At 43.3% G+C, this 47,069-nt stretch carries 39 protein-coding genes and 2 pseudogenes; 12 read left to right on the top strand and 29 right to left on the bottom strand.

Annotation, left to right across the window (positions count from 1 at the left end; all coding sequences use genetic code 11):
* Positions 1–19: 19 nt before the first annotated feature.
* Positions 20–604 carry a GUN4 domain-containing protein gene (locus AC6RV6_RS24175; protein WP_500243445.1) on the bottom strand — a complete coding sequence of 195 codons (585 nt, stop codon included), beginning with the start codon at positions 602–604 and terminating at the stop codon, positions 20–22.
* Positions 605–798: 194 nt separating this feature from the next.
* On the opposite strand from AC6RV6_RS24175, the gene AC6RV6_RS24170 reads away from it, so the two are divergent.
* The gene (locus tag AC6RV6_RS24170) at positions 799–1,602 is read left to right on the top strand and encodes a YwqG family protein (RefSeq protein WP_500243444.1); all 804 of its coding nucleotides are present in this window, start codon (positions 799–801) and stop codon (positions 1,600–1,602) included.
* A gap of 12 nt (positions 1,603–1,614) precedes the next feature.
* Here the strand turns inward: AC6RV6_RS24170 and AC6RV6_RS24165 are convergent, their stop codons facing one another.
* The 8 genes from AC6RV6_RS24165 to AC6RV6_RS24130 all read right to left on the bottom strand — a co-directional run bounded on the left by AC6RV6_RS24165 (position 1,615) and on the right by AC6RV6_RS24130 (position 14,405).
* Positions 1,615–2,676, bottom strand: a complete 1,062-nt coding sequence (locus tag AC6RV6_RS24165; RefSeq protein WP_500243443.1) for a hypothetical protein — start codon at positions 2,674–2,676, stop codon at positions 1,615–1,617.
* Positions 2,677–2,817: 141 nt separating this feature from the next.
* A complete protein-coding gene (gene tsf, locus AC6RV6_RS24160) occupies positions 2,818–3,534 on the bottom strand; it encodes a translation elongation factor Ts (protein ID WP_500243446.1) in 717 nt (238 codons plus the stop codon).
* A 254-nt stretch (positions 3,535–3,788) separates the two neighbouring features.
* Entirely contained in the window at positions 3,789–4,616 is an 828-nt protein-coding gene (rpsB, locus tag AC6RV6_RS24155) for a 30S ribosomal protein S2 (protein WP_500243442.1), read from the bottom strand.
* A gap of 122 nt (positions 4,617–4,738) precedes the next feature.
* Positions 4,739–5,461 carry a prepilin-type N-terminal cleavage/methylation domain-containing protein gene (locus AC6RV6_RS24150; protein ID WP_500243441.1) on the bottom strand — a complete coding sequence of 241 codons (723 nt, stop codon included), beginning with the start codon at positions 5,459–5,461 and terminating at the stop codon, positions 4,739–4,741.
* A 39-nt stretch (positions 5,462–5,500) separates the two neighbouring features.
* The gene (gene hpsC, locus AC6RV6_RS24145; protein WP_500243440.1) at positions 5,501–6,649 is read right to left on the bottom strand and encodes a hormogonium polysaccharide secretion pseudopilin HpsC; all 1,149 of its coding nucleotides are present in this window, start codon (positions 6,647–6,649) and stop codon (positions 5,501–5,503) included.
* Positions 6,650–6,708: 59 nt separating this feature from the next.
* Positions 6,709–7,425, bottom strand: a complete 717-nt coding sequence (hpsB, locus tag AC6RV6_RS24140) for a hormogonium polysaccharide secretion pseudopilin HpsB (RefSeq protein WP_500243439.1) — start codon at positions 7,423–7,425, stop codon at positions 6,709–6,711.
* 26 nt (positions 7,426–7,451) lie between these two features.
* A complete protein-coding gene (gene hpsA, locus AC6RV6_RS24135) occupies positions 7,452–13,853 on the bottom strand; it encodes a hormogonium polysaccharide biosynthesis protein HpsA (protein ID WP_500243438.1) in 6,402 nt (2,133 codons plus the stop codon).
* Positions 13,854–14,261: 408 nt separating this feature from the next.
* Complete coding sequence (locus AC6RV6_RS24130) at positions 14,262–14,405, bottom strand: hypothetical protein (protein ID WP_500243437.1); 144 nt, start codon at positions 14,403–14,405, stop codon at positions 14,262–14,264.
* A gap of 29 nt (positions 14,406–14,434) precedes the next feature.
* On the opposite strand from AC6RV6_RS24130, the gene hpsE reads away from it, so the two are divergent.
* A complete protein-coding gene (gene hpsE, locus AC6RV6_RS24125) occupies positions 14,435–15,391 on the top strand; it encodes a hormogonium polysaccharide biosynthesis glycosyltransferase HpsE (protein WP_500243436.1) in 957 nt (318 codons plus the stop codon).
* 41 nt (positions 15,392–15,432) lie between these two features.
* Here the strand turns inward: hpsE and AC6RV6_RS24120 are convergent, their stop codons facing one another.
* A complete protein-coding gene (locus AC6RV6_RS24120; protein WP_500243435.1) occupies positions 15,433–16,359 on the bottom strand; it encodes a glycosyltransferase family 2 protein in 927 nt (308 codons plus the stop codon).
* Positions 16,360–16,550: 191 nt separating this feature from the next.
* Between AC6RV6_RS24120 and AC6RV6_RS24115 the strand changes: the two genes are divergently transcribed.
* On the top strand, positions 16,551–17,321 hold the full coding sequence (locus tag AC6RV6_RS24115; protein WP_500243434.1) for a class I SAM-dependent methyltransferase: 771 nt from the start codon (positions 16,551–16,553) through the stop codon (positions 17,319–17,321).
* Between the two features lie 82 nt (positions 17,322–17,403).
* On the opposite strand, the gene AC6RV6_RS24110 is transcribed toward AC6RV6_RS24115, so the two are convergent.
* Entirely contained in the window at positions 17,404–18,210 is an 807-nt protein-coding gene (locus AC6RV6_RS24110; protein ID WP_500243433.1) for a vWA domain-containing protein, read from the bottom strand.
* An 88-nt stretch (positions 18,211–18,298) separates the two neighbouring features.
* On the bottom strand, positions 18,299–19,138 hold the full coding sequence (gene rsmI / locus AC6RV6_RS24105) for a 16S rRNA (cytidine(1402)-2'-O)-methyltransferase (RefSeq protein WP_500243432.1): 840 nt from the start codon (positions 19,136–19,138) through the stop codon (positions 18,299–18,301).
* Between the two features lie 150 nt (positions 19,139–19,288).
* Between rsmI and AC6RV6_RS24100 the strand changes: the two genes are divergently transcribed.
* Complete coding sequence (locus AC6RV6_RS24100; RefSeq protein WP_500243431.1) at positions 19,289–22,225, top strand: calcium-translocating P-type ATPase, PMCA-type; 2,937 nt, start codon at positions 19,289–19,291, stop codon at positions 22,223–22,225.
* 106 nt (positions 22,226–22,331) lie between these two features.
* On the opposite strand, the gene hpsP is transcribed toward AC6RV6_RS24100, so the two are convergent.
* From hpsP to AC6RV6_RS24060, 8 genes are all read right to left on the bottom strand, one after another.
* Positions 22,332–23,531 (bottom strand): hormogonium polysaccharide biosynthesis glycosyltransferase HpsP, encoded by a 1,200-nt coding sequence (hpsP, locus tag AC6RV6_RS24095; protein ID WP_500243430.1) that lies wholly within the window; start codon positions 23,529–23,531, stop codon positions 22,332–22,334.
* 160 nt (positions 23,532–23,691) lie between these two features.
* Positions 23,692–24,855, bottom strand: coding sequence for a hormogonium polysaccharide biosynthesis glycosyltransferase HpsO (gene hpsO, locus AC6RV6_RS24090; RefSeq protein ID WP_500243429.1), 1,164 nt, complete (start codon positions 24,853–24,855; stop codon positions 23,692–23,694).
* A gap of 42 nt (positions 24,856–24,897) precedes the next feature.
* Positions 24,898–25,875, bottom strand: coding sequence for a hormogonium polysaccharide biosynthesis glycosyltransferase HpsN (gene hpsN, locus AC6RV6_RS24085; protein ID WP_500243428.1), 978 nt, complete (start codon positions 25,873–25,875; stop codon positions 24,898–24,900).
* 25 nt (positions 25,876–25,900) lie between these two features.
* Complete coding sequence (hpsL, locus tag AC6RV6_RS24080; RefSeq protein ID WP_500243427.1) at positions 25,901–27,604, bottom strand: hormogonium polysaccharide biosynthesis protein HpsL; 1,704 nt, start codon at positions 27,602–27,604, stop codon at positions 25,901–25,903.
* A 252-nt stretch (positions 27,605–27,856) separates the two neighbouring features.
* Positions 27,857–29,317, bottom strand: coding sequence for a phosphoglucosamine mutase (gene glmM, locus AC6RV6_RS24075; protein ID WP_500243426.1), 1,461 nt, complete (start codon positions 29,315–29,317; stop codon positions 27,857–27,859).
* Between the two features lie 121 nt (positions 29,318–29,438).
* On the bottom strand, positions 29,439–29,738 hold the full coding sequence (locus AC6RV6_RS24070; protein WP_500243425.1) for a DUF7734 family protein: 300 nt from the start codon (positions 29,736–29,738) through the stop codon (positions 29,439–29,441).
* 176 nt (positions 29,739–29,914) lie between these two features.
* On the bottom strand, positions 29,915–30,508 hold the full coding sequence (locus tag AC6RV6_RS24065; RefSeq protein WP_500243424.1) for a DUF3177 family protein: 594 nt from the start codon (positions 30,506–30,508) through the stop codon (positions 29,915–29,917).
* A gap of 184 nt (positions 30,509–30,692) precedes the next feature.
* A complete protein-coding gene (locus AC6RV6_RS24060) occupies positions 30,693–30,914 on the bottom strand; it encodes a Calvin cycle protein CP12 (protein ID WP_500243423.1) in 222 nt (73 codons plus the stop codon).
* Positions 30,915–31,099: 185 nt separating this feature from the next.
* On the opposite strand from AC6RV6_RS24060, the gene AC6RV6_RS24055 reads away from it, so the two are divergent.
* Together AC6RV6_RS24055 and lexA are read left to right on the top strand one after the other, a co-directional pair.
* Positions 31,100–32,350 (top strand): FIST signal transduction protein, encoded by a 1,251-nt coding sequence (locus AC6RV6_RS24055; RefSeq protein WP_500243422.1) that lies wholly within the window; start codon positions 31,100–31,102, stop codon positions 32,348–32,350.
* A 228-nt stretch (positions 32,351–32,578) separates the two neighbouring features.
* On the top strand, positions 32,579–33,202 hold the full coding sequence (lexA, locus tag AC6RV6_RS24050; protein ID WP_500243421.1) for a transcriptional repressor LexA: 624 nt from the start codon (positions 32,579–32,581) through the stop codon (positions 33,200–33,202).
* A 40-nt stretch (positions 33,203–33,242) separates the two neighbouring features.
* Here the strand turns inward: lexA and AC6RV6_RS24045 are convergent, their stop codons facing one another.
* The 3 genes from AC6RV6_RS24045 to AC6RV6_RS24035 form a co-directional block, all read right to left on the bottom strand.
* Positions 33,243–33,665 (bottom strand): hypothetical protein, encoded by a 423-nt coding sequence (locus AC6RV6_RS24045; RefSeq protein WP_500243420.1) that lies wholly within the window; start codon positions 33,663–33,665, stop codon positions 33,243–33,245.
* 265 nt (positions 33,666–33,930) lie between these two features.
* Entirely contained in the window at positions 33,931–35,232 is a 1,302-nt protein-coding gene (locus tag AC6RV6_RS24040) for a TldD/PmbA family protein (protein WP_500243419.1), read from the bottom strand.
* Between the two features lie 169 nt (positions 35,233–35,401).
* Entirely contained in the window at positions 35,402–35,656 is a 255-nt protein-coding gene (locus tag AC6RV6_RS24035) for a hypothetical protein (protein ID WP_500243418.1), read from the bottom strand.
* Between the two features lie 283 nt (positions 35,657–35,939).
* Between AC6RV6_RS24035 and AC6RV6_RS24030 the strand changes: the two genes are divergently transcribed.
* The 4 genes from AC6RV6_RS24030 (at position 35,940) to AC6RV6_RS24015 (ending at position 38,528) form a co-directional block, all read left to right on the top strand.
* Positions 35,940–36,413 carry a hypothetical protein gene (locus AC6RV6_RS24030; protein WP_500243417.1) on the top strand — a complete coding sequence of 158 codons (474 nt, stop codon included), beginning with the start codon at positions 35,940–35,942 and terminating at the stop codon, positions 36,411–36,413.
* A gap of 16 nt (positions 36,414–36,429) precedes the next feature.
* Entirely contained in the window at positions 36,430–37,041 is a 612-nt protein-coding gene (locus AC6RV6_RS24025; RefSeq protein ID WP_500243416.1) for a cysteine dioxygenase family protein, read from the top strand.
* 72 nt (positions 37,042–37,113) lie between these two features.
* The gene (locus AC6RV6_RS24020) at positions 37,114–38,139 is read left to right on the top strand and encodes a threonine aldolase family protein (RefSeq protein ID WP_500243415.1); all 1,026 of its coding nucleotides are present in this window, start codon (positions 37,114–37,116) and stop codon (positions 38,137–38,139) included.
* A gap of 104 nt (positions 38,140–38,243) precedes the next feature.
* Positions 38,244–38,528 (top strand): YggT family protein, encoded by a 285-nt coding sequence (locus AC6RV6_RS24015; RefSeq protein ID WP_500243414.1) that lies wholly within the window; start codon positions 38,244–38,246, stop codon positions 38,526–38,528.
* 34 nt (positions 38,529–38,562) lie between these two features.
* Here AC6RV6_RS24015 and mazG read toward each other — a convergent pair whose 3' ends face one another.
* From mazG to AC6RV6_RS23995, 4 genes are all read right to left on the bottom strand, one after another.
* Positions 38,563–39,369, bottom strand: coding sequence for a nucleoside triphosphate pyrophosphohydrolase (gene mazG / locus AC6RV6_RS24010; protein WP_500243413.1), 807 nt, complete (start codon positions 39,367–39,369; stop codon positions 38,563–38,565).
* Between the two features lie 10 nt (positions 39,370–39,379).
* Positions 39,380–40,405, bottom strand: coding sequence for a phosphoribosylformylglycinamidine cyclo-ligase (gene purM, locus AC6RV6_RS24005; RefSeq protein ID WP_500243412.1), 1,026 nt, complete (start codon positions 40,403–40,405; stop codon positions 39,380–39,382).
* Between the two features lie 281 nt (positions 40,406–40,686).
* Positions 40,687–41,877: an MFS transporter gene (locus AC6RV6_RS24000; RefSeq protein ID WP_500243411.1), complete on the bottom strand. Its 1,191-nt coding sequence runs from the start codon at positions 41,875–41,877 to the stop codon at positions 40,687–40,689.
* A 55-nt stretch (positions 41,878–41,932) separates the two neighbouring features.
* On the bottom strand, positions 41,933–42,916 hold the full coding sequence (locus AC6RV6_RS23995; RefSeq protein WP_500243410.1) for a cupin-like domain-containing protein: 984 nt from the start codon (positions 42,914–42,916) through the stop codon (positions 41,933–41,935).
* Positions 42,917–43,165: 249 nt separating this feature from the next.
* On the opposite strand from AC6RV6_RS23995, the gene AC6RV6_RS23990 reads away from it, so the two are divergent.
* Positions 43,166–43,903 (top strand): aspartyl/asparaginyl beta-hydroxylase domain-containing protein, encoded by a 738-nt coding sequence (locus tag AC6RV6_RS23990; protein ID WP_500243409.1) that lies wholly within the window; start codon positions 43,166–43,168, stop codon positions 43,901–43,903.
* Between the two features lie 72 nt (positions 43,904–43,975).
* Here AC6RV6_RS23990 and AC6RV6_RS23985 read toward each other — a convergent pair.
* Positions 43,976–44,515 (bottom strand): annotated as a pseudogene (locus AC6RV6_RS23985) (ATP-binding protein); the annotation flags it as partial.
* A 161-nt stretch (positions 44,516–44,676) separates the two neighbouring features.
* Positions 44,677–44,883 (bottom strand): annotated as a pseudogene (locus AC6RV6_RS23980) (ATP-binding protein); the annotation flags it as partial.
* 456 nt (positions 44,884–45,339) lie between these two features.
* Between AC6RV6_RS23980 and AC6RV6_RS23975 the strand changes: the two are divergent.
* The gene (locus AC6RV6_RS23975; protein ID WP_500243408.1) at positions 45,340–47,001 is read left to right on the top strand and encodes an eCIS core domain-containing protein; all 1,662 of its coding nucleotides are present in this window, start codon (positions 45,340–45,342) and stop codon (positions 46,999–47,001) included.
* Positions 47,002–47,069 lie beyond the last annotated feature (68 nt).

Here is a 47,069-nt window from a genome sequence, read left to right as displayed (position 1 = left end):
ATTGGTACACTCATTGCTGCTACTGTACCTCATGAATTAGGGAATTGCTATATAAATCTTTTTGGACGCTCAAACCAAACTTTCCCTCTGTTGCATTCAACCATAAGCGATCGATTTCTTTCAGAGTACGACAAGGAAATTTATTCAAATCAGTTTCTAGCAAAAAACCATATTTTTCTCGTTGCGCAATCGCGATCGCTAATCTTGCCGTTTCTCCATCGGCTTCTTGCCAATCTCCTGCTGTCAATAACGCCTCTAAACGAGTGTAATCGATCGAGATTTCCGGTTCTGAATTTGATTGTTTTGGTTCGGAAGATTGAGGCATTAAATCTTGAGAAATTCGAGTGATTTGTTGAGTTAGTTCGACCCTTTCTTGCGAGGCTTGTCGTAAATCTGCTTGAATATCTTGTAGTGTCACTTCTAATTGAGAATAAGATTGTAACTGCATCCACATTCGCTTGGCCCAAGCGATGCGATCGCGCTCTTCCGGCTTCAATGCTTCGAGGTGCAGTGATGAATTTTCACTTAAACACCAATCACAGGTTGTACAATAGCGAGCTTCGCCTTCAATATATTCAGCTTGACAAATCGGACATTGAGACAAAATTACCACCTTTGATAGAAGTATTTTCAGTTATCCTAACAAACTTAAGAAAAGATGCGATCGGTATTGAGAATTGATATAAAATGCCCTTAGACGTTAATATTTCCGATCGCGCTATTCCTGCAAATTATAGAATCGGCGATCGCAACATTCGATTTTAAAATACATCTACCCAGTTCAAACGCAATCTATTTATGAGTTACAAATTCACAGAAGAATTACCCGATCTTTTAGAAGCAGTACGAGAAAAAATCGAATCAACCCTTCAGCCATATCTTGCCATTGAACCCGAACTCGTTTCGGAAACAACTTGGACGCAAAGCAAATTTGGTGGATTTCCTTATCTTCCTCAAAATATTGAATATCCGAAAACCCCCAATGGCGATTATCTTTTTTTACTCGCACAAATTAACTTCGCTGAAGCCCCACCCCTTGAAAATTTCCCCAAGCAAGGAATTTTACAATTTTATATTGCCAGCGACGATCTTTATGGGATGGATTTTGACAATATGAATCAACAAGTCGGATTTCGAGTTCTCTATTTTCCCGAAGTTAGCGATCGCGCGGAAAACCTGATAACTGACTTTAGTTTTTTACCTCAACCCGACGATTTGCCCTTAGAATATGGCATTAACTATCGTCTCGACTTTACCTTAAAAACTGCCCCAATGGGGGTTTTTGATTATCAATTCGATGCCACCTTTAAACCAGAATTTGCCGAGCGATCGGAAGCAGAATACTGGGATTTTGTCGAAGAGTATGAAGAATTTTTTGAAGTTGGCAGTCATCAAGTCGGAGGTTATCCCTATTTTACCCAATCCGATCCCCGTGAAAATCTCGAAAGCGAAAAAGCCTATCGCCTGCTCTTGCAAATTGACTCGACAGATGACGATAAACTGATGTGGGGAGATGCAGGAATTGGTAACTTTTTCATTAAACTTTCCGCACTGAAAAATTTAGATTTTACAGATATCCTTTACAACTGGGATTGTGACTGATCGATTCCCTTTTTACTGCTCGTACCAGATCGATCGCCAAGCAATTTCCGCTTCTGCGATCGCCTTCTGCCGTTTTGATTGTTCATAGTATTTATAAAGTTTTTTGACTTTTCCACCTAGCTCGCGAATGCGATTGCGCTCTACAGATAAAGACGGTTCGGCAAATTCAATTTCACCCAAGCGCAAACGCACTGCCGTAACTTGCATCACCGTAGAATCTTTCGATGATTTTTTGTTTTCTGCTTCGATTAACAAATTGAGTGTATTTGGAGAATTCCCCACGGCTGCCCCCGAGCCTTCTGCTTCAATTGCAGCTTCTAGAACTTGTGAAGGAAATTGAGAAGAAAGAATTCCAGATGATTGTAATAATTGATTGGCTTGATTGGAAAGATCGTGTAAAATATCTGCCAATACTTTTTCAACTCGTTTCAAGAAATTAACAAGATGAATGGGATGATTGAGATCTTGTATTTGGTTTTCATTATCATTTTCTTCTTGTTCTTCAATTTCATCATCATTATTATCATCAATTTCATCATCATCACTTTCAATCTCTAGAATTTCATCATCATCATTATCATCATCATCAAAAATATTGAGAGTTTTATTATTGATTTGTTCTCTCTCATCTTTGCTATTTTTCTTGATTTGTTCTCTTTCTCCTTCTCCTTCTTCTTTTACACTTTGAAATAATCGTTCGCGTAACATTTTTAACTGTTCTTCTGTAATCGGTAATTTTTTGAGAATTGTTTCTCGAATATCTTTCGATGGAGAAGGCAATTTTACTGTTTCGGCACGTTCGAGAGCCGAATTTAATTCCTTAACTCCTTCATTGCAAATTTCACGTATTTTTTCTTGTAATTCTTGGCGTTCCCGCACGCTTAACTTTAAAAATAAATCTGGATAAGTTTGGGTGCAAATTTGATAAGTAACCATTGATAAGTGTTTTTTGAGGGAATGCCCTAAAAGTTCCAAATAATGAACATAGCGATCGCGGAGTTCTTTGTTAACCTCCTCAGCTTGTTCGGAGAGCATGTTCAGTTCTTGTTCGATTTTTTGTAATGATTTAGCCATTTCCGTGAACAGTGAACAGTTATCAGTAAACAGTAGGTAGCAAAGGCAGTTTGGGGAAATACGAGAAAAAGGCAAAAAGCAGAAGAATCAATCTTTGCTTTTGCCTCTTAAGAATTAATTTAAACTCGCAAGTTAACCGATTTATTTTTGACCGGTTTGAGCAGCGACTTCTTCAGCAAAGTTGCTCTCTTCTTTTTCAATCCCTTCCCCGAGAACAAAACGACTAAAGCGACGGATTTGGATATTTTCACCCAATTGCGCGATCGTTTGCTTCACTAACTCTTCAACTGTGATACTTTGATCCTTAATATATGGTTGATCGAGCAAAGTGATTTCTTTTAAGCGCTTGCTAATTCGTCCCTCAACAATTTTTTCGCGGATATTTTCGGGCTTATTCGCTAAGTCCTCTCGACCCATTTCAATCGCTTTTTCTTTAGCAATGAAATTTTGGTCAACGTCATCGATTTTAACGCATTCAACATTCGGACAAGCAGCAACCTGCATGGCAATATTGCGGACTAATTCTTGAAATTCTTCTCGACGCGCCACGAAGTCTGTTTCGCAGTTGACTTCCACTAAAACGCCAACGCGACCGCCAGTATGAATATAGCTGCCCACTAATCCTTCTGCCGTAACTCGTCCCGATTTTTTCCCAGCAGAAATCATCCCTTTCTTCCGCAACCATTCTGCGGCTTTTTCCGGATCGCCCTCACTTTCAATGAGTGCTTGTTTGCACTTCATCATGCCCGCGCCAGTTTTTTCGCGTAGTTCCTTAATCAGTTTGGGAGATATCTTCGCTTTCTGGTCGGATGACTCTGATTTTGCAGGAGTTTTGGCATCCTCAACAGGAGGAGAAATCTCGGCCGCTATGGGAGCAGGTTTTTCTTCAATAGCAGGAGGAGTTTCTGCTTCTACTGGAGAGGGAGTTTCTTCTGGAGTAGGAGCGGGAGAAGCTGCCTTGGGAGCGCTTCCTGTTTTCTTGGCAGGTTTCTTTTTCTTGTTTCTGGCCATGACTCTAATGCAATAGAAATATTCTTTAGATCGGTGTGACAGGTCTGAGAAATGAGAGGGAGGAGTGCGATCGCGCGATCGCTTCCTCTTTTCTCTAACTCTTATTCTTCACTATCATCGCTGCTCTCGTCTCCTTCAGTGGATTCCTCTGCGGTGACTTCTTCTTCTTCCTCATCCTCAAAGTCTTCCTCTTCGGTCTCATCGAGAACTTCCTCGAATTCTTCGTAGTCTTCCTCGCTTTCTAGCTGACCGTGACGACCTTCATAAATCGCATCGGCCAAGCGACCGATAATTAACTTGATTGAGCGAATTGCGTCATCATTCGCCGGAACGGGAATATCCACCACATCGGGATCGCAATTGGTATCCAACAAAGAAACGATCGGCAGTCCTAATTTTTGACATTCGAGAATCGCATTGTATTCTCGACGTTGATCCACAATAACGACGATATCGGGAGCGCGGCGCATATTTTTAATGCCACCGAGATACTTTTGTAATTTATTCAGTTCCCGGCGCAATACTGCCGCTTCCTTTTTGGGACGCTTAGCAATCCCCCCGCTCTCTTCTAAGCGTTCTAACTCTTTGAGGCGTTCAATGCGATGTTTGATCGTTTCCCAGTTCGTCAGCATTCCCCCCAACCAACGCTGATTTACGTAATAAGCACCGCAACGACTGGCTTCTTGGGCGACAATTCCTGCTGCTTGGCGTTTCGTCCCGACAAACAGGAAACGCTTGCCCTGTTCGGAGGCATTCCGCATATAATCATAGGCATCTTCCATCAATTGAGCGGTTTGCACCAGATCGATGATGTGAACGCCATTGCGAGCGGTATAGATATAGGTATCCATTTTCGGATTCCAACGGCGGGTTTGGTGGCCGAAGTGAACCCCGGACTCTAGCAAATCTGATAGAGAAACAACGGGCATCTTTCTTTTTCTCCTGTATTCGGGTTTATCCTCCACCGGGGGAGTTTCTCTAGGGAAACACCCGAAATTCCCGGTGTGCGATTTTTTGACAACTTTTCTAGGATAACACGAATCGGTCTCAATTAATTGGTTACTGTTTGACACTCATTGCGATTGCGTCCAATTCTTACAGAACCGAGCAAAGTTTCGATTTCGATACAACGTAATGTTGACTCTATTGGATCGTTATTATTTGCATTTTTAATGCCTACACGAATCATTAAATTAGTCTCTGGAGTATTGGCAACCCCAGCAATTTCTTGGAGTTCTCCCGTGTGATCGAAAGTAATTCCCCACAATTGCGGATCGCTATCAGTTACCGTTTTAAAGCTATTGACAGAACCAGTAACTGTTTTATTATAATTTTCTAAATTAGTTTGCAAAACAATTTGATTAGGCTTAACATCAATTTTGTCTCCTAAATCTCCTATTTTCCAAACTGTTTCCATGATATCTCTTTCTTTTTGTGTAACCAGATTATTTGGATCTAAATCAGCCGAATGAATGGCAACTTGAGGAATATTATTCTGACTTCTAAAACTAACGCTATAAGCACGTTTTTCTTTTCTGGCTTTATTTTTCGCTTCATTTACTGCTTGCAATATAGTATCATTTGCGCCATTAACACGACGACTATTGACAAATCCAAGCCAACTGGGAGCTGCGATCGCAGCCAAAACACCAATAATGACAATAACTACAATTAATTCAATCAAGGTAAAGCCTGAATCGGTCGAAAGGGTTATTTTAGGGGATAATTTACTTCTAGATTGACTGAACCAACTTTTAAAAATTAGGGAATTCATTGTTATTTCTCCCGATCGCTTGAGGATCTAAAATTTAATTTACTGAACTAATCTTCCAATTGACTGAACTTCCGTTTCAGTACTGGGGAAATAACCAGCGCGACGACGATTATCTGTATAGCGAGGAGTTCTACTTTCAGGGCGAATGCGAGCCAAAGCATTACCTCGTAAATAGATAATGGCGGCAGTATCTTGAACATTGACACAAACATAGAAACTATTGGGAAAATCAGGGGGTGTCGTCTGAGGACTGGGTGTTGCATCCCAAATCTTAGCACCAGTTACATCGGTATCGTCGGGACAGCTTTGTTTTATGGGGGGTGAAGAAGTCGCATTATTATTTTCATCAACAGTATTATTTTCAGGTGTTTGATCGACATAATCAAGCAAGACTTGCATATCATTGGAGTTATAATTCCCCGTACCTTTAACCCAGCGATTCATCTTTCCTTCTAAATCAGACCCCCCTAGATCTAGATCGAACATATTAAATCCATTGCTTACAGGTTCTGGCACCTGAGTTGCTCCACTGCTATCGACATATTGGACGCGATCGTGAATTTCAAATCTTGCAATTCTGGCAGTGTTCGACCAAGCATTCCCCGTATCGGGTGCCGCATTGGGATCTTCACGAATGAGATAATAGGTAACGAGAGAAAAGACAAAAGTATCGTCACAACCATCTGGATTAGCCGTGCAGTCTGTGGTAGTTCCTTGAGGGAGAATATCTGTAAAAGATTTGCGTTTCCAGAAGGATAAAATAGGCTGGCAAAGATTTTCGTTCTCGCAACCTTTAAATGAACCGCCTACGCCACCCATTGGCGGAATTTGGTCTCGGATGCCAGAATCGCTAGATGTTGTAATAGTATCGCTATGATTGTCTTCGAGCGCTTCTCCATCGTAAATATAAACTGCTTGTTTTAAATCTCGGGCAATATAATCGATCGCAAGTTGCAATTCTTCTTCTGAAGTGGCTTTGGCTTGTTCTTGGCGATCGGTTTGCAATAAATTGACCGCCAGTCCCAAGAGTGGGCTAATGACAAGAACGGCAATAATCATCGCCACCAGAAGCTCGATAAGCGTATAACCTTGAATTGCTAGTTTTTTTCTTCTACTCGCCAGTCGAGTCAGAAGGAAGAATTTTAAACGACTGAGATGCCCTGATTTTTGAATGTTTTTCTTAAACATGATTTTCTATCAGAAAAAGTGAGTTGCTATCTACAAATTTTTAATGCGTTAATGTTTGTCTATTGATATTGATTTTGTAAGTCTTGATAAGTGGTTCCCGACCCGATAATTTCTGTGATGGTAATGAGAATTGGAGCCTTGCGATCGCCTAACCCCCCTGCAAACGTTTTAGCTTTTTCGTCTGTTTTCAGAGCAGTTCCGTCGCCAAAACCATCAGCGCGGTAAACGCGAATTCCCAAAAGATAGCCCCGCGTTGCATCGGTAGTTGTCGTGGTGTACTGAAGTCCGGAAGCCTGAACGAGAAAATCTCTCAAGCTATCAGTCGTACAAGCGTTATCATTATCGCCATCCACGCAATACACGACGTATTGAGGAGCAGCTTTCGGGGCTGAACAATAGCCGCTTCTCGTGTCGTTATAATCGATCGCCGCACCATTTTCAGTTCTCACAGTTCGGGCTAAACAAGTGAGAGTGTTGGGGTCTGGTGGACCGACTCTTTTTAAGGTGTCGATGTGCAGATTTTTTTTTGTATCAGTGGTACTAGCAATAGGCGGAGGCGCAATGCTTCCAGCGCGAACCCCATCAAGGTAAGTTCGAGCGGCTTGGGTCGCCCAATCTACTCGCCGTGCTTGTATCCGCGTCGCCGCAGAGAGTGCAATCACCGGGCCGATCGCGACAATCAATATCCCGACAACGATGACCGCGAGGAGGGATTCGATAATGGTGAAGCCGGCTTCACCATTCGAAGGAGAAATGAGAGGGCGTTTGGATTTCATGGTTCTTGAGGAAGGATAGCAGCAACTTAAGGATCTTCGAGGCAAACCGTATTATCCGGTCGATAGCCCGCATCAACTGCGCGACGACCGCCGATGAGTTGGCCGAAAGTGGCCTGCGACTGCGTATTACTAAAACCCGCACAGAGGAGCGCTTGCACCCAATCGTCATCGCGGCTGACTTCGCGATAGTATTCGTTCGGATCGTCTGTGGGAGGCAAGGTAAAACGTTGGGAGAACAGGTCTGGCAACTGAGACAGAATGCCCACATCAAAACCCCAACGACGACCCGGCGCATAGTAACTATTATTGGCAAAGTCGTTCAAACTGTAGATTTGACCAGCCCCGAAGAGACTCCCTAAATTGTTAGCGTTGGTGTTACCAACAGATAATAACTGCCAATAGGGACCAGTTCCATAAGCACTGCGTTTGAGTTGAATAAAAGAACCCTGAATGGTTAAGCTAAGGGGACCATCTAAGTTCGCACCACTATTCCAAAATTCCATCAAGTGCGGGAAGTTGAGGAGAGAACCATTAAACTCAGTAACCTGCGGGGTTATATTACGAACGCGGGAAGGGTTATCTCCTGTTGCGAGGGTGAGATTAAAAGTTCTGTTATCTTGGTTGCCATCTGCCGTTGCTCGCTGAATCCAGTTAGAACGCTGAAACCCATTTTGGGTGTTGGTGCGATTGCTCGTTGCTGGATCTCGATTGTTATTTTGAGGCAGTTGAATTTGTAAAACGGGAATGAGGATGGGTTGGTGAGAGGTTGTTACGGCGTTGAATGTCAACGATGCTCCCGCCGTATTAAAAGTTGCTAAAGCCTGACCTGCTTGAGTTCCTCCTGTCCCATTAAAGCCAAGGAAGCGACCGCCATCAATTGTTGTATCCGTTGGCGTACTCAGCGTAGCAGCAGTGGCTCGAATCACTCCAGTTGTATCGAACATAATCGGATTAGTGCCAATGTTGCGACCGAGGAAATTTCCTGCTAGAGAATTGTTGCCTGCAAACACAATTCCTCCTTGTCCGACAACCCAGAAAACATGGTTGGGGTTGACTCCTTTGAGAACCATCTTGACATTCTCAAAAAGAACGGGGTTAGCGGTATTCAATCGGAAGACAAACATAGTCTCGGCATTGCCTTCGAGAGTTAAATTGACAGAACCCCCATTACTACCGAGATAGTTAAAGCTGACAGGCGTTGGCGCACTTGCCCCATCGCCAACATCGATAGGAGTCACATTAGATAACTCATAGGCATAGACATTAACAACCCGTCCGGGATCGCCATCTGTTACAGTCTCATCCGTAAAAGTTTTATGCGGTCGAGTCGCATCGCCTAAAGCGAGTGCCGAACCCGTTGTTCCGTCAGCATTCAGGGTATCGGATATGACATACACGCCTGTATCGAGGAAGCGATCGACTGCGGTATCAACATTGCAGCCACCTCCGCTAAGGGTTGTTGGATTCAGACTTTGCGCTAGATTATTAGCATTTTGTCCGCCATTCGTCCCATTAATGCAAACAGAGCGATCGGCAGAGCCATTAGGATTTGTATCAATGAGGGTATCGAGGGTTCCGTTCAGATAGTTAGCCCGATAGGCTGAATGATTGAGATTGTTAGCAATATCTCCTTGGTCGATGCCTGTGTCATTGATGAAGAAATCAATATCCGGAAGTACCCAATCGTCGCGCTCGTCTAAATACTGAGTCAAATAAGGTTCTGTTGGATCGTTGTACGAGACATAAGACAAGGCTACGCCGGAATTGTTATATGCACGCAAATTGAAATCCCAAGGAGCGTTGCGATCGCTCGTTCCTCGAAACCAAAGGATATTGTCTCTGTTCTCCCTGATAGGACGGCCTAACTGAGTGCCTGTTGTAGAACTGTAAGGAAAAGCATCTGCATTATCTTGGTTGTTAATTCCCAATGGCGTTGGACGCGGTTGACTTACCAGAGAATCGAGGACCAAGTTTCCATGATTGCGTAGGAAAGCAACTCGTCGCGGATAATGTTGATCGATCGCTTGTAGAGGAGAAAGGAGAGTCGTTCCCGCGATTATATCATTGTGATTGACGAGGGCTCCATTTTGGATAATCCGCCAAAGGTGTTCTGAATTGAGTTCTGTTTCTAGCAGATAATTATCATTGGCTAAATTGCCATCTCCATCAGCATCAATGCCATCGACATCAAAACCAAGAGTTGCCTCATTCACGGTTTCCGAGAAAACATCATTGCTATTAGCATCATAGCCAATGACCCAATCTCCGGGCTGACAATTGGAAACCGGTAACTTTCGACAAACTTCCATCACGTATTCATCACTACCCCCTGAATTTCTTCGACGTTGAACGGGGGTTACGCCATTGTTGAAATAGGAACTGCCCAGAGCATCTTCACCAAAGTTTCTGTAGTTGTCGTTGTCATAACTGAGGGTGCCACCATTAAAGCCAAAAGCTGTCGTACTGTTATTACTCGATAGTCCGTTGGTCACAAAAGAATTATCAAAAAAACCATTATCACGACGAGCCTTGTCAATATCGCTGCGAGATTTAATGGGGATATTAAAATTAGCAGGCTGAGGATTTAAGGTCGTTGTAGCAGTAAGGTTTCGGAACAAATTATCCGTTTGATTGTTTCGCAGGTCAAAATCCCCCTCATTGCGAAATCCAAAGCGGAAATTATTAGTCAGTAGCCCCAGAGTATCCGAGAGAATCGTGGCCTGTCGCCATTGGTCTCCCGTCCGACAGCTTGTAGAAGGAAGGCGAGTATCTCCTGTGCGGCAAGCAAAATCATCATTGAGGCCATTGCTGGCAGAAGAGCGATCGTAAAAATCTCCCCAATCGGGTAGATCCAACATATCATCAAATTCTTCGTTACTGCCATTAGCCCCCGGTGTATGCAGGTTAAACCCTCGCTGACCAAGTTCGTTGGGTCCGGCTTTGATGTACACCGGTTCATTGGAAACCAAGATCATTCCTTTTTCTTCTTCTTCAAAGGCATTATTGGGGGGATTGCCGCGACCGAGGGAACTGCCGTTAATTAACAGGATGCCATTAGCGCGGCGGGTGGGGTCGAGCCAGAAGTCTGTAGCACTGACCCGCTCGAATTTATCGAGTTCTTGCTGATAGAGGGCAGTATCGCCGCTAGCGCTACCATCCCCATTAAAGGCGGGATTCGCTGGGCGATCGCTAGCATCGGGCAATCCGTCATCTCGCGTAGCATAAATCACGCCGCTATCGGGAAAGAGCCATTCAGTTTGCGGTCCATCAGCATAAGTATTGGTCACTATTTGTTGCCGCAAGACATTCAAATCGATCGCCGTGGCGCGAATTTCTAAGGGTTGACGCAGTTCGATCGCTAAATCATATTGAGAAATACATTCTCCTGTAGCACAGTTAGATGCAGTAGGAGTTGTCAAATCTGGCTTATCTAACGAGCGACCAAATTGGATGGGTTGGTTATCGTAATCATTATCGAAATTGGTGCAAGTCCCTGACGAAGTAAAACCGCAAGTATCGGCATCGCCTTCGATCGCTTTAATTTCCCGAGGATCGAGGAAAGTGACTTCCTGAATGGTGCCGTGGGGGAGGTTGTACCCGCTTGGCGTGGTTGTGGGAGTGCCAATCGCACTAAACCCTGACACGTCAATACTGCTATCTTCGTTGAAAATTTGTAAGGCACAAAGCGCAGAATCAAGAGCGCCGCGATCGGATAGAGACAGACTGCTAATGCCCCCCGCTAAATTAACTAAGGCGCGAGCAAGTTGAGGATTGACCAAGCGCCCATTGGGATAAACTAATTCCGCTTGATAGCGAAGAAAAGGATCGTTTGCTAATCCAGCAGGATCTCGGGGAGGAGGGTAGGTAATCCCGTTATTTGAATCGCGCGGATCGTAGGAGACTCCTTGTGGATTGGGGCGAGTTGTCTCGATATGGGTGGGATTCGCAGGAAAACCACCGATCGCAGCAGTTTGCCAAGCTAGATCGCCACTGCTGTTAAGGTTTCGGGCTGTGCTTAGAGGTCCAAAAGTGGGGAGTCCACCGCGATTTCTGGCAGTATTGCTATCAGTGGGGTCATAAAAACTACTAACGCAAGCAATAGGAGCAGCCGGGGAATTATTGTCGTCGTAAGTATAGTGATAAACCGCCGATGCTCGCATTCTTAAGAAAGGTCGAGGATTACCATTTTCATCATCGAGAATATCGGGGTTGCTATTGCTATTACTATCTTCTCCCAACCAAGGTGCAATATTCAGATAGGAATTTATATCACCTGTCCCTAAATCATTGGCTAAATAAGGAATTACGGTCATAGTATCCGGCCAGACCACTCGAGAAATAGTGTCATCATTCGGATTGTTGAGGTTGTTTAAATTTGCAACTCTCCCTCTATCGACTTCTAAGGGTAAATAAATCCCTGCTCCTGTTACAATCCGCAATCCTCCATAACCTTCTAAGCGATTCTGAGGGAGTTGTGCCGCCGCCCCTTCCCAGAAGCCATCCCGACTGATATCCCCGAGGTCATCTAAGGTATCGGTGCGGGCGAGACGATACCGCGCTCCACCGTCATTCCATGTTTCGCCATTAATAAATTGTTTGCTTTCATCCGTGGCAAAATCATTGGTCGTCGGGTCGAACCATTTTTCTGGAAGATTATTCCCCACCAAAACGCGATCGCCGATATTTGCTTCCGAAGCACTAGATCCCTCGGGATCGTTGGCTGTCAATCTGTTAGTTCGTAAGGTTAGATTCGGAATCAAACTCGCAGTACCGTTATTGGGATTAACGGGATAGTGCCAATTATCAATCGGGCGCAGGCGATCGGTATTCCGGTCGAGGAGAACATTGGTTAAACCTCCCGTTCCCGACTCCCCAAAAGGGACTTCTGCAAAGGGAACGCGGCGAGTTCTGGCGCGAAACCATTTTTGAAAAGCCTCTTCTCGGGTGCTGCCTTTACTGATATCCTCTTGTACTGTTTTCGGCTCGCTTCCTGTTCCTATAGTTAGTGCTTCTCTCACTAATAAGGCAATGCGTTCCTCGTAGGCTTGGCTATTGTAACCCACTACATTAGGATCTTGATTAACAGATTCCTCTCCACCATCGTTAATTATTGAACTGACAGGATCTAATCCCTCTTGATAGCGATCGAGGGTAACAGCCCGCTCATAATTTGTCGTACCGTCGCTACCAATACGACCGCTAACAACATTCCCTCCGACAAAAACCTTGCCGTTTTCTGCTTCATAAAAACAGGATTCATCGCTACTGACTTGATAAAAATGTTCTGTACCGCCTCCCGATCCTAAAACTAAATTACTGTTGGCAATAATCCGCCCATTGAGGCGAAAAGCTGTACCACCAGTAGAAATATCCAAGTCATCTTCATAAACGATCGCATTATTACCAAGAGGAATGCGAGTGCGATCTTGTTGATATTCAATGGCGCTAAATCCTCGGTTTCCCGTATAAGTTTCGTATAAATTGTCTGCTGCATAGTCTCCAGTAGTCGGTAGAATATTCGCCGGAAATGCTCCTGTATTTGGGACTGGTGTAATCGGAACTGTTGCTGTGTAAACATAAAAGGCTTTTTTTAATGTCCCGCTCACTTTATACCAACCTTCTGTTCCTGTTAAACTGGCGCTAGTTCCCACTGCCTGGGCGCAAACATTACTTGTGGCACTATCGTCTTGGGGTGGGGTTCTGGCTTCGAGAGGCGATCTCGCTCGTTCGTTCGTTCCACTCGGAGGGGAACGAAAATAAATACCGTAAAGAGTAAAACTATCAAACAGCCCATTATTATCTGTATCTACGGGAAAGCGCCATGCCGTCGTCATAACTTCGTTATTTTGGATGGGGTTAACTCCAACACCACCATAAACTGATGTCGTGTCCACAGAATCATTATCGTCGATATCAACCGCCACGCGCAGGCGCACCTCGTCCCCTAAATCGTAATCCGTGTTATCAAAAGCGTTGAGAATTGCCGTATCCGTCGGTGTCCCTTGAGGCAGAGTCGGGTCGGAGAATAGTGCGTCAATTTTCTTTTTTGCCCGCTCGATCGCCGGGAGTGCGGCATTGAGCGTCACTTGATTTACTCGCACATTACTAGCATTTTTCGCCCGGTCGAAGGAACGGAAAACGATCGTCGTCGTCAAGAGCGTTACCACCAAAATTACCATCACCACCGTGGGTAAAATAAAACCCCCTTGAGACGGTTGACGGCGAGAGGAGTGGAAAAACCGTCGAGTCAGCCAACGGGATAGTTTTAGCGGTAGTAACAGCAGTTCTCGCCAGAGAATTTGAAAACTTTTAACGAGTCGTTTGAGAATTGACATGGCGACTTTTAAGACAAAATGGGCTGAGAAGACAAACAAACGAATCCCGTTAGGGATGAGGCGATGCACTACCCGATAACCCGCTAAATTCAAGGGGTTCGGTCGCCTGAAGCAAGGATATCCGACTGCGATATCAAAAATTTTAATAGTCCCTAGTTCTTAGACTGTGCGATCGCTCAATGTCTCTGTCAACCGCAGAAGCTCGCAATTTTAACTGAGAGCAGTTTGTTGAGGGAGAACTTTGAGCAGTCTCTCCGGAAAAATACGGTCAAGCGCTGTACTTATTAGTAGTAGAGTACCGTTCGCGATCGCTTGCGTCAGAGCTAGGAGATAGCAAAGACTTCAATGCCATTTGCTCGATTTCCGTAAAGTCAGAAAAATTTCTCTAGAAAAGCAAAAATATTGTTTAGAAGGCGATCGAGAAGATTTATCCAGTTAGGATATTTTTCTGCAATTGCCCAAAAGGGTACTACAGTTCTAATTGTACCGCTCGCCTTATCCCTAAAATACCCATAACTCCCAGAAAAGCGATCGCAAAGGAGCAGGGAATATTAGAATTGCTGTCTCGATGCTTCTGTTGGGATTTCCTTTGGAAATGCGATCGTCGTGATTCTCTTCTGTTAAGATAATGGCGAGCTTTCTCAAATCTCACGAATTGTAGTTTACGTGCTTTTATGGATATTACAATTGCAATTCCCACTTATAACGGTGCAAAACGGTTTCCTTTAGTTTTAGATAGCTTGTACGAACAAACCCAAACCGAGGAAATTACTTGGGAAATTATTGTTATTGATAATAATAGTAGCGACGACACTGCACAAATCGTACAGAAATATCAAACGAAATGGGGCGATGCGATCGCCTTAGACTATTTTTTTGAAGCTCGCCAAGGACTAGCTTTCGCCCGAGAACGGGCAATTCAAGAAGCAAAAGGCGAGTTAGTTGCCTTTCTCGATGATGATAATATTCCGGCAGTAGATTGGGTTTATCATGCTGTTCAATTCTCTCACAAACAGCCTCGAGCAGGAGCTTATGGCGGTCGGATTCTTGCAGATTTTGAAGTCGATCCGCCGGAAAATATTAACAAAATTATTGGTTTTTTCGCGATTCGCGATCGCGGCGATATTGCCAATCGTTACCAACCCAAAGTACTCAGTTTACCACCGGGAGCAGGATTGGTCGTTCGCAAACAAGTCTGGCAAAAGTGTAGCGCGGAATCCTATCAGTTTATCGGTAGAATTGGTGATTCAATGTTAGGGGGTACGGATTACGAGATGCTTGTATATATCTACAAGCTAGGATGGGAAATTTGGTACAATCCGGATATGTATATCCAGCATAAAATCCCAGCCCATCGTCTAGAACGAGATTATTTATTTTCTCTCATTCACGGTTCTTGTCTCACTTTTTTCCCTCTGAAAATGATTATTGCTAAAAACTGGGAAAAACCTGCGATCGTCTTGAGAACTGTGTTGGGGAATCTTTATAAAGCAATTAAATATAAAATACAGAATTGGGGGAAATTACAAGAAGATATTATTGCTCAATGCGAATTGCAAATCTATATCAGTCGCATTGCTAGTTTTTTTTATTACCTCAATCAGATCGCTCGTAGTTTTAAATCTTCTTGATGGTTTTTCTAGGTTTAAATATTCTGATTATTCAATTTTATTTAAGAAAAGTCCATTTTTTTGTTTTGACCTAAAATTATTAACATAATTCCTTTAATTAAAAGAATAAAATATAATTTAAGTCCTGAAAATTTTGCTGGTTCATAGCGGAGATATTGGCAATTAAAATAAATGGACAAAATCCCATTTTTTCGATTTCCTGCTGTATTGAAAACCTTGCAAGCTAAGTATTTATAAAAATGAGCCAAGGTTTTTTCTTTGAGAGGTTCGAGAGATGAGGGATTGCGACTGAGAGCGCGTTCGATTACGAGCAAACCTTGAGAATGATGGCGCTGTAAATTGGTTGAAAAGGAGGTACTTAAGATCCGGTAAAAAATTTGCACGCGAGACACGGGAACAAAATGATAGAGATCTGCTAATCGTAAATAAAGATCCCAATCTTGTGCGGAAGTCAGGGAGGTTTCAAAATAACCAACGCGATCGAGTGCTTCTTTCCGAACTAAAAGATTAGACCCATTTTCTAGAAAGTTGTGTAGGAATAATTCCGGTAAAACATTCCCTTCTGGACTCAAATGTAAGCCCGAATGCAGCCAGTTTCCTTGCTCATCAATATAATCCGTCCAACTATAAGCGACTGCTGCTTCAGGAGTTTTTTCTAAGGCTTGTAATTGCGCCTCTAATTTGTCAGGAGACCAAAGATCGTCTGCATCTAAAAAGGAAATATATTCCCCCGTGGCAATCTTTATTCCTCGGTTGCGACTTACAGAAAGACCTGCATTAGAATCAGAGATAATTTTAATGCGAGGATCGGAAATGGTTTCGATCGCTTCTAGGGTGCGATCGCTAGAGCCATCATTACTGATAATGAGTTCCCAATCTTGAAAAGTTTGAGCGAAAACTGAGTCAAGGGTTTCTCGGATTGTCTTTTCTCCGTTGTAGACGGGGATAACAATGGAAATTTTGGGCATGGTTCGACAAAAAAAGTATACTTTAGCAAAAAATAGGCTATGCTGGAGCGATCGCAATGCTTATCTTAATCTATTCAAAAGTACATTAAAATTTTGCTGGTGGGTAGAATACAATAGGGTTATTCTCGATAACCTAGAAAATCGAGCTAATATAATTATATGTTTGTCCCACTCATTCCGTCTAAAATAATATGGAAAGTACAAAATCTTTAAGCGATCGCCAATTGCTCCAAGAGAATGAATACGACTATCCCTATCATTATATTCCCTCATGGGATGGCATTCATTTTTCTCAGACGCAATCTTTATCTTGGGGTTATGAATATTTTTCTTATCTCTATTTTATTTTAGAGAAAGCCGAACAAATTGGTTTTGAGTCTTTGCTCGATCTCGGCTGTGGAGATGGACGTTTTCTCAAGGAACTGAATCAAAGAAATGCCGGAAAACGAACGATTGGCCTAGATTATTCTCAACGGGCGATCGCGTTTGCGAGAATCATGAATCCTAATGTTGAATGGGTTTGTGGAGATGTTAGCAAAAGCGATCTATTTGACTTTAAGTTTGATATTATTACTTTAATTGAAACTTTGGAGCATATCGAACCCAGTGCGATCGCGGGTTTCTTAGAAGGTGCATCCCAATACCTTAAAGACGATGGTTATCTTCTTCTCACTGTCCCTAGTAATAATATTAAAGTCCAAGCCAAACATTATCAACATTTTAATCTTGAAAGTTTAAAAAATGTTTTGAGTCCATTTTTTATTGTTAAAGAATTCCATTATCTCAATCACAAAACTTCTCGTCCTTTGAGATTAATGCAGAGAGTATTGTACAATCGTTTTTTTATTTTAAATCATCAAGGACTCTTACAATGGCTTTATAATTATTATCGCCAAAATCTGTTATTAACTGATAACACAAACTGTCGTCGTATCGCTCTTGTTTGTCAAAAAAATGTTTAAATTAATCTTAAAATATTAGGGTGAGGAATACCCACCCTAGAAGGTTTTGAGCTTGCGATCGCTTCAATATCGAACCAATAAATTAAGACAAAAATCCTCGTTTTCCTAAGCGAGAAATTGCTCTAGCTACCGTCCAACGAGAGGTTTCTAGTTGAGTTGCTAAAGCGTCTAACTCGATGCGATCGCACTTTTTAACGACCTCCAAAACTTGGCGATCGAACTGTACGGTACGAAATTCAACATTCAAAACTGATACCATTTGACTGATTATATGAGAGGCATTGCGTGCGGTTTCGCACTGACCGCCCGTGAATTGCGCGATCGCACCAAATGACTCTTGCGTGGCGGTATTTGTCCCCATACACAAGCCATAGACCTTAACACGTTGGTTTTCCGCTTCTGCGGCCACAGATTGGACGTTCAAACCGCTAGGACAACCATTCGGCCAACTATCACCCCCCGAAGAAAGCGATCGCCCCGTATATTCTCGCAACCAAGCCGAAAAACCGTGAGGGGGAGAATCTCCCACTAACATAACGAAACGACAGCTATGTTCCCGCCATTTTATTTTAGCGCAGGCATCAAATACCCCTTGATAAACGGCTTCGGGGGCATCTCCTCCCCCTGCCGCCTGCAATTTGTTAATACTTTTTTGCATTTGGGTAAAGTTCGCCGTGAGAGGGTAAACGCGGGTAATAAAGGAACGATCTTGAGGGGGATGGTCGCGATATTCCACCAAACCAATTTGTAAGTTAATATTGCTATCTGCCGAAAGCAAGCTCATCGTATCCAGCAATTGTTGCTGAGCATTGCGGATAAATCCCCCCATACTTCCCGTTGTATCGATCGCAAAACACAAATCCACGTCATTTAGATGTTCGCTTGTCATCGCGTCACCTCCTCAGAATCAATGCAAAAGTTGGGAATTTAAAATCCCGAACTCTTTTTGTATTATGACACGCTACACAGCGATCGCGCTAAATTCCGCTTTCGGGATCGGGGAGAGAAAGGGCTATTTGATAAACGCGACGGCGAGGAAGATCGGCAATATGGGCAAAGTGGCGACTGGCTTCAGATCGCGACATTCCTGCTTGTAAAAGTTGGCTTAATTCGGTCATAATTTCTGTTTCCGTGAGGGGGACGATCGTTGGAGAAGCCCCAGCAATGACGAGGGTAAATTCACCTTTAGGCGACCGTTGAGTGTAGTGCGCGATCGCAGTTTCGAGAGTTCCTTGCCAGAATTCTTCGTGAAGTTTGGTTAATTCGCGCGCCACCACGATCGCGCGATCGCCTCCCCAAGCTGCTGCTAAATCCTTCAGAGTAGAAAGCAAGCGATGAGGGGCTTCGTAGAGAATGAGAGTGCGAGATTCTGTTTGCAGAGAAGTGAGGCGATCTCGTTTGGCTTTTGCTTGAGTGGGCAAAAAACCTTCAAAGACAAAGCGATCGCAGGGCAGCCCCGAGGCGGCTAAGGCAGTAATTCCGGCACTCACTCCCGGAATGGGAACCACGGGAAGATTATTTTCTCGGCAGGCTTTCACCAACTCGTAACCGGGATCGGAAATCCCCGGCATTCCCGCATCCGTCACTAAGGCGATCGCTTCTCCAGATTGCAAGCGATCGAGGAGTTCGGCCAAACGCTTGTGCTTATTATGGTCGTGATAGCTAATTTGCGGCGTTTGAATTTGAAAATGTTTGAGTAGCTTTCCCGTATGGCGCGTGTCTTCTGCGGCAATTAGATCCACCTCCTGCAAAATGCGGACACCTCGGAAGGTCATGTCTTCTAGATTTCCGATGGGAGTCCCAACCAAATAAAGCATTTCCCAATCTCTTCTCTCTATTGCTGGCTGTATTGCGATCGCTGAGCGGAGCCGAAGTATTGCCTTTTCACGCCATGCCAATGTTGCTAATGATACCATGAAGGAATATTAATGCGGGCAATGCCCCGATTTCTATTCGTTTCAAGACTTATGCTCACCGACCAGCAAATGCGATCGCAACATCCCCTCGGCGGACTCACCTCAGAACAAGTCGAAATCAATCGGGAAAAATATGGTGCAAATATACTCACTCCTCCGGAGCGAGAACCGTGGTGGCGTTTGTTTTTAGAGAAATTTGCCGATCCTGTCATTCGCATTCTCTGTATTGCCGCAATTATCGCGATCGCGGCGGGGGCAGTGCGAAATGATTATATCGAAGGCTTAGGGATTATTATCGCGATCGTTCTCGCGACGACCCTCGCTTTTATTAATGAGTATCGCGCCGATCGCGCCTTTGAAATTCTCAATAAATACGTTGATGATGTCAAAGTGCGAGTCATTCGCGATGGCTTTGCGACGACGGTGGCGAAAAAAGAGATTGTCGTGGGAGATTGGGTCTGCGTGGAACAAGGGGATGAGATTCCTGCTGATGGAGAAGTCGTAGAAGCGGTATCTCTCCTCGTGGATCAGTCCAAAATTACGGGAGAGTCGGAACCCGTCCAAAAATTTACCCCTACCGAAGCGTCAGAACAAGGACTCGTTGAAGAAACATATCCTGCTTATAACCTTTATCACAGCACCATTGTCGATCAAGGTAATGGCATTTTTGCGGTGACAGCAGTGGGCGATCGCACGGAAATCGGTAAATTAGCACGGGCGGTGGCCACCATTGAAAACGGCGAAGATACCCCCCTCAACCAGCAATTAGACAAACTCAGCCAATTGATCGGCGTGGTGGGCTTATCGTTTGCCACCATTATTTTTACGGCGTTAACGGTGCGAGGTTTTCTCACGGGAGAATTTCATCTTACGGGACAACAGGGTTATTTTTTAGGTTTTCTCGTCGCGGCGATCGCGATCGCTCTCATTCCCGTTTGGTTGCCCGTGGTTTACGATGGCTTGGGCTTTATGAGCAACGAGATTGAAGCACCTCAATGGTTGGATGATAGTTGGGTCAATTGGGCGATCGCGACGGCTGTGGGGGGGTTGATTTTAGCGATCGGAGTGGGAATAGGCTATCCTTTCGGTCTCGTCCCGGTTTGGGGAGAAACGTGGCTGCCGGCGGGGGTCGGGTTTACCCTCTTGGAATATTTTATGGTGGCGGTCACGATTATCGTTGTGGCGGTACCCGAAGGGTTGCCCATGAGCGTCACCCTGTCTCTGGCTTATAGCATGAAACGCATGGCGGATTCTAATAATTTAGTGCGACGGATGCACGCTTGCGAAACCATCGGGGCGGCGACGATTATTTGTTCCGATAAAACCGGAACTCTGACGCAAAATAAAATGCGAGTTTACGAGGTTGCTTTTCCAGCTTTACACTCGACCAAAGTAGCCGACTTGGATTTTGCCAAACAGTTAATTGCTGAAGCGATCGCGGCCAACAGTACCGCCGATCTCGAAAAAGAAAAAGGACAACCCACTCAAGCGATCGGTAATGCCACAGAAAGTGCTTTGCTGCTTTGGTTAGACGCGCAAGATTTTGATTATCTTGACTATCGTTATAACTTTAAAATTGAATTTCGTCTTTCATTTTCCACTCAGAATAAATATATGGCTACCTTTGGTCATTCTGACGTGACGAATGGGGAAATTGTCCATATTAAAGGTGCGCCGGAAGTCGTTCTCGAACGCTGCGCTTATATTCTCACTGAATATGGTATCTTGCCCCTACACAATCCCGAACCGATTTTAGCCGCCTTACACGATTACCAAAAACGAGGAATGCGAACTTTAGGGCTGGCTTATCAAGATTTGCCAGAAAACTTAATGCAGCCCGAGATGGGGAAACAGGTCAAACCCCATCTAACATGGTTGGGATTTGTTGCTATTGTCGATCCTTTGCGATCGGGGGTGTCCGAGTCTATTAAAACCTGTCTCAATGCAGGGTTAAAAGTGCAAATTATTACCGGAGATTGTGCAGAAACCGCAGAAGAAATCGCGCGGGAAATCGGACTTTGGCAAGATGAGGAAGAACGACATAAATATGCCTCTCTCACGGGTAAGCAATTCCGCAAAATGAGCGACGAAAAGGCCAGTAAAGCCATTAAACATTTAAAAGTGCTATCCCGTGCGGTTCCTTCAGATAAATTGCGGTTGGTGCAACTCTTACAAGCCACCGGAGAAGTCGTCGGGGTGACGGGAGATGGCACCAATGATGCAGGTGCTCTAAAACAAGCTAAGGTAGGATTGGCGATGGGAAGCGGCACAGCGATCGCGAAAGATGCCAGCGATATTATTTTATTGGATGATGCTTTTCAAAGTATTGTCAATGCGATCGTTTGGGGGCGCTCTTTATATCAAAATATTCAACGCTTTATTCTTTATCAGTTGACCATTAATGTTGTCGCTTTGGGGATTGCTTTATTAGGACCTTTTATCGGCATTTCCCTGCCTCTGACAGTCACACAAATGTTATGGGTCAATCTCATTATGGATACTTTTGCCGCTTTGGCTTTGGCGACAGAACCGCCTCACGAGACAGTTTTACAAGACCCCCCTCGAGACCCGGAAGCCTTTATTATTTCCACTTCAATGGCGCAGAATATTCTTGCCAATGGTTTAATCTTTTTAGGCTTTTTGGCAGCCTTTTTACTCTATTTACAAAAAGATGGCAGCATTGATGCTTATGAACTCTCAGTCTTTTTTGCAGTTTTTGTCTTTATTCAATTTTGGAACTTATTTAATGCTCGCTGCCTCGGATTAAAACAATCAGCTTTTAAAGGAATCTTGCAAAATAAAGGATTTATGGCGATCGCAGCAGCAATTTGTATCGGTCAAATCTTAATCATTCAATTTGGTGGGGAAGTGTTTAGAACTGTTCCCCTTTCGTGGCAGGATTGGTTAGCAATTGTCGGTAGTACCTCGATCGTTCTTTGGATTGGTGAAGGCTGGCGATGGGTTATTTCAATGAACAGTGAACAGTGAACAGTTATCAGTTATCAGTAATGTTCACTAAAACAGGAGGCTTGATATTCGGAGGTTTTTGGGGTTTTCCTTCTGAAGAAGGAGGCTTAAAACCTTATTAGTTTAGTCATGATCGCGGCAATGTACTCGCATTTAATGAAAATATTTGTTGATATTCTGCTTTCATTTGTTTGGCGATCGCCTCCCAACTATAATTGTTTATTGCTAATTCCCGCGCATTTTCACCTTTTTGCTTTTGTTGTTCGGGATGTTGCAACGCCGATCGCAATTTGTTCGTAATATCTTCGCGATCGCATTGCGTCACCCATCCCGCATCAGCATCTTGAATGGCATCCCAAATATAGACTTTATTAGAGATTAATACGGGAACTCCCGCTAACATTGCTTCAGCAACGGCAATCCCAAAGTTTTCATAATAAGAAGGCAAAACAAATAAATCGGCATCCTTCAATAACGCTAATTTATCTTCTCCTTTAACAAATCCAGTAATCGTGGTACGCGATCGCAATCCTGCATCTTCGACCATCTGAAAAACCGATTGTTCGTATTCAGGATCTTGAGAATTCGATCCCGCTAAAACAAAATGAAAATCAATGCCTTCCGACTGTAATGTAGCCAAGGAAGGAAAGAGCAAATCGAAGCCTTTTTTAGGGTCGATTCGAGACATAAATAAGATTAATGGAGTATTTTTCCCAATGTTCCATTTCTCTCTCGCTAATCCTGCTTCTGGTAAATCTCCCGATAATTTTACGCCTAACGGGACAACAATATCGCGAGTTTTCCGACCGAAGCGATACGAGATTCTCGCTTCTTCTTGGCTGGTAAAATGAACTCCGGCCGCTTTGGCTAAATTAGGAGCTTCCCAGAGGAAAGCATAAATTTGCTTGAGTTGTTGTTTCTTTTTTAAATCTGCCGGATCGAGAGTTCCTAAGGGACGTAAAATATAAGGTAAGTTGATATTTCTCGCGACAATTGCTGCGGCTGTACTCACAGGAGAAAATAAAGCATGAATATGCGCTAAATCGTATTCTTTTCCATATTGAGCCAGCCATTGCAATAACCCGAAAGAAAACTTATAACGTTGAAAGGGAGAACAGCGAAAATAGCGAATTTTATACCCATTTTCCTTAACGGGATCCTTTAACGGTACATCTAAAGGTGGCTGTCCGACATCACCATTAGAATCTGTGGTTAGTATGGTCACATCAACATTTTCCCGAGCTAATGCCGAAGATAATCCTCGTACCATTTGACTTGGACCGCCATAAACAAGGGAAATAGAAGGAACAATTTGCAGAATTTTCATACTATTCGGAAATGGGTACTGAATTCAATATCTCGCTCTTTAATCTTACAAGTTGATAGTCTGAATTTGGGCTATGTTGGAAAAGCGATCGCTAATCTTATTGAAAAAAAGTTTTAAATATTCGAGTTGATAGTTGTTTTCGTTCTCATCCGTTCAACAATTATAATGTTTGATAAAAAGCTAGCAATTCTCGAGCTAAGGCTTTATTGGTATATTGTTTTATCGCTTTTTCATACCCTTGACGTGCTAAATAAGCTCGGAATTCTGAATCTTCCATTAATTTTCGCAAACACTGGCGTAATTGTTCGACATCTCCTTCAGGAAAAATTAATCCTGTGTCGCGAATAACATTAGGAATTTCTCCCGAATCAGAACCAATAACAGCAACCTTACAGGCCATTGCTTCAATTAAAACATGACCGAATTGTTCTTTCCAACCCACAGCAGTGAGTGTTTTAAACTTATAAGTTGTTTCTGAAGGCAATACCAAAACATTCATCAGATTAATATAGCGAGGAACTGCATCGTGAGGAACGCTCTCAACTAGAATCAAACGATCTTGAATTCCGGCTTCTGTGGCTCGTTTTTGGATTTCTGCTTTTAATTCACCTCGGCCTAATAAAAGAAGTTTCCAATTTTTTTCAGTTAATTGAGAAACAGCTTCAATTAAAGTTAAAATTCCTTTTTCTTCTACAAATCTACCCACAAAACCAATAATAAAATCATCATTATCTATATCAAAATTCTCTGTTAATTCAGGTTCAAACTGAGGAGAAAAAAGTTTTTCATCAACACCCAATTGCGGCATAACCTTAACTTTACCTTGATAGCCATGTTCTCGTAAAATCTCTGCACCATCTTGATTTCCTGCCACTAATCCATCGGTATTGCTCAAATTGTATTGTTCGAGGAGTGAAATCGGGAACTTATTGTTATAAGGTAAATTCCACCATGTAAAGAAGCAATTTTTAGCTTGCAATCTCAACAATTTATTTAACGTAATAAATTGAGCATAAGCAAAAGATTTGACTCCTTGCTCGACTTGAATGATATCGGGTTGAAAAGAACGCAAAAAAGAAATGATTTCCAAGCCAAATGTTAGTAATCCTTGATTATTTTCGCTAAAGTTTGCAATGGGAACGATGCGAAAGTTACCTTCGTTTCGAGGTTGGGGTTCGATGATTTTATTCTGTACACCTCCGGGTCGCCAGCGTTGAGGGACGACGATCGCAACTTCAATTTCTGGATCTAAACGCGCAACCTCTCGAAATTTTTCGCAATTGAGATCGACAATATAGGTATGACTGGCGACTAAAATTTTCATACAATTAGTTATTGGTTATTGGTTTTAGTTATTGGTTATTGGTTATTGATTATTTTTTGTGAGTCGCGTATACACTTGCCCATTATTCCACAATCCATTAATGCGCGTTTTAACAGCATCAAAAAAGCCCAAACTATAAAAGATACCTCGGGTCATAATTTTGAGAGGAGAGCCGCTTTTATTACAAGGAGGGTTGCCGAGAACGTGACAATCAAATAATTTGAGATAGAGGCGCAATTGCTGATAAGGGGTGAGATTTTTTTGCGCCATGAGAAAGTGATTGTGATAAAAAGTGATTTGATATTTGAGCGATCGCGTGCTGATGTCGTGACATCCTCCGGTTTCTTCGCCTAAATGAACGAGATGCGCCTCGGGATCGTACCAAACTTGATAGCCCGTTTTTCGCAACCGCAAGCAAAAATCCGACTCTTCTCGCACTGCGGAACCGCGAAATCGTTCATCAAACCACACTTCATGCTTGGTAAAAATATCCTTACGATAGGACATATTACAACCTCGCGCCGAAATCACTCGTTGAGGCTTGGTCGTATGAACCAGATCGATGTAGTACCATGCAATTCCGGGATCCATTGCTTCGGGGGGTAATTCTGCAATTTCTAAATCTCCTCCCGAGTCTCCTAATTTCATGCGATCGAAAACTCTCCCCGCAACGGCTCCTACTTCAGGACGATCGTAATTACGGGCGTGTTTTTGGAGATATTCTGCTTCCATGCGAATATCATCATCAATAAAAACAACGATTTCTCCTTTTGCTTCTCGGACTCCATAATTTCTCGCTCCGGGTAAACTCGCCCAATTTAAACGAAACCAGCGAATTTTACCGGTGTCGGCTAAATCTTGTAAATAAGCGATCGTCTCGGATTCGTGGTTTTGGGTTTGATCGACCACTAGAATTTCAAAATCGGGATAGTCTTGTTTGAGAATATCTGCGATCGTATCCCGCAACACAACCTCGCGCCCATAGGTGGGAATAATAACTGAAATTGAAGGAAAATTCACGCGCTTTGTACTCCCATACTAATGTTTAGGCGGTTTTTGAAGTAACTTTACTCTTTGATTTTTTGCGATCGAGTCCCAATTGAGCTTCTTCGATTTTAGCGGCTTTGAGTTGTTCTTGTTCCTGCTTATCTATTTCCGGCAATTTGAACAGCAATCCTACAAATAGCCAATAATAAACTGCAACGGGATCGGTATCCAAAGGATACCAATAAGTATTAAAACTAATAATTAACACAAAAACCCAAAGACTCGACGCATAGTTACGCATAGTTGGCGTTTTTAAAGAACGACGAATTTGAAATGTTACCCAGACAATATTGGTTGTAAATACAAAAAATGCAAGACCTCCCAATATTCCCATTTCATAAATTAATTTAGGATGAAATGTTTCGACTAATGCCGATTTACCAAAAATTCTCGTAGAGTTTGTCGCTTTCCCTAAACCTCGTCCGAGAGGTCCTCGCTGTTCTTTGAATGCCCAATGAAACTGTTCTTCAATAAAAGCGTGTGGAGGAGATGCTTCTGCTCGACTACTTAAACTATCCAGTCGATCTTGAATAATTTCGGGGTTGGTACTGATGACAATTCCGAGCAATAATACTAATCCTAATAAAATTGGGATAAATCGCTTGAGATTGGCCATTTGTCCGGTTAAAACAAATAAAATTACCGTAACGACTGGAACTAAGGCAAGGGCAATACGCTGACCGGAAATGACAGCATTAATAAATACTAATACCATACCTGTTAATCCTCCCAATCGCCACCAAAGAGATGTATCGCCAAACGCAACAGTAAAGGTAATGGCACTATTGGCAATTAAAAACCACGCCCAATGCCAAGGTGAGGAAAAAGTTCCAGGTAAGCGAATAAAGTTTTGGGCTGGCGTAAAACCCACGGCACCACCGACGAAACATTTGGCATCTACACTGGCTTTAAAGAGAGCATCTCCGACTTCATTACGAGTACCGAGACACGAACCCGAGTCTAATAAATAATATTGATAGATACCCAGTAATGTACAAATAATAACTAAAACCAGATGTACTCGTCCCAAACGCAATACGTCTTTTTTATTATTAATCATGTAATAAGTACAAAAAATCAATGGCACATAGCCCATTAATACTTTTAAACCCAGAATTCCTTGGGCGAGAGGAATACCATCCTTACATAACATTCCTCTTCCTTTTCTTGGCAAACTCGCACAGAGTGGCAGGACAAATTGCATCATACCATTGACAACTAATAAAGTTAAAAGTGCAGCAACGGTAAGAAATATTAAAGTAAATAATATTTTTTTGTTAACAATGAGAGGTTGTTTTTTTCTTTTGCACTCGAGTCCTAATGCAATACAGGCAGGAATAAAAAAACCATCTTTTGCTAAATTAAAAATTGCATTTCCACCAACAACTTGATAAATAATTGTTCCACTAAAAGGCATATAGATGAGAAAAAGCCAGAGTCCGGTGCGAGGATACTGATAGGAAAAGTACATGACTGGAATTCCTGCGCCCAGAGCTAATCCTATTTTAGGATTAATTAAAGATAAAGGAATAGTAATAAAGATCAAACAACCAAAAATAACAGAAATAACATTGATTAATTTCTTTTTATCTTTGGCCGCTTTCCGTTTGAGTGCGGCGATTTCTTTGGGACTAAGATTGGCAAGTTCTGCTTGCTTTTTTTCTTTTTGGGATTTCTTTTTTGTTTTTTTCGATTTGGCCATAATGCTTTTCAATGAACAAGTATCAATAAATCCTTACTTCTTACATCGAATGCAAGCTAACGATCGCATTTCCGAACCAGCACTTATCAATTGTGAATGGGTATTACACTCGTTGCCAGCCTAAACGATCGCCTATTTTAATGCCGCATTTTCTCAACTTTTGCCCCATCGAACAATTATGACAAATGAAAATAGCAATCGCCACTACTCATCATGCGATCGAGTAGTGGCGATTCGTTCTTCTCTTTGGCATCAAGCTAGGGAATATTGCTGAACCGTATGGGTTAATGCTTCTGTCCAATACTGTACGGCTTCCGAGCAGGCTGCTTCCACCATGACGCGAATGACGGGTTCGGTCCCAGAGGCTCGGATTAACACTCGTCCGTCGTCTCCTAATGCTGTTTCTGCATGGGCGATCGCTTGCTGGAGTTCGTGGCAATTTTGCCAGTTGGCACGACGATCGCGGTTTTCAACTCGGATGTTGCGTAAGATTTGGGGATAGGTTTGGAAACTTTCTTGCACTAATTCTGCGAGAGAATGGCCGGACTGCTGCACTAATGCCGTTAAATGCAGGGCGGTTTGCAGTCCGTCGCCAGAATAACTGTGATGGTGGCAGAGGATGTGGCCGGATTGTTCTCCTCCCAGCATGGCTCCCGTTGCAAGCATTTCGGCTTGCACGTAGCGATCGCCGACTTTGGTGCGTCGGAATTGTCCTCCCTGTTTTTGCCATGCCCGCTCAAAGCCCAAGTTTGCCATTACGGTTGCAATAATGAGATTGTCGGGGAGTTGCTGTTGTTGTTGCAGGTAACATCCCCAAAGATAAAGAATATAATCTCCATCAATAACTCGCCCTTGGCCATCGACGGCCATGACGCGGTCGGCATCTCCATCAAAAGCAAAGCCCATATCTGCTTGATATTGTCTGACTACAGCTTGTAACGAGTCGAGGTGAGTCGAACCGCAATTCACGTTAATGCGATCGCCATCGGGGGCTTCATGCAGGCAAATCACCTCCGCACCTAAAGCGCGAAACACTTGCGGGGCAATCTGTGCCGAGGCTCCCCAAGCGAGGTCAAGGACGATCCGCAAGCCTTGAAATCCCATATCGGAGGGGAGCGATCGCGTTAAAAATTCCCCGTATCCCGTCACCAATTCGGGACGAGGGCAGGATTTTCCCCAAGTTTGGGAGGTGTTGGGAAAATTTACCTCATTCCTTAAAGCGGTCTCGAGTTGTTCGGTTAATTCGTGACTGAGCTTTGTACCGTTACGACCAAAAAATTTAATGCCATTATCTTCAGGAGGGTTGTGACTGGCAGAAATCATCACACCGCCGATCGCATCGGTATGACCGACGGAATAGGAGACGCAGGGCGTGGGACATAAGCCCAACTGCCACACCTCGACCCCTGCCGATGTTAAACCCGCCGTTAGTGCGGTGGCCAACATATCGCTAGAATTGCGGGAATCTTGCCCGATGGCGATCGCTCCCGTTGCGCTGGTGTTGGCTTGTAGGACTCGACCGGCGCAAAAACCAACTTTGAGGGCTAAAGACGCATTTAACAGTTCTCCCGCCTTGCCACGAATCCCATCTGTGCCGAAAAGAGGGGTACTGGGTAACGAGGCATTGGGGACAAATTGAGAATTGCTAATCGAGAACGATTCGTTTTTGGTGATACGATCGCTCCCTTGGATTGAAATTGGAGATGATACCATATCGTTGACTTCCTCACACACTCTATACTTTTGGAGGATAACATTATTGGTTATGGATTATTGGGGAAGAATCTCGTCTGATGACTTTTTCAGGGATGCGATCGCACTTTCCGGATCGCTTCTAAATTCCAAGGGCTGCGAGGTGGCTCTCCATTTGTTCTAATGTCAGATGGGGTTCGATATATTGAGGATTTTCGGGATTGTAGGGACTGGCAAGGCGGGCGATCGTAATAATTTTGGCATCTTCGGGCAAGATCGGCACGTCGGGATCGAAGGCCGTCGATCGCATCAGAGAACTGGAAAAGCCTTTAAAAATCATAATTTCGTCCTCTTCTCCGACAATTTCTGCCTTGACCAGCAAGACTTCCTGAGAGCGCGAGATCGTGTATTGCTCGAGGCGCTTTCCTAAAGATTTGGTCATCGGTTAACAATCCTTTTATCTGGCAATGTTTGGTCAAAGACGAAGAAGGCGATCGCCTATTTTTCGAGCCAATTGTCTCGGAATTGATACGCGATAAAACCTTGAAAATTCAAGCCAAAGCCAATCAACTCGGCACATTCAAATTCACTGTAGAAACAAAGCCGGCCTTGTCTCCTCTACTTTTCCATTGCCGATCGCCCTTGTTTGCCCAAGCGCACGATGACAAAATAGACAAAATAGAGAATATAGGCTGCCAAACCAATGGCCGCGAGGAAACCGAGAAAACCCGGATTGGTATTGGCATGAAACCAACTTTTGTAGAGAAAGGGCGGTTCGAGCCAAACGCGACAAAAGGTCGTGGTGAGAGACTCCGAGGAAAAGGCACAAGAAAGAAAGGGAAGGGATGCGATCGTTCCCAAAGTACAGTAAATCGTAATCGCCCACCGCCAAGCCGTTAGGGCAAACTTAAGGGAACTAAAATTATGGTCGTCAATTTCATCGTTGAGATCGAGCCAAAACCATAACGAAATAGGAATTAAAAGTCTGGCGGCAAATCCAGTTATATAACCAATTGACCAAGAAGGAATCATTAAATACACGGTAATCATCAGGAGACTGGCAACCCGCCAATAAATAATGAGGAGACGAACCATCGCCTCTTCCTTGCGTATTGCTGCCCAGAGCAACAAGATTAAAGGCATGATGACGGTAAAGAGGACGGCCAAGCGATAATCCATCCAAATTAAGGGTTTAAACCAAATGTCCTGCACGATCTGTTTCCTAGCTTTGCTCAACTATTGTAATACCTAGCGCGAATTGCAGTTTCCCAATTGCGAACAGGGAATTGAGATAATGCGATCGATCGCAAAAAAAAACAGCAGGAGAGCCTCAATATCGAGGTTTCCTGCTATTCTCGTCGAAAAATATGCTCGTTGAGCGAGTTACTTTCAGCAATTAATCATCATAGATGCGGCATTCCACAGCATCGGGATTATCGTCGCAATATTTTTCTAGAGAGCTTTTGGGGGTTTCTTGGCGTTGATGGGCGGCCTCAGCTTGTAATTCTTCGACTGCATCCCAAGCGACTGCACATTCGCTGGAAGTTGAGCCTTCCGTGTTGCAAACGACTCTGGCTTGGTCGCGTTCTTGGTCGATTTTTTCTTGAATGTTACTCATTATGGGTTTATTCCAGTGATTTTGAAAGGACAACAGATCGGCAGATCTTAAGGTTTATGGCGATCGCGAGAGAGTGTGTCTGTTATGCTTTGAATTGAAACAGTCTCTCTCTCTATTGATATCCTAACGAATATTCTTATCCTTTATCGATCCCGATTTTTTAAGATTTGATGAGATTTAATCCCATGAGCGAACAAATTCAATGGATCAATGCCCTCTCAACTCAACCTTCCCTCGAAGCCGCGATCGCTGAGGTTGCTGCCACGGTTCGGCAATCTTTATCCGGAAATTTCGACTTAGGAATTGCCTTTATTTCTTCAGCCTATGCGAGTGAATATCCCCGCTTAGTTCCCTTATTATTAGAACAATTACCATTAAAAATTGTGATTGGTTGTGGAGGAGGCGGAGTCGTCGGCCTTGGCGATCGCGGCGAATCTGTTGAAATTGAAGGCAATCCCGCTTTCAGTTTGAGCGTTGCTTCTCTACCGGGGGTTAACGTTCATCCTTTTCATATTTCTGGGAACAATTTACCGGATTCAGATAGTTCCCCAAATCTTTGGTGCGAATTAATGGGAGTCGATCCTCAAGACAATCCCAATTTTATTTTGCTGGCAGATCCCTTTTCTGCCAAAATTACTGACTTATTGCAGGGGTTGGATTTTGCCTACCCCAATGCGGTGAAGGTGGGGGGATTAGCCAGTAGTGGGGCGATGTCAGGGCAGAGTGGCTTATTTTATTACCAGTCTGGGGCTTCAGGGTCATCTCTCTATCGCGAAGGCACGGTGGGAGTTGCCCTCAGTGGTGACATTACCGTCAAAGCGATCGTTGCTCAAGGCTGTCGTCCCATCGGTCAAACATTTCAAGTGACCCAAGGACAGCGCAATGTTATTTTACAAATCGCCGAGTTTGGTCAAAACACTACGGAAGGACAAGCACAACCCACGCTAACGGCGTTGCGAAATTTACTGCAAAACTTGGATGAGAGCGATCGCGAGTTGGCGCAAAATTCTCTCTTTGTCGGACTGGCTCGAGATGAGTTTAAAACCGATCTCTATCAAGGGGATTTTTTGATTCGCAATCTCATTGGGGTCGATCCGAATGTGGGAGCCGTAGCTATTGGCGATCGCGTGCGTCCGGGTCAGCGCCTGCGCTTCCACCTGCGAGATGCGCGGACTTCTGAAGAGGATCTCGAGGTGCTTTTGCGTCGCTATCAACGAGAACAGTCGGATCCTGAAGGGGCGATCGGGGCGTTAATGTTTTCTTGTTTGGGTCGAGGAGAGAGTTTATATGGTAAGCCGAATTTTGACTCCCGACTGTTTCAAAGTTATTTAGGCAATATTCCCGTGGGCGGGTTCTTTTGCAATGGTGAAATCGGACCTGTGGGAGGAAACACCTTTTTACATGGATATACTTCAGTGTTTGCCATTTTTTATTAAAATTCTCTCCCGAACAGATTGTCCAAGAGTCTCCAGCCAAAATTATTTTAGCTGGGAGTCTTAATATTTGTTTTGCTTGATGCTTTATTCTACTTGAATTTATAAAATCTTTTTAATAAAACCGTTCTCAAATAAGTACCCTCGTTCTAAAATAAGAACAGAATGATTAAGAGGCAAAAATCTTTTAATCGCATCAACATTTACCAGATTAAAAACATCATGGAAAAGATGGAAAAATTGACCCCAGCCCAAAAAGAATTGTATGACTGGCTGGTGGAATACATTCGCACGGAACAGCACGCACCGTCTATTCGGCAAATGATGCGAGCGATGAACTTAAAATCCCCTGCCCCGATTCAAAGCCGTCTGGAGCGCTTGCGGAATAAAAAGTACATCGACTGGACAGAAGGAAAAGCGCGGACGATTCGCATTCTTTATCCGCCGAAAAAACGAGGATTGCAAATCGAAGGGGCGATCGCGGCGGGAGGATTAGTCGAACCGTTTGCCGATGACAAAGCACAACTGGACATTACTGCTATCTTGCACCGCCCGAATTGTTTTGCCTTGCGGGTGACGGGAGATAGCATGATCGAGGATATGATTCGGGAGGGAGATTTTGTCGTCATGCAAAAACCCCTCGGTAGCGAACTTCCCCGAAATGGAGAAATCGTTGCCGCGCGGGTGGATGGTGCTGGCACCACCTTAAAACGATTTTACAAATTTGCCGATACTGTTACCCTAAAACCCTCTAATCCAGATTTTAAACCCATTGAGGTAGAAGCAGAGAAAGTGGAAATTCAAGGTGTTCTCATTGGGGTTTGGCGCGATTTTCTCAATAAGCGCGATTGGTAATCCCGAACAATCCTCCATTGACTGGAGGATTGTTTGATTTTTAGGTTTGCTCGGGTAGGGTACGAATCAATTTCTTCTCTTCGCGATCGCTTCTTCGGGCCAGCAATTGTTCTTCCAAAGCAGCGATGCGGTTATAAGCTGCTGTAACCTGTGCCGTCAGCCGTCGGATTTGCAGGTCGGGGGATAGCGATCGCTCCTTGGTATTGTAGTCAAGCAAGCGTTCCAAGTTCTGTCCGTCTTCCAGCACATCCTTGTGACCGCTACTCGCTTTGTTTGGAGTGGAAGCCGAGGAATCAGGGTGCAAAGAAGAGGAGAGAGGGACATTCTCTAGGATTTGCTCGACATCATCAGCTTTTTGCCGTGCGAGTAGAGCATTAAGCTGGCCAGACATTTGTTCGACAAGTTGATGCAGCGTATCAACCTTATCGTTAAGCACATTCAGTTGATTTTGCAACTTTTCCATAATAATTCCTGCTTTAGCAATTTATGTATTTCTATGCTATTGCTTGTTGTTGCCCGATCCTTGCGGATTCCTGATTCATTTAACTTTTGAAGCTGAGGGAAATACTGAGTTGGTGCTGCATTATACCAATATTGTCATTTCAATAAGCAATGAACAATCTTGCAACACAATTTCAAATTATTGTTATTATCAGAATAATCACTTGAAATCGAGTCGTTTGTGCCTGAATGGTTTCAAGAGAAACCCCGCTTTTAAGGGTAAATTTCTAACTTTTTTGTCCGACGACGGATAAACCATCAACAACAATTGAGGGCGTATAACAAGAGCCGTGCCACATATTATCATTCCCCAAGGCTAGAACTCGTTTGAGGGCATGATAGACGTTGCCCGCAACCATTGTATCTTTGACTCGTCCGACAATTTCTCCGCCATAAATGCGATAGCCAAGATCGACATTAACGGAAAAATCTCCGGAAAGATCGCTGCTTCCGCCTAACATTTGATCGACTAATAATCCATTATCCAATTGACGAATTAAGTCTTTTAGGGTCCCTCTACCGGGTTCGACGACAATATTGACCAGTTCGGGGGTGGGATAGCGATCAAGGGAAGGACGAAACCCGTTTCCCGTTCCCTTCATTCCTAAAGCACGACTGATGGCGCGATCGCTATAAAATTCTTCGAGTTTGCCTTGTTGGATGAGGGAGAGAAATTGTGTTGGGGTGCCTTCATCATCAAAGGGGCAACTATAGGGACCTCTTTCTGGTTGTTGACTGAGAGAAAGACTTTCAGAAACGACTAATTGTCCTCGGCGATCGCTCCACGGGGAGGATTTTTCCAAGACCTGCTTGCCATTGATGGCTTCGGATAGGGTATCCCAAAGCAGGGTTGCTGCTTTTCCCGTGAAGAGAATGGGAATGCGACCGAGGGGTGGAGGTGTATTTTTTTGCGCCCATGCCAGCCGAATTAAAATTCTCTGAATGATACTCTCTACACTGAGGCGATTGCGTTCTTCACGATCTTCATAAACTCCGAGAAAGTCTTCTCCTCGCACCCATTCCACCCCCAAATAGCCACTTAGGGTAATATCGGTATACTGGCAGTGCAATCCTTGATTATTAGTCAGGATTGTTGTCTCTTGCTCGCATTCAAATTCTGCACTACACAGCACTTCAGGATATTGCTCGCGAATGTAGGCGATCGCTTCTCGTCCCAATTTAACTAATTCCCCGACTTCTACTCTTGCTCCCAAATCTGGTAGCACTACTGTTTTGGGTTCAGCGAGTTCGATGGTTTCGACAGGATTGAGTTCCGAGAGAGCGATCGCCGCTTCGACTAATTCTTTTGGCTCGACTCGTCCGTAAGCCACAGCCAACCCCGGGCGATTATGCTGCCAAATTCTGAGTGCCGTACCTTCCGACTCGCAACTCTCTAGCTGTTTGAGGCGGTTGGCTTCAAAAAAAATAGGATGGGACAGCGATCGCGATTGATAGACTTCCGCACAACTCGCTCCCGAGGCCAGAGATAATTCGAGTAATTGTTCCGCGCGTATTTCTTGGGACTTCATCGGGTTCGGCAAGAGGCTGCTGTTTAGGGAGAATAACGCAATTGTACGCTTTTACCGACAAATAGAAATTAACCCTGTGGAGTTAAATTGCCTAAAACTCCCAACAGGGTTAAATTTTCCTAATCAGAAAGGAAGAGATTGGAGAAAATTTTGCTTATTTTTTTTCTTCTTACTCAGATTTTCCAGCGCAAGGGTCTTCCTTAGCTGCACAAGGATCGCCGTCTTTACCAGCGCAAGGATCTTCTTTAGCTGCACAAGGGTCGCCTTCTTTAGCTGCACAAGGGTCGCCGTCTTTAGCTGCACAAGGATCTGCTTGTTCGGTTTTCTCACCGTCTTTGGCTGCACAAGGGTTTGCACAACCCACAGCCAATCCCAAACTTAATAAACTAACGGCCGCCATTGTTGTCAAATACTTAACTTTCATTTGGGTTCCCCTCGAAATTATTTTAAATTGAGTGTTTTTTGAGCTTTGAGCATTTTAAGCTGAAGATCGCCACGATCAATCTCCAAAAATGTTTTAGAGTCATTTTGCTTCAGCGTAGACAACAATATAGCAAATAAAATTCTCATATGACTGAGAAAAAACTGAAAAGCCCCTAAAAAAATATTAATTTATCTAATCAAACTTATCAGAAAAAAAGTATTTTATAATGGCTTCACGAAGAAATCCGATAAAATAGACCCTTGGGGGTTACGCAATGCAAAAAATGTTGAAACAAAGTTGGGTATATTTAGCGGCTTGTTGCTTTGTTGCGATCGCGGCCTGTACGCCGACTGAGGAAACTGGCAATCAGTCGGAGGAGGTGCAGGTTATCTCTTTGACGCAAACCGGCTGTCAGTTTGTGGAAACGGAAACCCAAGATTATCAGTATCAAACCACGAGTAGTGAGGATTGCGAGAAAATTAACAGTGAAACCCTTTCCGAACGGCAAAATCAATTTAAACCCTTAGAATTAAAAGCGGGGAAATATGTTTTTCGCGTGACCAATCGCGATGTCCCCTACGAACTCGGATTTTATCTACGTGGGGAAGGTGCGAAAAAACTAACACTTCCCAAGATTAGTGGCGGCGGCTTGACAGAAGGCAGTAGCAAAAACTACGAGATTACTCTGCGTCCGGGCAAATATATTTTTAGTTGTCCTCTCAACCCCACACCGGATTATCCTGTTATTGTCAACTGACATGAGAAGGAACCTAATGAAAGGTCGGAATTGGTTGGTCACAGACCAAGGTATTTGTCAAGAGCTAAATGCTGTAGAAGATGAGAAAATCCTGACAACTCCCTATCGCTTGTATCAATTTCTCGCCGATCTCGATCGCATTCTCGATCGCTTTGACGACAATGCCGAGCGTCTAAAACGAATCTGTCCCCGCATCCGGCGCTTGATGAATGATTCGCCTTGGCTGCAATTGCAATATACATTTCCGGATCCTCAAAAGGGATGGGCTGTTTCCATGCTTTATGATGAACCCGGATACCCGATTACAGTACAAATGGTGTCTTGGGAGGCAGGACGGGTCTCCACCATTCACAATCACGCCACTTGGGGACTGGTGATGCTGTTGGATGGTGAGGAGAAAAATACCTTTTGGAAGCGATCGCCAGAACCCGAGTTTCCCGATCGTATTAGCCGAGTTGGGGAACAAACTTTCTTATCGGGAGATATTATCTGTTTTTTACCCAATGCCATTCATTGTGTAGAAGCAATGGGAGAAAGTCCAACCATTTCTTTTAATTTATACGGCATCACCACTTACGATCGTCGTTTTGTTTTCGACCCTAAAGCCCGCACTGCGAAAACATTTTAGTTTTAGTTTATTAGTTATTAGTTATTAGTTATTTACTGATAACTGATAACTGTTCACTGTTCACTGAATAAAATGCTCGAACAATTTGCTAGTGATAATTATTCGGGAATTTGTCCCGAAGTCATGGATTATTTTCTCAAAGCGAATCAAGGGAGTGCTTTGGCGTATGGAGAAGATGAATGGACGCAAAAAGCAACTGATTACTTTCGAGACCTTTTTGCAGTTAATTGCGAGGTCTTTTTCGTTTTTAATGGAACGGCGGCCAATTCTTTGGCATTAGCTTCCCTATGTCAATCCTATCACAGCGTTATTTGTCACGAACTCGCCCATATTGAGACTGATGAATGTGGAGCGCCAGAATTTGCATCCAACGGCTCTAAATTATTACTGGGTCATGGCAAAAATGGTAAATTAACGCCAGAGTCGATTGAAAGTCTTGTGACCAAACGTAGGGACATTCATTATCCCAAACCCAAAGTTATCAGTTTAACTCAACCCACGGAATTAGGGACATTATATACTCTTGAAGAATTAGCAGCGATTAAAGCGATCGCAAAACAATATGATTTAAAAATTCATATGGATGGGGCAAGATTTGCAAATGCGGTGGCTGCTTTGAATGTTACCCCAGCCGAACTGACTTGGAAAAATGGGGTTGATGTTTTGTGTTTTGGCGGTACAAAAAATGGCTTGCCATTGGGGGAGGCAGTTTTGTTTTTTAATCCAGATTTAGCAGAGGATTTTGCTTATCGTTGTAAGCAAGGTGGACAATTAGCCTCAAAAATGCGCTTTATTTCTGCGCCTTTTTTAGGGCTTTTGGAAACAGGTGCATGGTTAAAAAATGCGCGACACGCTAACCAATGTGCTGAGTATTTAGAGCAACAATTAACACAAATTCCTGAAACAGAAATAATCTCTCCTAGAGAGGCAAATGCCGTTTTTGTCAAGTTTCCCGATCGCATCATTCGCGCTTTAAAAGCGAAAGAGTGGCATTTTTATACCTTTATTGGTATAGATAGCGTGCGATTTATGTGTTCTTGGAATACCACGCGATCGCGAATTGATGAACTCCTCTCAGATATTCGCGAGGCAATTTAAAAATGCTGTTAGTTGCAGGTTACTTGTACTGAGCAAAGCCGAAGTGTTAGTGATTGAGATTAGTTGTATAATTAATAAAGACTGTATTGAATTTTAATTATTTTATGAGTATTACAGATTTTGTTTTAATCGGTCTCAATTTCCTGCTGGGGTTAACGATCTTTTTGTTTATTTTTCGGATTGTTCTGACGTGGTATCCTCAAGTTGAATTAACGCGCTTTCCTTTCAATGCGATCGCTATTCCCACAGAACCATTTCTCATTCCCACGCGCAAAATTATTCCCCCGATCGGCGGTGTAGATATTTCACCGATTATCTGGGTGGGAGTTATCTCTCTGTTACGAGAAATCTTGATCGGGCAACAGGGTTTATTGAGAACATTATTGTGATAGTTTTTATCAATGAATAATGAACGATGAACAATTACTGACTCGCTAAGTAAATTTTTGCACGTTCCCAGAGGCGATCGAGTTCTTCTAAATTATATTCAGTGAGAGGGCGATCGGCAAAATTTTCCATTTTTTCCAAGCGCTGGATAAAGCGTTGATTTGTTCCTTGTAAGGCTTGAGACGGATCGAGATCGTACCAACGAGCAATATTAATAACCGTAAATAATAAATCTCCAAGTTCTGCTTGTTGATGCTCTTTATCATTTCCTGCTAAGGCTTCTTGAAATTCTCCGAGTTCTTCTTGAAATTTTCCCCAAACATCTTCAATGTTATCCCATTCAAATCCCATTGAAGCGGCTTTTTTCGACATTTTCATACTGGCCATTAAAGGCGGAAGCGTTCGACTATAGCGATCGAGTTTACGGCTGAGCAATTTCGCTTGTTCTGGGGTTTCTCCTTTCTCTTCTGCTTTAATTTGTTCCCAATTTTTGCGAACTTCACTCACATTTTCTACTTCTAGATCGCCGAAAACATGAGGATGACGACGAACCAATTTTGCACCAATTCCCTGTGCAACTTCTGCAAGGGTAAATTGTTCGTATTCTCGGGCAATTTGCGCTTGTAAGACAACTTGCAGGAGGAGATCCCCCAATTCTTCTGCGATCGCTTCTTTTTCCTCGCTTTGGATGGCGGCGACAGTTTCGTAGGCTTCTTCAATGATATAAGGAATTAGAGTTTGCGGCGTTTGTTCGATATCCCACGGACAGCCACCATCCGGCGATCGCAATTCGGCAACAATTTCGATCAACTCTTGCAGGGCATTAAGGGTTTCTCTATACATAATTTTGAGCCTATTTCTCTATAACTAGGGTACCGTCACCGGAGACGACTTCACCGATCGCCCGAGCCTCAATGCCGCGATCGCCAAACCATTTCACGGCATCTTCTGCGTGTTGGGGAGAGACGATCGCCACAAATCCAATTCCCATGTTAAAGGTTTCCCACATGGCATTTTCGGAAACGTTTCCTTGTTGTGACAACCATTGAAAGACGGAGGGAACTTCCCACGTAGCGCGATCGATTTTGACAGATTGATTCGTATTGAGACAACGGGGTAAATTTTCTGGCAAACCTCCTCCGGTAATATGAGCCATACCGTGAATATCGAGGTGCGATCGCAGGGCTTCGAGAATGGGCTTAACATAAATTCGAGTGGGAGTCAAAAAGATTTCCCCCAAACTTTGACCCGCCAATATTTCCGGGCGATCGTCCCAACTCAACCCCTGCATTTCTATAATTTTACGCACTAAGGAAAAACCGTTACTGTGAACGCCGCTACTGGGTAGGGCGATGGCGCGATCGCCAACCTTCACGCGAGAACCATCCAACAATTGCTCTTTTTCCACAATGCCCACGCAAAACCCAGCCAGATCGTATTCCCCAACGGGATAAAATCCGGGCATTTCTGCGGTTTCTCCTCCCAATAGGGCGCAACCACTCTCCCGACACCCCGAGGCGATCCCGTCCACTACTGCTGCCAATTGTTCTGGTTCTAACTTCCCCGTGGCGACATAATCTAGGAAAAATAAAGGTTCTGCCCCTGTGGTGAGAATATCGTTCGCGCACATGGCCACTAAATCAATGCCGATGGTATCGTGACGATTGACGGCATTGGCAATTTTTAATTTCGTTCCCACTCCATCCGTCCCGGAAACTAACACGGGTGCTTGATATCCCGTCGGCAGCTGAAAACACCCGGCAAACCCACCCAAAGCGCCTAAAACTTCGGGGCGATGCGTGCTTTGTACATTTTCACGAATGCGCTCGACAAAGGCGCGACCTGCCTCTACATCAACGCCTGCTGCTCGATAGTCCATATTTTTCCTGACATCCCTATTTGCACAACGATATCACTGTTAATGCAAAGTAATTTACAGAATTAGTGCGAAATTTGGCGCGATCGCATTACTTCTCAGCCTTTATCCAAGCAAATTCATAAATTCTTCTCGCGTTAATTCCGCATCTCAGAGAATTTTAGCAAGCAAAGCAACTCCAATTGTTTTCCCTGCATGAATAGGAATTGTTACAAGTAGAAAATTTCTTTTATAACAATGCAAAACAGACTAGAGTATTGCTGGATTTTCAAGACAGAAAGAAATCAAACTTTGGACATATTAATTTTAGACGTAACCATCAGTAAAAAACCTAAAATCAAGGGTACAATCGCGGCAATATAAAAGACTTGTTCTAAAGGACGATCGCCGAGGAAAAAGCCAAATAATGCCGGTGAGAGAAACTGACCGAGGAAATTCGTTCCTGTCCCTGCTGCAAGAATGGTAGACTGTAATTCCGAAGAGGCAATATTAGATAAAAGGGTGTAAATATTGGGCATAACAATACCAAAACCGATGCCCAAGAGAATTGTTGCGGATAAGAACATATACAAGCGATCGAACTGAGGCATTGCCATTAACACTAAGGCAACAATACCAAATCCCAAAGCAATAGCTGGAATTAACCCCAAACGTCGCGTTAATTTGCGAATTCCAAAAGCAGCAATAGCCGCAGAGCCGATCGCTTGAGAAGCTAAAACAATACCATTAATCGCAGTCCCCGCCCCAATGATTGCTTTAAGATGACTGGGCAAATTAATCACAACAGCATAAGCCGTTGCAGCCGTGAGGCAAAGGGTTAAAAATAATTGCCATGTTAAAGGATTGCTAAGGACTTTTTTCAAGGCTTGAGAATCGCCGGTCATTGAGGAGAGAGATTTAGCCGAAGCGGTGGTTTCTTCTGGCTGTTTAAAAGCGACAAGCACCAAGAGGGCAAAAGGAAGCGCTAACCCATATAATAAAAAAGAAACCCGCCATCCTAATATCCCTAATAATCCGGCTGAAATGGGATAAACAATATTTGCGATCGCGAGGACACTAGAAACATAAGCGATCGCTTGCGCCCGAGCTTCAGCCGACTCATACCGCTTAACTAATAAGCCCAAACTCGCCGCCGCAATTCCCCCACTGGCAGCCCCCACCAAGCCTCGAGTAATCAAGAGGGGTGTAAAATCATTCATTAACCCCCCTGCCATGCCAAATAAGGCGTATAAAATCAAAGAAATGACTAATATCTTAACTTGTCCGAAGCGATCGGCCAATAAGCCTAAAACAGGGCTAAAGAGAGCAACAGTTAAATAATGAGTGCTAACTAAATAACCCGCTAACGAGCGATCGAGTTGCAATTGTTCGATGATTTCTGGTAAAATCGGAGCAATCACGGCTCCGGTTAAAACAATTAAAGACCCTGTAGCAAAAAGGACAAATAACGAGCGATCGCGCCAAGTAAATTCCATTGATTAATGATAACTGGTGAGGTGGTGACTGGTGACTGATTAACTGGTGACTGATTCAAAGCATCTGCATGATTTCTTTGATTTTCTGCTCGCGATCGCGACTGAAAAGTGCCAGAATCAAACTCGAGATAACATAAGGCATCGCGAAGATACTTCCCAAATATCCTCGCCAGCGACTCCAAGAAAATATCGCTCTCAAGGTTGGATAAACGCGCCAAAAACGATTAATTGAACAGACCATATTATCTCCCAATGCCGTGACTTCATGCCACCATCCTGCCGGAATATATAAAATTTCTCCCGGTGCGAGGAAAATTTCTTGTTTATAAGGCAGTGCTTTTTGATAATTAGGAAAGGCTTGAAAATCTGGCTTTTCTGGATATAACTGACTGAACCACGAGCGCAGTTTTAAACCTCGATATAAATGGACAAAAATAGAGAAAGGATAAAGATTAGATGTTTGCGAAGGTGGAAAAAGAACTATTTTCTTCGTGCCGTAAAGTTGAATTAGCGTACCATCCATTTGATCGTAATGCAGGCATTCAACATGACCGCCGGGACCGATCCAAATGTTAAAATGACTGATGGGTTTATCGAGTCCGAGTTCGACAATTTTTTCTCTCGCTTCTCGTAAAGCTGGATTTTGTTTGAGAGGCGTTTCATTAATCGAGCATTTTGCTAAATAAATATCTTTTTCATGAGCCTCTTGACTGCGTAAAAGTTCGGCATATTCGCTAAATGTTTTCTGTTCTGCTGTAACACCACTACCAATATTGTCCCATTCGCGTTTATCTTGTTGATAGCGTTGCTTTCCGTATTGTCGCAAGAGAAATTTGCGATCGCCTAATTTTTGCACGAGAAAGTCTAGATCCCATTGAGATTTTCCTTCTAGCAACCCTGTCATAATGACCGGAATACCCGGTTTTTGATACTGTTTGACAAATTCTTTTTTAGTCATATCTGCAAGGGAAACCCGTGCGATCGCAGGAATCTTCCGATCTAAATTTGAGTTGAGTCGAGGACTTACTTCTACTGTCATGAGTGGGTTAGCTAAGGGGGTTTGCAGTACGAACAATAGCGAAAGTCTGATTATAGAGCAACTCGTGCCGATTGTGTCTTGCCTTGATAGCCAGTTTGCTTCAATGTCCGTTGCAATTGTTTCTTTTTTGTTTTTTTATTGCCGCGCGATCGCTCCTCGGGTATAATCTAAAATCGATTTGCCGATCGCGGCGATCTTGGGTTTTCCCCAACTTTAGCTGACAAAAAAACAACAATAGAGATAAACATAATGGTCAATCCTGCTAACTTTTTAGTCAAAAACTTAGAAAAAACAGTTTTAAATGGCTCTTGGCTCGAAGATTTAGTCGGAAAACATTCTTTAGTCGGAGATTCAATGTTTTTCGATGTCGAGCAATTCCCATGGGCAAAAGATTTAGAAGCTAATTGGTTGACCATCAGAAAAGAACTCGATGCCGTCCTCGATCGCGTCAACGACTTACCCAATTATCAACAAATCTCCACGAGACAAGCGAATATTACCGACGACAATCGCTGGAAAACCTACTTTTTTTACGCCTTTGGTTACAAGGCAGAAAAAAATTGCCAACAATGCCCGGAGACAGCAAAATTACTGGAGACTATACCGAATTTAAAAGCGGCATTTTTCTCAATTTTAGCCCCTCACAAACACATCCCCGAACACCGAGGAAAACATAAAGGCTTAATTCGCTATCATCTCGGTTTAAAAATTCCCGAACCTCAATCAGCTTGTGGTATTCGCGTTGGCGATCGCATTGCTCATTGGCAAGAGGGAAAAAGTCTAATTTTTGACGATACTTTTCTTCATGAAGCATGGAATAATACCGATGACTATCGCGTGGTTTTATTCCTCGATGTCGCTCGTCCCTTACGTTTTCCCATGTCATTAGTAAATTGGTTGGGCAATAATTTAATTGCTGCTTCTCCCATCGTCCAAGAAGCCAAAGAAAACCACAAAAATTGGCAAAAACAATTTGAAAAAAGGTAATTTTTTTGTGTTAGTTATTAGTTATTAGCTGTTTCTTTTCTCTCACTGATAACTGATAACTGATAACTGATTTTAAATCCAACCTTGTACTTCAGAATCAAGCCACGGTTTTTCTATCTTTGCACATTCACTTCGTGACGCTGCAAGGATATGTTTCATCATCACAGGCTCATCTGAATCGGCAGCAATAAATGCGGCATTTAAAGCAATATTAGCAATATTTCCTCCTGCAAGAGATAAGGATGCTAATTTCAGTGAATCCAGTCCTTTTGTAGGGGTTTCTTGCGGAAAGATTCGCGCCCAAATTTCTGCTCTAGCTTGAATATTGGGGAAAGGAAAAGCAACAATGAAACGAATTCGCCGTAAAAATGCTTGGTCTAATGCGCTTTTTAAATTTGTCGTCAATATCGCTAAACCTTGGTATGCTTCCATTCTCTGTAATAAATAACTTACTTCGACATTGGCATGGCGATCGCGGCTATCTTTGACTTCTGTTCGCTTGCCAAATAGAGCATCGGCTTCGTCAAATAATAATACAGCACTGCCAGACTCCGCCGCATCAAAAATACGCCGCAGATTCTTTTCAGTTTCCCCAATATATTTACTAAGGAGTCTCGGCTATCCCAAATTGTCACTAATTCATGAACAATTGTAGCGTGGGAAGGAGGTAAGGGGATGGTATGGCGATCGCTTAAAGGCTTGATGAGATGAGAAAGGCGATCGTCGAAATAGGGTTCTCCCATCAAGTAGTGCAAAATACTCTCGTCAATTTGCAAGGGACATTGAGTTAATACGGTTCCGGTTCCAACTTGCAACAATTGCCACCGTCGCAAAGGTGAATTGGGAGAAAAAGCACTCCAATGAGGATTGGGAAGGTATTGTAAACCCAAGCCAAAGGTTGGATAAATCTGTTGTGGGTTTTGGTGAAGATTGGCACATAATGAGGAGAATTTGGGAAATAATGCCATTCCCGCACCCATTAATAAGAAGTAAACTTCAAAAGGAGAAAGATTAAAAGTTTGATAGATTTGTTCTAAAGCCGTAGGTGGTGAGATATCGGGAATTTCTAGCGAGAGACGATCGCCGGGAGGATTCTTCTCATCAGGATTTTGTTGATCAAGCCACTGTTGCTCTAAAAACCGATAGACAACGGTAACATTTGCGATCAAAGAGCGAGAATTCGCTTCCAACCAATGGCTAGCGATCGGGTGATTCATTGTGAGTCCTCCTTTATATTGTTTTGTTAAATAGTCAAGCAGATAAGCATTTTATCGATTTCTTCTGTTGGTTAAATCCATCACAGAGTTTATCAACCAAGATATCATTTAATATCAAAAAATCTTCAAGTTTAATTTTTGTGAATATGAATGCTTACTGATTGTATGAATTGGAGTAGTATTAAGATCGGTAGTTTGACAGTCAACAAGATTTGAGTCATGAGCAAGCAGAAAGTACAAAAGTCAGTGAATTGGAGTCCCTCAAGCCGGCAGAAAGAACCTTCTTTAGCTCCACCAGTGATGGTCGTTCAGCGCACTCCTATCTCGGCTTTAAATACAGATGTATCGATTCCGGAATATACACCACTGAAAAACAATGCCGTAGAAAATCATCCTTTGCTGCGGCAATTTCAGACCCCTCAACTTCAGACTTCTCAACCGATACAGACTAAGTTAACAATTGGCGAAGTGGGGGATAAATACGAGCAGGAAGCCGATCGAGTTGCTCGAGATGTAGTCAGAGAAATTAATGCTCCCGCGATCGCGCAACGAGAGGAGACCGAGGAAAAAATAGCTCGCAAACTGATAGTACAGCGAGATAGCATTATGGCAGAAGAGACAGCAAGCCAAGAGGTGGAATCTTCTATCGATCGCGCTAAGGGAGGTGGACAATCTCTAGACTCAAGCCTACAGAATTCAATGGGTAGAGCGATGGGAGCAGATTTCAGTGGGGTGCGGGTGCATACGGATAGTAGTGCCGATCGTTTAAATCAATCGCTTCAGGCCAAGGCATTTACGACAGGACAGGATGTATTTTTTCGGCAGGGGGCTTATCAGCCGGGAAGTCGAGAAGGACAGGAATTGATTGCCCATGAATTAACTCATGTGGTGCAGCAGAATGGTGGAGCAGTGCAGCGATCGCCTCAGCAACAAGAGCAATTAACTCAATCCTCAGCCATTAACACTTCATTTGCATCGGTCGAAGAATGCGCGATACAAGCAAAAGGAGATAGGGCAAACAATTTGCCCGATTTCCCAGTAAATACGATACAACGGACTAACAAAGAGGTGATACAACGCCTAATCTTTTTGGAAAAGACCCAGGATTTGTTAGTCCCTAATGATTATTTTATTAAATCTATTCCCCAGCAGGGAAAGTCTTATCCCACGATCGCAAAGCTGCCCAAAAATAAACAAAATAACGCCTCTATTAAAGATTTATATAAAGATAAGAAGACCAAGGGCGATCTGCTAAAATTCCTAAAATCAGGACTGATGTTGCCAAAGGATATCTATTTGATTAGTAGTACAACAATAGCAGATAAAAAAGTTTCGGATTTAAATCCGGACGATCTAGGAATTGTCAAGGATGCGCTGATGAATAGCCTGAACAGTTTTCGTAAGTTGCTATTGGTCAATAAGTTTAAATCTTTCTATAATGCTGATTCTATAACAAATTCTTGGCAATATGGTTTATTGCCCTCCGATCTACTTCCTGAAGCCGATGACTTAACTGGCAGTGTTGGTAAGAACTTAAAACAACATAAAAATAGCCAGCAGCGTAAATGGTGGAGCTATGCTTGTCGCCTGATTGCTTTGGTCAAGATGGAAAAAAATTATAATAGAGTCAAGAAAGTGACCAAAAATAATAGTATAAGCAATCTGGAAGAAGCCGTACAAGCCTTGCACGATCATTATTACAATCAGAATACCAAAGTGATGTATGATGACGCCTCATCGAGTACCAGTATTTACCCAGCATGGGGCTACAGCCTCAAATTCTCTGGACCTTGCCCATTGGAAGATTTACCCACTCGCCGAGTTAAATTGAATGCTGGCGACTATATTTTTGGGTCTACCGAACTTAGTTTTACATACTAAGTTCGGTAGACCCTTTTCTTTTAATCTTTTCGTGTATGTTCTTTTCTTTTCCACAAATTCTAATTCTT

It is taken from the genome of Spirulina sp. LEGE 11439, from assembly GCF_059821285.1.
Note: the sequence above shows the minus strand (reverse complement) of the source record. Positions and strands in the feature narration are given on the sequence as shown.

Excerpts from the sequence above, each read along its gene's own strand:
- AC6RV6_RS24035 (WP_500243418.1), bottom strand. The coding sequence starts at position 35,656 with ATGAAAGTTAAGTATTTGACAACAATGGCGGCCGTTAGTTTATTAAGT.
- AC6RV6_RS23995 (WP_500243410.1), bottom strand. The coding sequence starts at position 42,916 with ATGACAGTAGAAGTAAGTCCTCGACTCAACTCAAATTTAGATCGGAAG.
- AC6RV6_RS24000 (WP_500243411.1), bottom strand. The coding sequence starts at position 41,877 with ATGGAATTTACTTGGCGCGATCGCTCGTTATTTGTCCTTTTTGCTACA.
- mazG (WP_500243413.1), bottom strand. The coding sequence starts at position 39,369 with ATGTATAGAGAAACCCTTAATGCCCTGCAAGAGTTGATCGAAATTGTT.
- glmM (WP_500243426.1), bottom strand. The coding sequence starts at position 29,317 with ATGGTATCATCTCCAATTTCAATCCAAGGGAGCGATCGTATCACCAAA.
- lexA (WP_500243421.1), top strand. The coding sequence starts at position 32,579 with ATGGAAAAATTGACCCCAGCCCAAAAAGAATTGTATGACTGGCTGGTG.
- rsmI (WP_500243432.1), bottom strand. The coding sequence starts at position 19,138 with ATGCTTTATTTGGTTGGGACTCCCATCGGAAATCTAGAAGACATGACC.
- AC6RV6_RS24165 (WP_500243443.1), bottom strand. The coding sequence starts at position 2,676 with ATGGCTAAATCATTACAAAAAATCGAACAAGAACTGAACATGCTCTCC.
- AC6RV6_RS23990 (WP_500243409.1), top strand. The coding sequence starts at position 43,166 with ATGGTCAATCCTGCTAACTTTTTAGTCAAAAACTTAGAAAAAACAGTT.
- AC6RV6_RS24110 (WP_500243433.1), bottom strand. The coding sequence starts at position 18,210 with ATGACAAGCGAACATCTAAATGACGTGGATTTGTGTTTTGCGATCGAT.
- hpsE (WP_500243436.1), top strand. The coding sequence starts at position 14,435 with ATGGATATTACAATTGCAATTCCCACTTATAACGGTGCAAAACGGTTT.
- AC6RV6_RS23975 (WP_500243408.1), top strand. The coding sequence starts at position 45,340 with ATGAGCAAGCAGAAAGTACAAAAGTCAGTGAATTGGAGTCCCTCAAGC.
- rpsB (WP_500243442.1), bottom strand. The coding sequence starts at position 4,616 with ATGCCCGTTGTTTCTCTATCAGATTTGCTAGAGTCCGGGGTTCACTTC.
- AC6RV6_RS24170 (WP_500243444.1), top strand. The coding sequence starts at position 799 with ATGAGTTACAAATTCACAGAAGAATTACCCGATCTTTTAGAAGCAGTA.
- hpsO (WP_500243429.1), bottom strand. The coding sequence starts at position 24,855 with ATGAAAATTTTAGTCGCCAGTCATACCTATATTGTCGATCTCAATTGC.
- AC6RV6_RS24025 (WP_500243416.1), top strand. The coding sequence starts at position 36,430 with ATGAAAGGTCGGAATTGGTTGGTCACAGACCAAGGTATTTGTCAAGAG.
- AC6RV6_RS24040 (WP_500243419.1), bottom strand. The coding sequence starts at position 35,232 with ATGAAGTCCCAAGAAATACGCGCGGAACAATTACTCGAATTATCTCTG.
- hpsB (WP_500243439.1), bottom strand. The coding sequence starts at position 7,425 with ATGAAATCCAAACGCCCTCTCATTTCTCCTTCGAATGGTGAAGCCGGC.
- hpsP (WP_500243430.1), bottom strand. The coding sequence starts at position 23,531 with ATGAAAATTCTGCAAATTGTTCCTTCTATTTCCCTTGTTTATGGCGGT.
- hpsC (WP_500243440.1), bottom strand. The coding sequence starts at position 6,649 with ATGTTTAAGAAAAACATTCAAAAATCAGGGCATCTCAGTCGTTTAAAA.
- AC6RV6_RS24020 (WP_500243415.1), top strand. The coding sequence starts at position 37,114 with ATGCTCGAACAATTTGCTAGTGATAATTATTCGGGAATTTGTCCCGAA.
- AC6RV6_RS24120 (WP_500243435.1), bottom strand. The coding sequence starts at position 16,359 with ATGCCCAAAATTTCCATTGTTATCCCCGTCTACAACGGAGAAAAGACA.
- purM (WP_500243412.1), bottom strand. The coding sequence starts at position 40,405 with ATGGACTATCGAGCAGCAGGCGTTGATGTAGAGGCAGGTCGCGCCTTT.
- AC6RV6_RS24015 (WP_500243414.1), top strand. The coding sequence starts at position 38,244 with ATGAGTATTACAGATTTTGTTTTAATCGGTCTCAATTTCCTGCTGGGG.
- AC6RV6_RS24150 (WP_500243441.1), bottom strand. The coding sequence starts at position 5,461 with ATGAATTCCCTAATTTTTAAAAGTTGGTTCAGTCAATCTAGAAGTAAA.
- AC6RV6_RS24070 (WP_500243425.1), bottom strand. The coding sequence starts at position 29,738 with ATGACCAAATCTTTAGGAAAGCGCCTCGAGCAATACACGATCTCGCGC.
- hpsL (WP_500243427.1), bottom strand. The coding sequence starts at position 27,604 with ATGGCCAAATCGAAAAAAACAAAAAAGAAATCCCAAAAAGAAAAAAAG.
- AC6RV6_RS24100 (WP_500243431.1), top strand. The coding sequence starts at position 19,289 with ATGCTCACCGACCAGCAAATGCGATCGCAACATCCCCTCGGCGGACTC.
- AC6RV6_RS24045 (WP_500243420.1), bottom strand. The coding sequence starts at position 33,665 with ATGGAAAAGTTGCAAAATCAACTGAATGTGCTTAACGATAAGGTTGAT.
- AC6RV6_RS24115 (WP_500243434.1), top strand. The coding sequence starts at position 16,551 with ATGGAAAGTACAAAATCTTTAAGCGATCGCCAATTGCTCCAAGAGAAT.
- AC6RV6_RS24055 (WP_500243422.1), top strand. The coding sequence starts at position 31,100 with ATGAGCGAACAAATTCAATGGATCAATGCCCTCTCAACTCAACCTTCC.
- AC6RV6_RS24060 (WP_500243423.1), bottom strand. The coding sequence starts at position 30,914 with ATGAGTAACATTCAAGAAAAAATCGACCAAGAACGCGACCAAGCCAGA.
- AC6RV6_RS24030 (WP_500243417.1), top strand. The coding sequence starts at position 35,940 with ATGTTGAAACAAAGTTGGGTATATTTAGCGGCTTGTTGCTTTGTTGCG.